Here is a 57,201-nt window from a genome sequence, read left to right as displayed (position 1 = left end):
CTCGGCAACCGTGGCGCTGGCGGCCGAGGCGCACGGCGTCGAGCCCGCCCAGATTGCCAAGACCATCTGCATGCGCGTCGGCGAGCGGGTGGTCCTTGTCGTCGCGCGCGGCGATGCACGCATCGACAACCGCAAATGCCGCGACGCCTTTGGCGCCAAGCCGCGCATGCTGGACGTCGAGCAGGTGGCGGAATTGACCGGACATCCCGTCGGAGGCGTCTGCCCGTTCGGCCTGGCAACACCGCTCAAGATCTATTGCGACGTATCGCTGCGTGCCTATGACGAAGTCGTGCCGGCGGCCGGCGCCACCAACGCCGCAGTGCGAATCGGCGTCGAGCGCATGGCAACGCTCGTCAGCGCCGAATGGTGCGACATCTGCCAGGACGCCGTCGCCAAGACGGATGCGGAAGCTGCTGAGTAAGAAGAACTGGTGCCCCCGGCAGGAATCGAACCCGCGACCTTCGGTTTACAAAACCGCTGCTCTACCAGCTGAGCTACAAGGGCAATTCGCCCCGGTTAGCATATTTTGCGGTCCAGTAAAGACAATTTCGGGCGAGCCGCGCGGCATCCCCAGATGCGCACAGGCCCCGCGCCCTAAAACTGAAGCCTCGCGCCCACTATATCCAGATCGCAGGCAGCATGAACGCCGGCGCTGGAGGTGATGGATGATCAGGTTCGTGATTATTGCCGTGGTGGTGATTGTCGCGTGGCTGCTTTTGCTCAAGCTTTTCCGCCAGATGAAAGAGGCGCGGGTCGACTGGACCGGAATCGCCACGATCATCGGCTTTATCGTGCTCGCCATCTACCTGCACTATGTCACCGGCATCGGCTGACCCTGGCCCCCCGCAAGACGGCCTCAGACAACCGGCACCACCGGACTGGCAAACACCACACGATTGCGCCCCTGTTCCTTGGCCTCATAGAGGCAGCGGTCGGCAAGGCGCATGAGCTGCGATGTTGGTTGCTGCCCAGCGGATACGACCGCACCGATGCTGACCGTCAGGCGATGCGGGCGGCCTTCCACCGGATAGAATGCAAGCCGCTCGACCTCGACGCGGATCCGCTCGGCGACAGCGGCCGCCTCATCCGGACCTGTGGTTGGCAGGAAGGCGCAGAACTCCTCACCGCCGACACGCCCGACCAGGTCGTTTTCGCGGATCGCCGAACGTAGCGCCTTCGAGATCAGCTTGAGCGCCTCGTCGCCGACGAGGTGGCCAAAGGTGTCGTTGATGCTCTTGAAATTGTCGGCGTCGATCAGAAGCAGCGCGCCGGAATCGCATTTGCGCCTGGCTTGTTTCGATTTCTCGAAAAATGCCTCGCGGTTCAGCAGCCCGGTCATGTGGTCGTGCGTTGCTTTTGCCTTCAACTGCATGTGGGCTTGCGACAGTTCGGCAAGCGCACGGCTGAGTTTCTCGTTCTGCCAGAAGATCAGGAATGCCGCAGGAAACGCCGTCAGCACCGGCAGGATCGAATTCATAGCAAAGACGAACGCCGTGAAGGACTGGCCGGCTGAATGACGGATCGAAAACGAAACGACCTGGGTCACGAGGATGACGGCGATGGTGACCAGGCTGGCCTTGAACGTGATCTTCCACACGACGATCCCCTTCCATGTCCGGGTCCGAATGCAGAGCTAGATAGCGAGCGAAGCTTAACGCTTTGCGATCCGGCCATGGATGTATCTCGCTGACGGAATGCGTAAGTGGTGTGAGCCCCGTGGAAATGTACGCCTGCCTCCGGCACAGTCTTTGTCGAGGCGGATACTTGACCTTCCCGAGGCCGAAGGCGGAATGTAGGCCCGAACGACATCGAATCCCCGTCCATGGAGTAGCAAATGCTAAAGCAAGTCTTGGTCGCCTCTGCCCTGGCGGCGATCACCGTTTCCGTAGCTCAGGCACAGACATGCGAAAAGAACTTCAAGGTCAGCGGCATTCCGCTGGTTACGGCGGTTTCCTTCAAAAGCTCGCAGTCGTTTCCCAAGGTCAAACAGGCGCAGGCCCTGAAGCGCCTCGCCCAGGCAATCGCCGCCGAGGGCTTCTCCGGCATCACGGTCAACAAGGAACTCGGGGCGATCGACGCCTATCAAGACACTTCGGGCAGCGGCCGGCTGCAGACATTGCGTGTTGTGGCTCGAAGCCAGGGCGGCGGCACCCTGGTCAACGCCGTGTTCGACATCCAGCCGGGCCAGGTGACCACCAACGACGTTGTCCGCACCGGCATGTGCTCGATCATCCGCTCGGCCGGCGGTTGAGCAGCCAGCGCCAGGCTGGCGCAGGCCGGCTAGCTCCCTTTGCTTTGGCAAATCAGCGTGCTACCCCGTTGCCGGCGGCCGGCATCGGCGTTCGGACCGCCGCCAGGGAGCACATGGACGCCAAGTCGCTGACATTTTCGTTTGCATCGTCAGGCACCGCGGAGGCGGATGCCGCGGCCAAGCGGCTCGCCCAGCGCTATGGCCAGATACCTCATGACCGGGCAGATATTGTCGTCGCATTGGGCGGCGACGGGTTTCTGCTCCAGACGCTGCGCGAGACGATGAGTACCGGCAAGCGTGTCTACGGCATGAACCGCGGCACGGTCGGCTTCCTGATGAACGAGTACCGCGAAGGCGCCCTGCCCGAGCGCCTTGCGGCTGCGGTGCCCGAAACCATCCGGCCGCTGGAAATGATGACCGTCGACGACACCGGCACGTCAAGGGAAGCGCTGGCGATCAACGAGGTTTCGCTGCTGCGCCAATCCTACCAGGCAGCCCGGCTGCGCATTTCGGTCGACGGCAAGGTCAGGCTGAACGAGTTGATTTGCGACGGCGTCATGGTGGCGACGCCGGCAGGGTCCACTGCCTACAATCTGTCGGCCCACGGCCCTATCCTGCCGCTCGATGCGCCGCTGCTGGCCCTGACCCCGGTCAGCCCGTTCCGACCCAGGCGCTGGCGCGGTGCGTTGCTGCCCAAGACGGCGGTTGTTCGCTTCGACATTCTGGAAGAGCAAAAGCGGCCGGTGAACGCAGTTGCCGACCATACCGAGGTCAAGTCTGTGGTTTCAGTGGAAGTTCGGGAATCCGCTGTGCACACCGCGACGCTGCTGTTCGACCCGGGCCATTCCTGGAGCGAACGCATCCTGGCCGAGCAATTCAAATACTGACCATTGGGCCACAGCTGGAAGTATTCAGCTGCAATCGCCACGTGTGTGCCAGTTTGAGTTGACAAATCGCGCACTTACGCCTATCGCGTTGCGGCATATTGCAGGCGGCTTGCGCCTGTCGTGGCCAGCGTGCCGCGCCCTTGAACGAGCAAAGACAGCCAACACACTTGTCCGAAGACACTCAGACCGCTCCAGAAGCGTTGACCTTCGCAGACCTCGGCCTTTCGCCGAAGGTCCTTTCCGCAGTCACCGACGCGGGCTACACTCAGCCCACGCCGATCCAGGCAGGCGCGATTCCGCACGCGCTGCAGGGCAAGGACGTTCTCGGCATCGCCCAGACAGGCACCGGCAAGACGGCTTCGTTCGTGCTGCCGATGCTGACGCGCCTCGAAAAGGGCCGCGCCCGTGCGCGCATGCCACGCACTCTGATCCTTGAGCCGACGCGTGAACTCGCGGCGCAGGTCGAGGAGAACTTCGTCAAGTACGGCAAGAACCACCGGCTGAACATCGCGCTGCTGATCGGCGGCGTGTCGTTCGACGAGCAGGAAAAGAAGCTCGAGCGCGGCGCCGACGTCCTGATCGCCACGCCCGGCCGCATGCTCGACCATTTCGAGCGCGGCAAGCTGCTGCTGACCGGCGTCGAGATTCTCGTCATCGACGAGGCCGACCGCATGCTCGACATGGGCTTCATCCCCGACATCGAGCGCATCTGCAAGCTGATCCCGTTCACGCGCCAGACGCTGTTCTTCTCGGCGACGATGCCACCTGAAATCACCAAGCTCACCGAGCAGTTCCTGCATGCGCCGGTGCGTGTCGAGGTTGCCAAGGCGGCCTCTACCGCCGTCAACATCACCCAGCGCCTTGCCAAATCCGGCCCCAAGCCCTGGGACAAGCGCGAGACCCTGCGCCGCCTGATCAAGGCGGAAGGCGACGAGATCAAGAACGCGATCATCTTCTGCAACCGCAAGGTCGATGTCTCGGAATTGTTCCGCTCGCTGGTCAAGCACGACTTCGATGCCGGCGCGCTGCATGGCGACATGGACCAGCGAGCGCGCATGACCATGCTGTCCAATTTCCGCGACGGCAAACTGCGCCTTCTCGTAGCGTCGGACGTTGCCGCGCGCGGCCTCGACATCCCTGATGTCAGCCACGTCTTCAATTACGACGTGCCGATCCATGCAGAGGACTACGTCCACCGCATCGGCCGTACCGGTCGCGCCGGACGCTCGGGCAAGTCGTTCACCATCGCGACGCGTTCCGACACCAAATATGTCGACGCCATCGAAAAGCTGATCGGCAACAAGATCGAATGGCACGACGGTGACCTGTCGACTGTCGTTGCCAGCGAAGGCGACGACGAGGCTCCGCGCCGCGGCCGTGGCGCGCCACGTCGCGCCGGCGGCAAGGACAAGCCAGGCCGCGAGCGCGACCGCAGGCCGCGTGACGAGGCACCGGTTGTCGAGGCTGCCGCCATCGTGGCAGCCGAAGCGCCTGCAGACAACGTCGTTGCCGACATCAACGAGCGCCGTGAACGCAAGGAAGCGATCAGGAACGGCAATGCCGATCGCAAACACCGCGAGCACGAGGACCGGCCGCGACGCGACGATCATCGTGGCAATCGCCGCCATCAGCGCGAGGAAGAAGACGACCGCACTGTCGGCTTCGGCGACGACATGCCAGCCTTCATGCTCATCGCGACAAACATCTGAGCGACAAGACGCTCCAGCAAAATGGCCCCAAACGGGGCCATTTTCTTTTGCTGCTACACCCATCCTGATGTCGTTCAGTCGAGACGGCTTCGTCAGCGCGCCATGTTTTTCGCACCGGCGCTCAATGAAAAACGGCCCCACAAGGGGCCGTCTCCTTCATGAGTTTTCCGGTCTGCAGCTCAGGTGAGCGGCGACAACTGAATCTCGACGCGGCGGTTTTGCGCGCGGCCTTCCGAAGTCGCGTTGGACGCAATTGGGCGAGTCGCACCAAAACCGGTAACGGCAAAGCGCCTGGAATCGACGCCCTGGGCACCAAGGTAGTTGGCGACCGACAACGCGCGACGCTGTGACAGGTCGAAATTGTGCTGGTCGCCGCCGGTCGAATCGGTGTGACCGAACACGTCGACGGTGGTCTGGTTGAACTTCTTGAGCACCAGCGCCACCGAGTTCAGCGTGTTGTAGAAGCCGGCCTTCACCGCGTCCTGGTCGGTGGCAAAGGTGATGTTCGACGGCATGTTCAGGATGATCTGGTCGCCGGCGCGGGTGACGCTGACGCCGCTGCCCTGCAGCTGGGCACGCAGCTCGGATTCCTGCCGGTCCATATAGCCGCCGGCGAGACCACCGGCGAGAGCGCCGACACCAGCGCCGATCAGCGCGTTGCGGCGGTCATTGCCGCCGGCGAGCAGACCAAGGCCGGCGCCGGCGAGTGCGCCGATACCAGCGCCTGCCGCGGCGTTCGAAACCTTCTGCTGACCGGTATAAGGATCGGTCGTGCACGCACCGACGAGCATGCTGCCAGCCAGCGCGAAAATCACTGTCTTCTTCATCAGGATATGTCCCTCTCCGTACCGCGAAACGCATCGGGCGTTCCGCGCAAAGCCCTTCACCGGCCTTGTAGCATGAAATACGGCGAAAAACGGAACGGAAGCAGTGACAAATGGGCAAACTCCGGCCTGCCCGCACGACAATCTAGTCGGCTACCAGAGGTTCTTGCCGTCGACCATCACGACTTCGATCTTGTCGAGGTCGAAGTCATCGAAGAGGCGTGCATTGACGCTGACCTTGGGGTTGTCGAAATCAGCTTCGCCGGTCGACCAGTCGGGTGTCTCGGTGAAGGTGCCGCAACCGCAGACGGCGCAGAAGCCATGCTTCACCACATTCTCTCCGCGCGCGTAGAAAGCAACGTTTTCCGGCGGACTGACGAGCTTGAACTGGGCGGGCGTGTAATAGGCCCAGAGTGCGCCGCGCTTGGAGCAGAACGTGCAGGTGCAGAAGGTCACCGTCTCTGGCACCTCCGTTACCTCAAACATGGTCGCCTTGCAGTGACAGCTGCCCTTGATCACCATCCTGGTCTTCCTCGCATGTCGTTTTGGGTCGCTTTCCTGCGACGGCGCACCATAGCGAGGGGCTGCTGACACGCTGGTGTCAGCAGAACGGCTGTCAGGATTGTCAGTAGGACTTCGGCGGCACGAACAGGCAGATGGTCTTGCTGTCATCGGCACCCGCGACGGAGCACCAATGATATCGGCCATCAGGCGATTCGTGGATCCGTGCATCCTGGTAGGTCACCACCTCGCCAGTGCCCTCGATGACATAGCCTTGTGGCCGCTCGCTTATCGCCTGCTTCGGCACCTCACGGCAGTCGTAGCCGGAACAGCAAGCGAAGGGATAAGTCCAGCCTTTCGGCGCGTCGTGGGATAGAGCGAGCGGCGTGCTGAGCGAAATCAGCGCGAGCGTGGACAGTGCAAGGATGTATCGGCGCAGACGGAGGTTTTCTGGACGCATAGCGTCATCCCCTGAGATTACCTCCCAAGCGAATCCTGCTCCCGCACGCTTAACGAAATCCTACCTGAAATGTTCCGTCCAGGGGCAACCCGGTCATCACGCTTTAGCGATGACAGGGTGATGCCGGAAAGGGCTAGTCCAGATCGGCAACCGCCTGCCCTGCCCCGCCTTCGATGCGCTGCGACAGCGACGCTTCCATGAAGTCGTCGAGGTCGCCGTCGAGGACGTCGGACGGGCTGGTGCTTTCGACGCCGGTGCGCAGATCCTTCACCAGCTGATAAGGCTGGAGCACGTAGGAGCGGATCTGGTGACCCCAGCCGATGTCGGTCTTGGCCGATTCCGTTGCGTTGGCGATGGCTTCGCGCTTCTTCAGCTCTTCCTCATAGAGGCGCGAGCGCAACATTTCCCAGGCCTTGGCCTTGTTCTTGTGCTGCGAACGTTCGGCCTGGCAGGCAACAGCGATGCCGGTGGCGATGTGTGTGATGCGCACCGCCGAGTCGGTGGTGTTGACGTGCTGGCCGCCGGCGCCCGACGAACGGTAGGTGTCGATGCGCACATCCGATTCCGAGACGTCGATCTCGATCGAATCGTCGACCACCGGGTAGACCCAGATGCTCGAGAACGAAGTGTGGCGGCGCGCATTGCTGTCATAGGGCGAAATGCGGACCAGGCGGTGGACGCCCGATTCCGTCTTCAGCCAGCCATAGGCGTTGTGGCCCTTGATCAGCAGCGTGGCAGACTTGATGCCGGCCTCTTCGCCGTCATGGACTTCCAGTACCTCGACCTTGAACCGGCGACGTTCTGCCCAGCGCGTGTACATGCGCAAGAGCATGTTGGCCCAGTCCTGGCTCTCGGTGCCGCCGGCACCAGCGTGCACTTCGAGATAGGTGTCGTTCTGGTCAGCTTCGCCCGACAGCAGCGACTCGATCTGGCGCGCCCGGATCTCGCCGGCCAGCGAACGGATGGCGGTTTCCGCTTCGCTGATGATGTCAGCGTCGCCTTCTTCCTCGCCCATCTCGATCAGGCCGATATTGTCGTCCAGCGCCTGGCTCAGGCCCTTGATGGCCTTGATGTTGTCGTCGAGCGACTGGCGCTCGCGCATCAGCTTCTGGGCTTCCTGCGGGTCGTTCCAGAGGTTGCCGTCCTCTGCCCGCATGTTCAGGTAATCAAGTCGTTTTACCGCTTGATCCCAGTCAAAGATGCCTCCTCAGCAGGGTTATCGCCTGCCTGATTTCGTCGACAATGTTCTGCGTTTCCGCGCGCATGGAGATTGCTTCTTTTTGCTTGTTTCGCGCCCGAAGGCGGCTGTTGAATCCGCGCGGAACATAGGGATGAGGTCGTCCCCTGTAAAGCAAAATGGGCAGGCGCCTTCAGCTCTGCCCATCCGCCATGTCACTGCGTCGATCACCTAGCCGGCATAGGCCGCTTCAAGCCTGGCGACGTCGATCTTGGTCATTTGCAGCATCGCCTGCATGACCCTGGCAGCCCTGGCGCCATCGGGGTCGCCCAGCAGGCGCGGCAATGCCTCGGGGATGACCTGCCACGAAAGCCCGAATTTGTCCTTCAACCAGCCACACTGACCCGGCTGGCCGCCCTCGGACAGCTTGTGCCAGAAATGGTCGACCTCGGCCTGGTCCTTGCAGTCGATGCTCATCGAGATCGCTTCGGTGAACTTGAACATCGGACCGCCGTTCAGCGCGGTGAACTGCAGTCCTTCGAGCTCGAACTCGGCCACCATGACACTGCCGGCAGGCCCGGGCCCAGCCTCGCCATAGCGGGTCATCTTGCCGACCTTGGAGTTGCGGAAAACCGACGTGTAGAACGTCACCGCCTCTTCAGCCTGGTTGTCGAACCACAGGAACGGGCTGATCTTCTGCATCATCTTCTCCTCACTGAATATGCAATTGTCTCGCCGTTTCCGGCCGGCTGTCGCGTCAGACACCTCGACAGAGCAGGTTCGGCATGGCTTCGGACCGCTTGCGTTCCCGCATGACGTCAGGCTCGAACAGCATTCTATAACTAAAAGGATATATAACTTTTTGGATATTATCAAGCGAGGCTACAAACAAAATGCGCGCGGCCAAGCCACGCGCATTTGTCGGTTCCCTTCGATGTGCCAGCTGATGCCGGCCGATCGGTGCCCTAATAGAGGCCGCCGCCGCCTTCGCTGATGGCCTTGCTGGCCTGCGGCGACAGCGCTTCGCCGTAGCCATTGGTGCCATCTTCGCCCATGCCGATGACCCAGTAGCTGTCGGCAGGTCCGGTGCCCGGCTTGAAGGCCTCCATGATGGTGCCCGGCGCGCCCTCGGCTGCCTGCATGCCGGTCTTGCGATCGATCGAGATCAGCTTCATGCCGGCTGGAACGACGAAGTCGCTCTTGGGCGTGCCGTCGAGTGCCGTCGTCATGAAATCCTTGAACACCGGCGCGGCAAGGCCGCCACCCGTGGTGCCCTTGCCGAGCCCCTGCGGCTTGTCATAGCCCATATACAGTCCGACAACGAGGTTCGGCGTATAGCCGACGAACCAGGCGTCCTTCTCGTCGTTGGTCGTTCCGGTCTTGCCGGCGATCGGACGATTGAGCGACAGCAGCGTCGTTGCGGTACCACGCAGGACAACGCCCTCCAGCATCGAGGTGATCTGGTAGGCGGTCATCGGGTCGAGCACCTGCTCGGAATTGTCGACAAGTTCCGGCTCGGGCTGATTGGCCCATTCCGTGGCGACGCATCCTTCGCAGCCGCGCTCATCATGCTTGAACACGGTCTTGCCGTAGCGGTCCTGAATGCGGTCGATCAGCGACGGCTTGATCTGGCGGCCGCCATTGGCCATCACGGCATAGGCCGAAACCATGCGCATGACGGTGGTTTCGCCCGCACCCAGCGCCATCGGCAGATAGGGCGCCAGCTTGTCGTAGACACCGAAGCGCTCGGCGTATTCGGCAACCGTCTTCATACCCATGTCATTGGCGAGGCGCACCGTCATCAGGTTGCGCGAGCGCTCGATGCCGGCGCGCAGGGTCGACGGGCCAGCCGCCTTGCCGTCATAGTTCTTCGGCGACCAGCTGGTATTGCCCGACTGGATGGTGATCGGGCCGTCCATGATCACCGAGGCCGGCGTGTAACCGTTGTCGAGTGCTGCCGCGTAGACGAACGGCTTGAAGGCCGAACCTGGCTGGCGCATCGCCTGGGTCGCGCGGTTGAACTCGGACTGCGAGTAGGAGAAGCCGCCGACCATGGCGAGCACGCGGCCGGTGTGCGGGTCCATGGCGACGAGGCCGCCCGACACCTCCGGCACCTGGCGCAACGCATAGCTGTCGCCTTCGTTCTTCTCGACATAGATGACGTCGCCGGCCTTCAGCACTTCGGAGGGCGAGTTGGCCTTCACGCGCTTTCCGTCGGCGACGTAGCGCATGGCAAAGCTCATGTCGTCTTTCGAAACGGTGCTCGTCTCGCGCTCCTTGGACAGCGCGCCTGATATCTCGCGCTTGGGCTGCAAGCCGATATCGAGGCCCGTCTTCGTGGCGTCGAGCACCACGGCGAGACGCCATTCCGGAATGTCGTCCAGCGCCTTGACCTCGCCGAGCGCCGTGCCCCAGTCAGCAGATATGTCGATGCTCTTGACCGGGCCGCGATAGCCGCGCAGGCGATCATATTTCTCCAGGCCCGACTGCATGGCCTTGCGTGCCATGGCCTGCAGTTTCGGATCAAGCGTGGTGCGGACAGACAGGCCGCCTTCATAGAGCGCGTCCTGGCCGTAGCGCGCGATCAGCTCGCGGCGCACTTCCTCGGTGAAGTATTCGCCGGCGAAGACATAGGTGCCGGTCCGGCGCGGCGTCACGCCAAGCGGCGAGGCCTTGGCCTTGTCGCCTTCTTCGCGCGACACGTAGCCGTTGGCGACCATCTGGTCGACCACCCAGTTGCGGCGCTCGATGGCACGGTCGGCATATTTGAACGGGTGATAGTTCGACGGGCCCTTCGGCAGCGCGGCGAGATAGGCGGCTTCAGCGACGGTCAGCTCGTTGACCGACTTGTCGAAATAGGTCAGCGCGGCACCCGCGATGCCGTAGGCACCGAGCCCGAAGAATATCTCGTTGACGTAAAGTTCGAGGATGCGGTCCTTCGAGTAGGCCTGCTCGATGCGGAAGGCCAGCACCATTTCCTTGATCTTGCGCTCGTAGGTCTGGTCCGAGCTCAGGAGGAAGTTCTTGGCGACCTGCTGGGTGATGGTCGACGCACCGACCTGGCGGCGGCCGGAACCGAAATTCTGGAAGTTGGTCAGCACGGCGCGCCCAAGGCCGGTCACGTCAATGCCGGGGTGATTGTAGAAGTTCTTGTCCTCGGCCGACAGGAACGCCGCCTTGACGCGATCAGGCACGGCTTGGATCGGCAGGTAGAGCCGGCGCTCACGCGCGAATTCACCCATCAGCGCGCCGTCCGAAGCGTGCACACGCGTCGTCACCGGCGGCTCGTATTTGGCGAGCACCTCGTAGTCGGGAAGCTCCTTGGTCAGCTGGCCGAGATAGATCGCCACGCCAGCTGCGACGACGAGCGCAAGCGTCGTGCCGATGCCGAAGAAATAGCCGATAAGACGAATCATGCCCGCTCCAGTACAAGGTCCGGGGATTCCCTAAACCAACCCGCCATCATCGCAAGCCGCAGGTACTGTCCCGATCCGCTAACGGCCACCCATGTCGCGCGGTTGTGGACAAAATACGGCAACAGCCCGCAAGCGCCAAATATTCTGGCCGAAAACACTAGAAATGCCCGTTCCGCCGCTTGCCGGCAATGCCAGCAAGCATGCCAGGCAAGTCGACTCAGCCGCCGGTTGCGCCGCGCTCGGCAACAAAGGCTGCCACCGCCTTGGAAATGCTCGTCGCGGCCTTCTCGCGCCAGTCGGCGCTGCGCAGTTGCTCTTCGTCCTGCGGATTGGAGAGATAGCCGAGCTCGACGAGGACCGACGGCACATCAGGCGCCTTCAGCACCCGGAAGCCGGCCGAACGATGCGGGTTGTTGATCATGCCGACCGTCGGCGACAACTCACCGACCAGCGAGCGCGCGAAACGCGTCGAAAAGCCATGCGTCTCGCGCCGGATCAGATCGACAAGAATGTCGGATACCGCGTGGTCTTCTTCGGCGACATCGACGCCAGCCAGTTGGTCTGAGAGGTTTTCGCGATCAGCCAGTGCCTGCGCGTCGGCGTCGGAGGCCTTGTCCGAGACGGTGTAGACGGTGGCACCTCGGATACCCTTGAGCCGGATCGTGTCGGCATGGATCGAAATGAACAGGTCGGCTTCCTGCTGACGCGCGATGCGAACACGGTCGTCGAGGCGGAGAAACTCGTCACCTTCGCGGGTCAGGACGACCTTGTAGGCCTTGTTGGCGGCGAGCTTGGCCTGCAGCTCCTTGGCGAAGGCGAGCGTGACCGTCTTCTCGACAGTGCCATTCAGGCCTTCGGCGCCACCGTCGATGCCGCCGTGGCCAGGATCGAGCACGATGGTGAACGGGCGGTCGCCGCGATGCGCGATCTTGCCGAGCCTGTCGGTCTTGGGTGTCGTCGAACCTGTCGTTTCAGCCTGGATGGCCAGCGCGGCATCGAACTCGCGCTCCGAGGCGGCGGCGATGTCGGCAACCAGGCGATAACCCGATCCGTCTTCATTCTTGAGAATGTCGACCTTCTCGACGTTGAACGGCCCCTTCGAGGTCACGATCAACCGCGAGGCGCCCTCGCCCGCGGCGCCATAACGCACGCTTTTGATGAGACCGCGCGGCTTCAAGTCCCTGGCGTCGATCGCGAGCGTCGCACCAGGAAGATCAACGACAAGTCGATGCGGGCTACGCAGCAAGAACCACTTCGGTTCGGGTTCCTTGTCGAAATTCATGACGATGCGCATATGAGTCGCGTCACCCGCCATCTTGTAGTCGAGCGTCCTGATCGTGTCGGCGGCGATTACCGGCTGGCAAAAGATGCCGGCAAAGATGGTGAGGAACGCCAAAGCCGCGAACACGATGCGGCGAACCGCGCCGCCGGGCTGAGTGCCCCCGAACGGGAAGCTCTTGCCAGTCAATGCCGCAGGCCCCATCTCAGTCTTGCCGCTCCAAAAGCAGGCGTACAGTCATTGCACGCCGTTACCATTCGCAGGCCGAACAGGCGGCCCCTCGATTAACGAGTGGTAACCAGAGAAGGTTAACCGAGTCTTTGTCGGAATGCTCCCCCCGACGTCGCCGCATCCGCCTTTGCCGGCATCGGAAATCAGGGTTGCGCTCAGTCTCGCCAAATCATAAAAGCGACATTGGATCACTGCAATCCAGGGCCCGCGCCCCCAGCGCCTTCCGCTAGGGAACCACGCGACGAGCGATGGCCCGGCTCGCAACAGAGACAGTTTCAGTGATCGCGACGAGATTCGCAGGCGCGGCCCGTGGCGGGGTAGCGACTGCGTTGGAAAAACGGCCCGGGCACCGTTCCGCGCCGGCTCTGTAAGAGCAAAGTAGCTGGTCCGGATTCCCGGGCTTCGATTTGAAACAAGGTTCCGCAAGGTCACGCATTGGCCACAGACGCAATCATGGACTGGTCCGCAGGTAACCGCGCCATCACGGCAGCGGGCGGCACCGCCATGGCGTTTTGGCTGCGACCGGCGGGCGCAAAATCATCCGGCACCCCCATTTCAGCGACCCCACGGCGGCGGACGAGTTCCCGCAGGCCGCAGCTGACGGCTGCCGGGAGGACAAATAATGCCCAACAAGATGCTGATAGACGCCTCCCACCCGGAGGAAACACGGGTTGTCGTTGTTCGCGGTAACCGTATTGAAGAATTTGATTTCGAATCACAGGACAAGAAGCAGCTCAAAGGAAACATCTACCTCGCCCGCGTAACGCGGGTTGAGCCGTCTCTCCAGGCTGCCTTTGTCGAGTATGGCGGAAACCGTCACGGCTTCCTCGCCTTCAGCGAAATCCATCCCGACTATTACCAGATCCCGGTTGCCGATCGGCAGGCGCTGCTGCGCGCCGAGGCGGAAGAAGCCGAGGACGAGGACGACGAAAACAACGACGGCGACGAGAGCAAGAGCCAGGATCGTAACCGTGGCCGCCGCAGGCGCCGCGGCGGCAAGAACCGTGACCGCAACGACGAGAACAAGCCGGAGGGTTCGGGCGACGACGACAGCGCGTCTTCCGAGGACGATGGCGATTCGATCGCCGCAAGCGATGCTTCGGACGCCACTGGTGACGAGCACGCCACAGAGACGTCCAGCGATGAAGGCAATGGCGGTTCCGACGAGCGCGAACCGACGTCGATCGCCGCATCGGTCGATGCCGACGTCGTGTCCGAGCGGGCACCTGAGCCGACGGTCACCGAAAACGAAAACGGCGGCGTGATCGAGGAAGTGCATTCGACCCATCACGACGATCACGAGATCGAATCGGTCGGCGCCGAAGACGCACTCGAAGAGGTGCGCAACCGCCGCAAGCCGGTTCGCCGCCACTACAAGATCCAGGAAGTCATCAAGCGCCGCCAGATCCTGCTGGTCCAGGTGGTCAAGGAAGAGCGCGGCAACAAGGGCGCTGCTCTCACGACCTACCTGTCGCTCGCCGGTCGCTACTCGGTGCTGATGCCCAACACGGCACGCGGCGGCGGCATTTCGCGCAAGATCACCAACGCCCAGGACCGCAAGCGTTTGAAGGAGGTCGTTGCCGATCTCGAAGTGCCGAAGGGCATGGGCGTCATCCTGCGCACCGCAGGTGAAAGCCGCACCAAGGCCGAGATCAAGCGCGACTACGAGTACCTGATGCGCCTGTGGGAGAACGTCCGCAGCCTGACGCTGCAGTCGACGGCCCCGGCACTGGTCTATGAGGAGGGCAGCCTGATCAAGCGATCGGTGCGCGACCTCTACAACAAGGACATCGACGAGGTTCTGGTCGCCGGCGAAGACGGCTATCGAGAGGCCAAGGACTTCATGCGCATGCTGATGCCCAGCCATGCCAAGGTCGTCCAGCCTTACCGCGACATCACGCCGATCTTCGTACGCAGCGGCATCGAATCGCAGCTCGAACGTATGGTCCAGCCGCAGGTGACGCTGAAGTCGGGCGGCTACATCATCATCAACCAGACCGAAGCGCTGGTTGCCATCGACGTCAACTCCGGGCGCTCCACCAAGGAGCACTCGATCGAGGAAACCGCCCTTCACACCAACCTTGAAGCCGCCGAGGAAGTCGCGCGCCAGCTCAGGCTGCGCGATCTCGCCGGCCTGATCGTCATCGACTTCATCGACATGGAGGAGAACCGCAACAACCGTGCGGTCGAAAAGAAGCTCAAGGACTGCCTGAAGAACGACCGCGCCCGCATCCAGGTCGGCCGCATCTCGCATTTCGGCCTGATGGAGATGTCGCGCCAGCGCATCCGCGCCAGCGTGCTGGAATCGACGATGAAGCCCTGCCCGCATTGCGGCGGAACCGGTCATGTCCGTTCGGACTCGTCGGTGGCACTCCAGGTCGTGCGCGCGATCGAAGAGTTCCTGCTCAAGGACTCGCGCAGCCACATCACGGTCAAGACGCCGGTTGCGACCGCGCTCTACGTGCTCAACCACAAGCGCTCGACGCTGGTCGATCTCGAAAACCGCTTCGGTGTGACCGTCACACTCGAGGCCGATGACAGCGTCGGTTCGCAGAACCACGCCATCTTCCGCGGTGCCATTGCCGAGAAGCCGGCAAACTTCGCCCTGCCCGTCGCAGCTCCGGCCTATGAAGAGCCAGAGGAAATCGAAGACGAGATCGTCGAAGAGGAAGCAGAGACCGTCGTCGTCGAGGCGCAGCCCGCCCGCGCGCCGCAGCCGGCTGCGGCCGAAGGCGGCGAGCAGCACGACCGCAAGCGGCGCAAGCGCCGGCGTCGCCGTGGCGGCCGCGACCGTGACCGCGAGCATGGCGCTCCTCAGGAAGGTGCCGTCGTCGCTGGCGAGGCCAACGAAGCCGAAGATGGCGAAGAGGACGTCGCCGCTGAAGCCGTTGTGTCCGAGGAAGCCGGTGAAATCGCCGCTGTCGACGCAAGCGCTGCCGAAGATGCCGCCGCCAAGAAGCGCCGTCGCGGCAAGCGTGGCGGTAAGCGTAACCGCAAGGAAGACGACGAGCAGTCGGCGGAAGGCAGCGAACAGGTCGCAGGCGACGAAGGCGCCGCTGCCGAAACCGTTGCCAGCGAAGTCGTGACGGCGGAAGTGGCGGTGGTCGAGGTTGCCGCTGAAGAGCCGGAGGCCGTCATCGAAGCCAAGCCGAAGAAGGCGCCGCGCCGCTCGGCAAAGGCCAAGAAGGCTGAGGCCGAAGCAGCAGCCGCTGAAGCGCCCGCCGCCGAAGTCGTTGCCGAGGCTGCAGCGCCGGAAGCTGAAACGAAGCCCGGAAAGAAGGCGGCAAAGCCGCGTGCGCCACGTCGCAAGGCTGCCGCAGCCCCAGCCGAGGATGAGGTCGTCTCCGAAGCCCCCAGCACTGAACCCCCTGCCGCGGCTGCAATCGCGCCTGCGACGCCTGTCGTCACCTCGGTCGTCGAGACCGAAGAAGCTGCCGCTGGCGAAGCCAAGCCGAAAAAAGGCGGCTGGTGGCAGCGCAAGGGCTTTTTCTAATCTTCGATTTTTCCGACATTAAAGACCCCGGCCAGCATTCGCTGGCCGGGGTCTTCAATTTGTGAGATTATTTTGCTTGCCGTCCGACACCATTTGCACCGATATACGGCTCAGCAAATGGTTAGACTCATATTTTGCTTTTAATACTGCCCGGAGAGACGGCCGATGACGAGTGATAGCAAGATCGACATCCTAGGACTGACTGCCCATATCGTCAGCGCCTATGTAGAGAACAACAAGGTTCCTGCAACTGGCCTGCCAGAGTTGATCGCCAGCATCAACGCCTCGATCCTGTCGCTCGATCAGCCCGCCGAAGAACCTGTCGAAGCCCAGCAGCCGGCGGTGAACCCGAAGCGCTCGGTTCACCCCGACTACATCGTCTGCCTGGAGGACGGAAAGAAGTTCAAGTCGCTCAAGCGCCATCTCTCGGTTCATTTCGGGCTGACACCCGAAGAATATCGCGCCAAGTGGGGCCTGCCGGCCGATTATCCGATGGTCGCGCCGAACTATGCCGCCGCGCGCTCTCAGCTCGCAAGGTCGCTGGGCCTCGGACGAAAGGCAGCTGCCGCGTCCTCGAAGGCAGCGGCAGCACCTGCCAAGACACGCGGCCGCGCCAAAAAGGCATAATTTCCTGAGATTCAGTTACGCGCTTCGGGCTTCCCGGAGCGCGTTTTTTGTTGCGCGGCTTTTATGCGGCAACCACGTCCGCCGAAAAACGCAGTTCGCGCATCGGACGCACGCGCTGCGTCGTCCGGTCATAGATCGGATCTGCCTTGTACGCGTCCAGCGCTGCCTGGTCGGCAAACTCGGCATAGACGACGATGTCGATCTCGTCGGAATACCAGTCGACCTTGGTGTTGACCGTCACTTCGAAGACCGTCGAGTGCGGAATGCTGCCAAGCGCCGACAATTCCTCGCGGATCATCTCGACGTCCTGTTTCTGCCGCGCACTGAAAAACACGATGTGCCGGATCAAGCCGCGACTCCTTCTGCTGCTTTCGCTGGCGCCTTTTGGGTCGGCTTTCGGCCCGCGTCAATCGGGCAAAAGGCAGCAGCAGAGATCGGGCAGCAGATCCGTCAGTCCGTGACCATCCTGACGATGCGATGCACTTCGCGCACGGCTTTGGCGGTCGCGTCGCCATGGTTGTAGAGCATGTCCCAGATCAGGAACAAGGCGACGCACATGATCGCGATGACGTAGCGAATTTGATGTCCTCCCCTGAGCGGCGCAGCAGCCTGGGAAACGATATGCGCCGTCGGCTCACCTTAGAGCATTAGCGCACTCTAATAACAAAGGAAATCGACGCTGCACGGGATTGCATCAGGGCAATCCCGGAGGGCTCCCCTCTGGCATATCAGCGCTTGCCAGATGTCACTTGAAGTTGGAGATTTTGACGGTGAAGATCACGACAGATTCACCGCAGCGCGCAGAAGTCTTGGCGGGTCCACGCCAAGTCGATCGCGAGCTGACCGGAGATGCGTCCGGCGGCGCGTCCCCGATCAGATGAGTGAGCGGTGCACTGGCTTGGAGCAACGCGCCCGACACGCCGAACCGGGCAGCAACATTGGGACGTCGAGATGGCCCAGCGGAACTCGGACGGTTTCACGAATCAGGGCGTGACAAAGCTTCACGAGGGCAATGTCGCGGACTTTGCCAGAGGTTTGCCGGCGCGCGTGCGCATGACGCTGTCTGCAGCACTGCACCTGCCGCGCGGTTCGCTCAAGGTGAAGATGCCTGACGGACGCAGCATCCTGGTCGGCGGCAAGGCACCCGGACCCGAGGCGGAGATTGTCCTGCACAATTGGAAGCTGCCATCGCGCGCCTTCAGCGGCGGCACGATCGGGGTCGCGGAATCCTACATCGACGGCGACTGGGACAGCCCCGACGTGACCAGCTTCCTAGAGCTGTTCGTGATCAACAGCGAAGCCGGCGAAGGTGTCGCCGGCGGCGCCAACTGGCTGCTGACCACCATCCAGCGCATTCGTCACTGGTTGAACGACAACACCCGCACCGGCTCGAAGAAGAACATTTCCGCGCACTACGACCTCGGCAACGCCTTTTACAGCCAGTGGCTCGACCCGAGCATGACATACTCGTCGGGGCTTTTTGCCACCGGCGCCAATGATCTTGCCGGCGCGCAGACCGAAAAGTACCGGGCGCTGGCGCGCGACACCGGTATCGGCCCGAATGACCATGTGCTGGAGATCGGCTGCGGCTGGGGCGGCTTCGCCGAGTTTGCGGCGCGCGAGATCGGCTGCAAGGTGACCGGGCTCACGATCAGCCGCGAGCAGTTCGACTTTGCCCAGAAGCGCATCCACAATGCCGGGCTTGCCGACAAGGTCGAGCTCAAGCTGCAGGATTATCGCGACGAGACCGGCCGCTACGACCGCATCGCATCGATCGAGATGTTCGAGGCCGTCGGCGAAAAATACTGGCCGGCCTTCTTTGCCAAGATGAAGCAGTGCCTGCCCTCGGGCGGCACGGCGGGCCTGCAGATCATCACCATCAATGAGGCGGCCTATCCCGTGTACCGGAAGCGGCCGGATTTCATCCAGCGCTACGTCTTTCCCGGCGGCATGCTGCCGACGCCGACGCTGCTCAAGTCGCTCGGCACCGAGCACGGCCTCGACTATCTGCGCGAGCGCGTCTTTCCGCAGGATTATGCCCGTACCCTCGCCGAATGGCGCACCCGCTTCTGGTCGTCCTGGGAGCGCATCGTGCCGCTCGGCTTCGACGATCGCTTCAAGAAGCTCTGGGAGTTTTATCTCCATTATTGCGAGGCAGGCTTCCGCGCCGAGTATATCGACGTCAGGCAAGTGGTCTACAAGGCCTAGGCGCGTTAAGCTGAACAGGACAAGGGGCGGAGACCGGTGCTCTTCGCCCCCGCCCCCGTCTCGATTTGACTAGGCCTGACCTGCGCAAGAATCAGCGACATTCTTCCTGCTTGTAATCTTCGATCTCGGCACATCCAAGGCCGCAACTCCCGATGAATTCTTGAAATAGTCTTCAATTTGCGCATTTCCACCGTGAAAATGCCTGCTCGCTCCTCTGTATCATTGTCTCGGTCGGGGCAACGGAGGGACAACCTGGCATGCGCAAGCGCAATATTATCTTGCTTCTGGTCGTTACGGCCGCTGGAGCCGTCTATCTCAACAACACGTCGCTGCTCTCGGACCGAGCCGCCGGAAAGCCCGTGGTGCTGGCCCATCGCGGGCTGGCGCAGGAATATGATCGTACCGGACTGACCAAGGACACCTGCACTGCCGAGCGCATGCTTCCGCCTCGGCACGACTATCTCGAAAACACCGTACGTTCGATGGACGCAGCCTTCAGGCGTGGCGCCGACGTGCTGGAACTCGACGTGCACCCCACCACCGACGGCAAGTTCGCGGTCTTCCACGACTGGACCGTAGATTGCCGCACCGAAGGCAACGGCGAGACGCGCAGCCATTCGATGGCGGATCTCAAGAAGCTCGATGTCGGCTATGGCTACACCGCCGACGGTGGCAAGACGTATCCCTTTCGTGGCCAGGGTGTCGGCCTGATGCCATCGCTCGACGAAGTGATGGAGCGGTTCCCCGATCGGCGCTTCCACATCAACGTCAAAAGCAACGACGCCAAGGAGGGTGAGGCATTGGCGGCCTTCCTGTCGGCCCTGCCCAGGGAACGCCAGGCCGCCCTGACCATCGTTGGTGGCGACAGGCCGTTGCAGGCGGTCAAGGCCGCCCTGCCCGACATGCGGACCCTCAGCAAAAAGTCGCTGACCCGCTGCCTGCTACGCTACGCGGGGCTCGGCTGGAGCGGCTACGTGCCGGAAGACTGCCGCGGCACGACACTTGGCGTACCGATCAACTTCGCACCGTGGCTGTGGGGCTGGCCGGACCGCTTCCTCGACCGGATGGAAAGTGCCGGCACCAACGTCTACCTGTTCGGCCCTTATCACGGCGGCGGCTTCTCCGATGGCATCGATGATCCCGCCATCATCGAAACGCTACCAGCCGGCTATTCGGGCGGCATTTCGACCGACGCACTCGAGCTGGTCATGCCGGCACTCGAACGCCGGAGCAACTGACCAACCTTTGCGCAGATGAAAGGGCGGCCGGATTGCTCCAGCCGCCCTCCCCAATCAGGTTCCTAATCTCAGAGCGTGATGCGGTATTTGGCAAAACCCTCTGCGCCGTCGCCCGCCGGCTCGATCTTGACCGCCTTGACCTCTGATATGTGGTCCTTGGCCTTGGGGCCGGTCTCGAAGATTACCGAGGCCCCCGCAACCGGCGCGAACGACCAGTTGGAGTCGGCAGACGGATTGATCGTGCCCTGGTCGACGATGTAGCGCACGATCACGTCGCGGTTGGTGTCGGGTGCCTCGAAGACAAGCTTCGACGCGTTGATCTCGGGGAAGTTGCCGCCGCCGCCGGCGCGATAGTTGTTCGACGCCACAACGAATTTCGCTGCGGGATCGATCGGCTTGCCCTCGAACATCAGATCGACGATGCGATTGGAGTTCGCATCCAGGACCACACCCTTCGGATCGTATTTCGGCGGCTGCGCCAGGTCGATTCTGTAGGTCACGCCGTCAATGACGTCGAAATTGTAGGACGGGAAGTCTGGATTGATCAGCACCTGGTCGGCCTTGCCAGGCTCGATCCTGTTGAAGATGCCGGCCGACATTTCCAGCCACTCCTTGACCTGGGCGCCGGTCACCGCAACCGCCTGCACCGTGTTGGGATAGAGGTAGAGGTCGGCGACGTTCTTGATCGCGACGGCGCCGGCCGGGACATCGGTGTAATACTCCGGCCCGCCACGTCCGCCCGACTTGAAGGGTGCCGCGGCCGAGAGCACCGGCAGGTCCTTGTGCTCGGTGTCCTTGAGCATGTCCTTGATGTACCAGATCTGCGCCTGGCTCACGATCTGGACCGAAGGATCGTCGGCAACCAGGGCGAAATAGGAATAGAGCGGCGCCGACGTCTTGCCCACGGGCGTGCGCACATAGGCGAGTGTCGCCTCATGCTCCTCCTTCGCGGCAGCCTCGACCGCGGCCTTGCTCTCGACCGTCGGCACCACCTTCTTGTCGACACGCTTGGAGATCGGACGCGCCTCGCTGGTCGAGCTGACCACCTTCCAGCTGTTGCTGTCGCGTTCCAGCAAAAGGTCGATCAGGCCAAGATGCGAGCCCCAGAAGCCGCCCATCACGCCCGGCTTGCCGTTGATCGTGCCCTTGGCGTTATCGAGCCCCTCGACCTTGTCGAATTTTGGTCCGGGGAAATCGAGATGGCTGTGGCCGGTGACGATCGCATCTATGCCATCGACGCCGGCCAGCAGGATGGAGGCGTTTTCGAGATTTTCGGCTGCCTGCGGCGTGCCCATGCCGGAGTGCGAGAGCGCGATGACGATGTCGGCGCCCTGCTCGCGGATCTCGGGCACCCAGGCCTGGGCTGCCTTGACGATATCGCGGGTCATCGCCTTGCCGTGCAAATGGCGCGAATCCCAGGTCATCACCTGGGGCGGCACGAAGCCGATCAGGCCGATGCGGATCGGATGCTCCGCACCCGAGCCATCCTTCACCTTTTTGTCGAGGATCACATAGGGCTTGAGGAACAACTCGTCCTTGGTCGCGTCTGCGGCGAGCGCGCCCTTTGTCAGGTTGGAGCAGACGACGGGGAAGTTCGCGCCGGCGAGCACCTTGAACATGTAGTCGAGGCCGTAGTTGAACTCGTGGTTGCCCAGCGTCGAGCAATCATAGCCCAGCGTGTTCATCGCCTTGATGATCGGATGGACGTCGCCATCCTTCATGCCGCGCTGATAAGCCATGTAGTCGCCCATCGGGTTGCCCTGCAGGAAATCGCCATTGTCGACCAGGATCGAGTTGGCGGCTTCAGCGCGGATGGCGTCGATGATCGAAGCGGTGCGGGCAACGCCCATCGTGTCGTTCGGCTTGTCGGCATAGTAGTCATAGGGAAACACGTGGACATGCAGATCGGTGGTTTCCATGATGCGGAGATGCGCCTGATTTGCCTGGGCGCGTGCCGAAAAGGGATGGAGCATCACAAGTGCACCCGCTGCAGCCGATCCCGCCAGGAAAGAACGACGAGATACAGGTTGATTCACGTTGGACATTTTCATTCTCCAGGAAATGAACTGACAGTATTTAGCCGGCGTCCCAAAGATCAAATGTCGCGCCAAAATTCACGCGAGTCCAGCCGACTCGTATGACACCCTCGCGACATTACTCGGGGAATGGATTGGTCCAGCGCGATGCCGCCCATTTCGGCCTGGTTTGTTTCTGCTCAGAGCAGATCCGGCCTTATTCCCATAACGGTGCGATCGACGATCTCGCGCAGGGCGAAGGATGAATTGATCTTGGTGACGTGCGGCATCGCCGACAGCCATTCCTTGTGGATGCGCTCGTAGTCGGGCAGATCACGGGCGGCAATGCGCAGGATGTAGTCGTATTCGCCCGACATGAGATGGCAGGACAGGACGTTGGGGCAGCGCTTCACCGCGACCTCGAAGTCCGAAAGCGTCTTCTCGAACTGGCCCGACAGCGAGATATGCACGATGACGGTCATCTGGTGACCCAGCGCGACATTCGAAAGCCGGGCGTGGTAGCCGCTGATGATGCCCGATTTCTCCAGGTTGTCGAGCCGGCGCGAGCAGGCCGATTGCGACAGCCCGATCTTTTCGGCCAATGCCGCATTGGGCATCCGCCCATCCTTCTGCAGCGCGTCCAGAATGGCGATATCGATCCTGTCCAACGGCATTCTTCGAATTTCCTTCGATAATACAGAGGATATGCGCAAAAATTACCGAACGCCCCATGGTAGCGCAACCGTTTTCGCAAACATATTCGAAACGATTCGTGATTGACTTCGTCATCGGGAGAGAAGGCCAAAATGGCTGCGGAGGAGCAGGAAGATGCGCGTAGGTTGTCCCAAGGAAATCAAGAATCATGAGTACCGTGTCGGGCTGACGCCCGGTTCGGTTCGCGAATATGTCGCCCACGGCCACGAGGTTCTGGTCGAGACCGGCGCCGGCTCAGGCATCGGCGCCGACGACAATGCGTACCGCGCGGCCGGCGCCCAGATCGCCAAGACCGCCGAGGAGGTGTTCACCCGCTCCGACATGATCGTGAAAGTCAAGGAGCCGCAGCCCAAGGAATGGGCGCAACTGCGAGACGGCCAGATTCTCTATACCTACCTGCATCTTGCGCCCGATCCCGAACAGACAAAGGGGCTCGTCGCCTCGGGCGTGACTGCCGTCGCCTATGAGACGGTGACCGACGATCGCGGCGGCCTGCCGCTGCTGGCGCCGATGTCCGAAGTTGCCGGTCGCCTGGCGATCCAGGCGGGGGCCACCGCGCTACAGAAGGCCCATGGCGGCCGTGGCGTTTTGCTCGGCGGTGTGCCGGGTGTGCTGCCTGGCAAGGTCGCAGTCATCGGCGGCGGCGTCGTCGGCCTGCATGCGGCGCGCATGGCCGCCGGGCTCGGCGCCGACGTCAGCATCATCGACCGCTCGATCCCGCGCCTTCGGCAGCTCGACGACCTGTTCGCCGGCCGTGTACACACGCGCTACTCGACAGTCGAGGCGCTCGAGGAAGAGTGTTTCTCGGCAGATCTCATCATCGGCGCTGTGCTTATCCCCGGCGCTGCCGCGCCCAAGCTGGTCAGCCGTGAAATGCTGTCGGGCATGAAGAAGGGTGCGGTGCTCGTTGATGTCGCCATCGACCAGGGCGGCTGCTTCGAGACTTCGCACGCCACCACCCATGCCGACCCGACCTACGAAGTCGATGGCATCATCCACTATTGCGTCGCCAACATGCCGGGTGCTGTGCCGGTCACCTCGGCGCATGCGCTCAACAACGCAACGCTGCATTACGGCCTAGCGCTCGCCGACCGCGGCCTGAAAGCGCTCGCCGACGAGCCGCATTTGCGCAACGGCCTCAATGTCCACCGCGGTCGGATCACCAATCGCGCGGTCGCCGAAGCGCTCGGCTATGAGATGACGGAAGCAAAGTCGGCACTGGCCGCCTGATTCTCTTTGGAGTTGCGATCAAGCGCCCGCCGCAGCGATGCGGCGGGCATTTTCTTGTCTGTCGATCCCTCGCGGGCTCGGCTTCGGCAAGATACTACCAAAAATAGTTTGCGCTTCGGCACGGATTTGCCCACCCGTGACATCTTAGCTGCATCAAACGCAACGCAGGCGTGCCATGACTGCATGGGGTTGCGACATTGGGCGTGGGCAAGACCTTCGAAATGCTTCCCCCCCGGGCAATCGGGGCAGTTGCGATGGCACGTCGGCAGATTCCGCTGAAGAGCAGCAGGATTTGCCGCCAAGCCATTGGTGCTTGAGGATATTTCGTGGTCCAGACGTTCATGCCGGGAAGCTAAATTGCCTGCGAGTGTGACATTTTAGTTGCACCGTAAGCAACCTAGGCGTGCTAGCAAGGCGACATTGGGTAAGGTTGGGGTAGTAAATTATGAAATTTGGCAAGACTTTGCAGGCGCTGTTGCTTGGCGCTGTGTCGGCTGTTGCGATCAACTCGGCAGCCCTTGCGGCTGATTCAGTCGCGGAAGCGCCAGCGGCAGGCTTCAACTGGAGCGGTCTCTATGTCGGCTTCGGTGGTGGCGTCGGTGCGGTCAAGCACGGCCTGGAAATTGCAAATCCGAACGGTCCGGAAACCATGGGCCTGCCTGACCTCGGTGGCGGCGGCGTCTTTGGCGAAGTGACCGTCGGCTATGACTACATGGTGTCGGACCGGTTCCTGCTCGGCGCATTTGCCGATGGCCATTTCGGCAATATCGGCCTTTCGCTCGAGGCTGCCGGCGGCTTTGCCGACGCAACACTCAACAACACCTACGGCTTCGATGTCGCAGCTCGCGCAGGCTATCTTCTGACGCCGACGACGCTCGGCTATGTCCTCGGCGGATACAGCTGGCAGCAGTTCAAGCTCGACGGCACGATCGTCGGCACGCCTTTCGAGTTCGACGAAAGCCGAAGCGGCTATGTGCTCGGCGTCGGCCTCGAAACAGTGGTCAGCGGCAACTGGACCCTCAAGTCAGAATATCGCTACGCCAACTATGGCAATGACACCGTCGTCGACCTGGGCGGCACCGGCTTGCTCAACGTCGCACCGACCACCCACACGTTCCATGTCGGCGCCAACTACCGCTTCGGCGGTCAGAATGGCGGCGGCACGTCCTTTGCAGCGCCCGCCTATAGCTGGACCGGCTTTTACGTCGGCGGCGCGCTCGGCGCAGGCGCCATTACCGATGAGATCAACCTTGGCGGCGGTGCGGCCTCGTTCAATGGCATCGGCGGCGAAGGCGCCTTCGGCGAGCTGAGCGTCGGTTACGACCACGAACTGAACGGCAACTGGGTTGTCGGCATCATGGTCGACGGTCGTTATTCAGGGATGAGCACGCAACTGTTTGATGCTTCGGCATTGGGCGGCCCGAAGCTCGAAGGCAAAGCCGACTACGGTTTCGACATATTGGCCCGAGTTGGCGCCAAGGTGAACGAATCGACCCTGGCATATGTGATCGGTGGCTATAGTTGGCAGCACGTCACAGAAGACAGGCTTGATGGCGCCGATGTCACCGAGTTTGATTGGAGCGTTGGCGGCTTCTCGGTCGGTGGCGGCCTCGAAACGGCTGTGACCAACAACATGTCCGTCAACCTCGAGTATCGCTACTCGAAGTTTGAAGGCCAGGACTACGACAGCGGCGGCATGTGGGAAACGGTTCCCGCCTTCCACACCGTCCGCGTCGGTGCGAAGTACAAGTTCAACTGAGACCGTTTCAGGCAAACGGCCCCAACCCGCCGCAGCGATGCGGCGGGTTTTTTGTTTGCGGTTCAGTTAGATAGCAACGCCGTTTGATTTGCCTTCTTGGTCCAGTTCGATCCGGCACTGGTAGCAATTGTTCTTTGCCGAGCGCATGTGCACGTAGGCCACTTCGGGTCGCTGGAGCAGCATTTCGGCGCGCTCACGGATTTCGGGCGTCGGCGTCACCGCCCCCGTGCCATAGACGATACGATCGTCGGCGCTGTAACCGCGCAGAATGTAGTCCTTGGTTCGGGTAAACAGTTCAGGCAATTCTGCCGCTTCTGGCGCGCGCGGGCATTCATCGGCATGCAGAAAGATCGGCCCGGTTTCGGCATAAGGCTGAACTGCCGGAAACGGCCTGTAGGCAAGAATGAGATAACCCTCGCCGGCACCGACATTGGTCAGGCAATGGCGGCACGGCACGCCGTCGCCATCGGAGACCCTGCGCTCCGGTGTCATGCCATAGGCGTCAGGCCCGCCCTGCTGGAGTGCCCGCACCGCCTCTGTGGGCAGGCCATGGAAAATGATGCTCATAACGACAATCCTCGTTGATCGATTGTCGCAAGCTATGGCGAGCGCAGGCATGCGCCCACCCGATTTCCTGCACCACCTGTTTCCTAAACAGACAGCGTTTCGTCCATCAGCGCGTCGAGCACCCTGACCAGGCCGGTGAATTCGCGCACCCGACGAACGGCAAGCAGGGTGCCGGCGACGTATGGCACTGCCGAGGTGCCGGCATCGTGGCGAATGGTCAGTCGCTCCTCAGGCAGACCGAAAACGGCTTCGCAGGACAGCTGATAGGATGGCAGGCGCAGTGAATGGACCTGTACCGCCGTACCCTCGCCCAGCTTGGCGCCACGGGCTTCCGGATGCCCGTAAACTTCCGAGGTCGGCAAGGCCGTCGGCGCACCGCGAATCTCGGACAGCGTCTCGGCCAGCTCGAGCGCGGTGCCAGAGGGGGCGTCGGCCTTTCTTGCGCTGGCATAGTCGATGATTTCGACGTCGGGCACATATTGCGCCGCCATCAGCGCAAACTTCTTCATCAGGGTCGCGGTGATCGAATAGTTGCCGGCGGCAACGACACCGACGTTGTTGGCGCGGGCCGCCGCGTTGATCTCGCGGTAATCAGCAGCCCTCAGTCCTGATGTGCCGATGACGACATGGCAGCCGCGCGAAATGGCGAGCATGGCATGGTCGCGCACGGCAACCGGCTTGGTGTAGTCGACGACGACATCGCAGGGCGCGGCCAGGGCCTCGGCAAGCGTGGCACTGATCCTCTGGCCGCTCGGCTGACCACCTGTCGCCACGCCAACGTCGTGGCCGGCAGCCCTGCGTGCAACTGCGCCGACAAGCCGCATGTCGCCTTGCCCCTCTATTGCCGGGACAAGCGCCTTGCCAACCCAGCCGGTGGCACCGGCCATCACCACTCTGATCGTCATCTTTTACCTCCAATTTGGTATACTGTATACTACGATGGAGGACGCAAATAAAGCCCGGCTCTCGCAAGCCGGGCTTGTTAGCGCTGGAAATCGCTCGATTCTAGCGGATGAACGCGTCGTAGCGGCGCAGCGTGACGCGGCGGTTGCGCCAGTTCTCGTTCTGGGTCGGCACCAGCAGGAACTCCTCGCCATAACCCACGGTTTCCAGCGCATAGCGAGGGATGCCGAACTCGCGCACAAGGGTCTGCTTCAGCGAGGCGGCACGGCGCTCCGACAAGGCCTGGTTCGACGAAAACGAGCCGACGGCATCGGTATGGCCTTCGATCAGCACACGCGCATCCGGGTCGCGGCGCAGGATGCGGTCCAGAGCGTTGGCGATGTTCTCGACCTTGCCATATTGCGAATAGGGCACCTCGGCCGAGCCGAAGGCGAAATTGATCGACTGGATGTCGATCGACGGCGCCATGCGGCGCAGGTCGGGCCGGCGCTTGAATTCACGAACGGTGACGCGCTGGTTGGGCCTGAGCTTCATTGTAGGTGCGGCCTGAAGCTGGCGCTCGATCTGCGACGCCGAAGGCGTCGTCGCCTGCGCGGCAGCGAGCGAAGGCGCGGCAAGCACGGCGATCAGCGCTGCGGCAAGCGTACGGCGGTTCAACATCCTCATTCTCCTTGCATATTTGTTGCGTGGAAAATGCCAGAACCGACATGAAGCAGCGATGAACGGGCGGTTCAGGCTGGGTTGTGCGCCATTACGGCCGCATCACGCTTGCCGAACGTTCGGCAAAGCTCATGGTGCGAACCGTTTCGGTTTTCTGAGCAACTGGCGAAAAACCCATCTTCTGGTAGAGCGGCAAGGCCGCGGGATGGTCGAGGGTGCAGGTCTGAACCGTCACCTTGTGCGGCCTGTAGGTCCACGCCGCTGCGATCGCAGCCCCCAGGAACCAGCGGCCGATACCCTGCCCGGTGGCGTGTTCCATCATGCCGAAATAGGCGAGTTCAACCTCTTCGGGCAGATGCGGCTTGATGTCCATGAAGCCCGCCGGCGCGCCATCGAGATAAAGCACCCTGATGTCGCGGTCCTCGCGATGCAGACCGGCGGCAAGTTCTTCGTCATTGAGCCTCAGGCTGTTGACCCAATGCCATTTGCGGCCGACGCGGTCGGCGAGATAGCGGTAGTAGTGCAGCGGAATGTCACGCGTCCTCAGAAGCGCGATCTGGCGATTGACCGGCAGCGGCGGCGTGTAAACAGGTGGCGTGTGCATTTCCAGAAAGGTGACCGTCACCTCGATGTTCTCGCTGCGGTCGACGGCCATGCTCATGCTTTCCCCGTCACGACAGGCGTGTCGGACATGCCGCCCCATTCGGTCCAGGAACCATCGTAAAGCCTGACGTCGCCGTGCCCGAGCGACTGAAGCGCAAGCGTGATGACGGCAGCGGTAACGCCCGAACCACAGGAGGTGACGACAGGCTTCGTGAGATCGAGCCCCGCCGCCTCGAGCGTTGCCTTCAGCCGGTCGAGCGGCAGAAGCTCGCCATTCTCCGACAACGTCACCGACGGCACGCTGTGCGCACCCGGCATGTGGCCGGAGCGCAGGCCAGGACGCGGTTCTGGATCGGTGCCCTCGAAGCGTCCGGCAGAACGCGCGTCGGCGATCTGGGCACTGCCCGTGTCGACGATCTTGCGCATCTCGGCCAGCGAAACGACCTTCGAAGCGTCATAGTCGACGTGGAACACGCCGGGCGCGGTCTTGGTCGGCTCGGCGGTCACCGGTCTACCAGCCGCCTTCCAGCGGTCGAAGCCACCGTCGAGAATGTAGACCTGGAACACGCCCATGATCCGGAACATCCACCAGACCCGCGGTGCCGTCTGGAACCCCGGGCCGTCATAGATGACGATGGTGTCGTCCGCTGAAATCCCCATCGAGCCTGCGAAACGTGCAAACAGAGAGGGTGACGGCAGCGTGTGCGGCAGTGCAGAATCCGGATCGACGATCAGGTCCTGGTCAAAGAACACCGCACCCGGGATGTGGGCGGCGTCATATTCGGCGCGCGGGTCGCGTTTCTGCGCCGGCATGTACCAGGAAGCGTCGACGATCGACAGGCCGGGCGTACCTAGCCGCATTTCCAGCCAGTCCGCATCGATGACGAAGGCGCTCTTGTCACTCATGGCAACGTCTCCAGGTTCAATTGGCAGGCATCGCGCCGAAGCGGATGCGGAAGCGGCGGTTTTCCCGCCCCTTCTTTTCGATCTTGCCGATATGGATCTCGCCGATTTCGGCAGTGCTGGCGACATGGGTTCCGCCGCAGGGCTGGCTGTCGACCGAGGCATTGTCGCCGATGCAGACGAGCCTGATCTTGCCGGTGCCGGATGGCGGGCGCACATTCTTGGACTTTACCAACGTCGGATTGGCGGCAAGCTCGGCGTCGGAAATCCAGCTGGTGTAGATCGGATGGTTGGCGCGGACGAGCTCCATCAACCTGGCGGTCACATCTTCCCTCGTGAAGCCGGCGTCGGGGATGTCGAAATCGACGCGCGAATCCTCCTCGCTGACCGACGCTCCGGTGATCGGGTACGGACAGACCACCGTCAACAGATGGCAGGCCGCGTGCATGCGCATCAACAGAAGCCGCCGCGGCCAGTCGATCGCCAGCCTCAACCGCTCGCCAACCTCGGGTACTCCCTGTTCCAGAGCGGGCACATGGATGATCTCGTCCTTGCTTTCACCCGTGATCGTGGCCTCCACAGCGATCCGGCTGCCGTCCTCGCGCACCAGGATGCCGGTGTCGCCGGGCTGGCCGCCCGAGGTCGCATAGAAGATCGTCCGGTCGAGGATAATGCCGCCGCGCTCATTGACGCCGACGACACTGGCCTCGGTCTCGCGGAGATAAGAATCCTCGCGAAACACCGCCTCGGTCGAAAATGCCATCACGCCACCTGCTCGAACGGCACCGAAATGCTGGGCTCGGTCTCCATCCAATCGGGCACAGGCAGGCTCTTGCTACGCAGGAAATCAGGGTTGAACAGCTTGGACTGGTAGCGCGTGCCGAAATCGGCAAGGACCGTCACGATGGTGTGCCCAGGGCCGAGCTGTCTTGCCAGCCGGATCGCGCCGGCAATGTTGATGCCGGTCGAGCCGCCAACGCAGATACCCTCTTCCTGGATCAGCCCGAAGACGATCGGCAATGCTTCCTCATCGGGGATTTGGTACGAAAAATCCGGTGTAAAATCTTCCAGATTGGCGGTGATCCGGCCCTGGCCGATGCCTTCGGTGATCGAACTGCCTTCGGCTTTCAATTCGCCCGAAGTGTAGTAGCTGTAGAGCGCAGCACCCAAGGGATCGGCGATGGCGATCTTCACGGCAGCACTCTTTGCCTTCAGCCCGATCGCTACGCCCGCAAGCGTGCCGCCGGTGCCGACGGCCGAAACGAAACCGTCAACCTTGCCGCCGGTCTGCTGCCAGATTTCCTCGGCCGTGGTGCGGATATGGCCTTCGCGGTTGGCGACGTTATCGAACTGATTGGCCCAGATGGCGCCGTTCGGCTCGGTTTTCGCCAGTTGCTCGGCCAGGCGACCGGAAACCTTCACGTAGTTGTTCGGGTTCTTGTAGGGAACGGCCGGAACCTCGATCAGCTCGGCACCGAGCAGGCGAAGCGCATCCTTCTTTTCCTGGCTCTGCGTGTCGGGAATGACGATCACAGTGCGGTAGCCGAGCGCCTTGGCAACGACGGTCAGGCCGATGCCGGTATTGCCGGCCGTGCCTTCGACGATGACACCGCCGGGCCGCAGCTGCCCGCGTTTTTCGGCGTCGCGGATGATGAACAGGCCGGCGCGATCCTTGACCGATTGCCCCGGGTTCATGAACTCGGCCTTGCCGAGTATCTCGCAGCCGGTTTCCTCCGAGGCCCGCTTGAGCCGGATGAGAGGCGTATTGCCGATGGCATCGATCACCGAGCGCATGAAGATTCCTTCCTAATTCGCCTGAGAACCCTAGAAATGTGAGCTCGCGCTTTCAAGGGATGAAATTCTCTGGACCAGTCGCATCCCGACGTCAACGCGCGCAAGCCCCCTCCCTGACCAGTCAAGGCACCATCATCACGGTGCTTCCTAAAACAGCCTTTCCATATGCATGCCGCCCGGCTAGAGCTACGCAATAGCTACTGCCCAGAGGTTAGAAGTGAGCACATACCGGGCCGACCCGGAACACGGGGTCGCGTGGATTACCGGCGGCAGCACCGGTATTGGCCGCAGCGTGGCCCGCTTGTTGGCAAAACAAGGCTACACGGTTGCCGTCACCGTCCGGGCCAACGACCCGCTCGATACTCTGATCGAGGAAACACGCGGCATGGCCGGAAAGGTGCTGGCCTTTCCCTCCGACGTCACCGACGAGGCTGGAATGGCTGCCGCCGTCGCCGCCATCGAAGCGCAGGCCGGGCCGATCGTGCTCGCGATCTTCAATGCCGGGTCCTACATGCCGGTAACCGGCGAAAACCTGCGCATGGAAGCCTTCCGCCAGAGTTTCGCCGTCAACGTCTTCGGCGTCATCAACGGCCTGGTTCCTGTGATCGAGCGGATGCGCAATCGTGGCCGCGGACATATCGTCTTCATGGGCTCGATCAGTTGTTATTTCGGCTGGCCGACGACGGCCGCCTACGGCGCCACAAAGGCAGCCGTCAACATCATCGCCGAAGCGCTGAAGTTCGACTTCGACAAGATGAACATCCGCACCCAGGTGATGAACCCCGGTTTCATCGACACGCCGCTGACCGAAAAGAGCGCCTATTACATGCCTGCGATGATGCCGGTCGAGGCGGCCGCCGAACGGGTCTGCAAGGCGATACGCAAGAGCGGTTTCGAGGTCACCTTCCCACGCCGCCTGACATGGGCAATGAAGCTGTTGTTCCTGCTGCCGCGACCATTGCGCGAAATGGCGCTGCGCGTTGCCACCCGCTGGAAGATGGAGCCCTTGATCTATCTCAGGCGCTCGAGCTTCGACTGATCCTCGACCACGACCTCGGGCTTTGCGTCACGTGCCCAGAGGTAGATGACGATCGCCGCCCCCAACATCAGCACATAGAACCAGAACAGCGCCGAATAGGCTGCCGTCGGCTGACCCGGCAGCAGATTGGCGGTGACCACTGCGCCTGTCGCGAATTGCATCAGTCCCACGCCGCCGATGGAGAAGAAGTTCATCAGCGTTACGCCCCGCCCGATCAGGTGCGGCGGCAGGAATGCGCGCGCATGCGCCATCAGCAGGCCGTAGGCACCACCAGACACGCCGATGATCACGAAGATGAGCGTGACGGTGGTGACGTCGGTGACGACGTTCAGCGCGAGATAGAGGATCGCCATGAGGCCGATGGTGTTGCCGATGACAGCCACCCACTTGCGGGTGCGGAACATCGTGTCGAGCGGGCCATAGACAAAGGCGCCGGCGACCATGGCGAGCGCCATGAAGAACGTCACCTGCCCGATCAGCAGCGCGTCGGCGCCGTAGACATCGACGAGATAGGGACCGGACCAGAGCCCCCTGATGCCGGTCGTCGGCGCATAATTGATCGCGGTTAGTGGGATGATCGGCCAAAGGACACGCATTCGCAGCAGTTCGAGATAACCGCCGAAACCGATATTGCCCTCTTTCATGTCCTCCGGCGATTTCGGATCACGCACGGCGACCAGCACGGCAAGTGCCGCGGCAATGGTAATGACACCCAGCCCGGCCATAACCGGTCGCCAGCCGAACGCCTCCGCAGCCTGCGCCAGCGGGGCGGCGCCAATGACGTTTCCGGCGGTGCCAAAAGCGACCATCCACGAGGCGAGCACGGCAAAGCGGGCAGTGGAGAAAGTGCGCGCAAATATGAACAGCGATGACATGAGCACCGGCGCGCAACCGATGCCGATCAGCGCCATGGCCGCCGTGACCAACCAGGGAGCAGTTGCCAAGGCAAAGACAAAGGCGCCACCCCCGCCGCCGAGCAAGAGCAGTGTCGAAGCGGTGCGGCGCGGGCCAAACCGGTCGAGTGACACCCCGATGAAAAATTGCGCCAGGGCAAAGGTGATGAAGAAGGCGCCGGAGGCGACGGAGAGTTGCGCCTTGGTGGCACCGAGCTCGGCGGTGAGTGCCGGGGTCAGCACCGCCAGGAAGGAGCGATAGAACTGGGACAGCACATAAGCGATTGCGAGCGTCGCTATTCCGGCCATTCCGTCCCCTCAAACGAAAGGGCGGCCGAAGCACCGCCCCGACCGCCCTAACCTATTCATACAATGCAGCAAATGGACCAGTCAGGCCCGATCTGCTGCACAGATCACGCTGCGCGCGTGTTCGGCTTGCGCGCACCGAAGCGGCGCTTGCCGCCCTTGGGCGCAGCACCCTTCGGAGCGCCGCCAGGCTTGCGGTCGCCGCCGCCATGGCCGCCCTTGGGCTTGCCGCCATTGTTGCCACGCGGGCGCTGACCGCTGGGTCGACGCTCGTCGCGCTCGCCGCGGTCGTTGGCCGGCGTGAAGCCGCGCGGTTCGCCAGCCGGACGCACCGGATCAGGTTCGCCGAGGTGATCGGCGTCGATGGTCAGCTTCATGCGGATGATGCGCTCGACCTGACGCAGCTTGGAGTTTTCCGAAGGATCAACCAGCGTGACCGCGATGCCATTGGCACCGTTGCGGCCAGTACGACCGATACGGTGGACGTAGCTTTCGGCTTCATCAGGCAGATCGAAGTTCACGACGTGGCTGATACCCGGCACGTCGATACCGCGTGCCGCGATATCGGTGGCGACCAGAATGCGAACCTTGCCGGCGCGGAAACCGTTCAGTGCAGCCTGACGTGCGTTCTGCGACTTGTTGCCGTGGATGACGGCGGCGGGGAAACCGTCGCGGTCCAGATCCTTCACGACGCGGTCGGCGCCATGCTTGGTGCGGGCAAAGACCAGAACCGAAGTCATGGCCTCGTCGGCGAGCATCTTTGCCAGGATCTGGCGCTTCTGCTTGGTGCGGGCGAGGATGATGCTCTGGCGGATCTCGGCGGCGGTGGTGCTCTGCGGGGCAACCTCGACGCGGATCGGATCCTTGAGCAGGCCCTGGGCGAGTTCGGCGATCTCCTGAGGCATGGTTGCCGAAAACAGGGCTGTCTGACGGTTGCGCGACGTTGCCTTGGCGATGCGCTTGACGTCATTGATGAAGCCCATGTCGAGCATGCGGTCGGCCTCGTCGAGGACAAGCCATTCGGTGTCGGCCAGAACGAGGTCGCCTTCGCGGACGAGGTCGGTCAGGCGGCCCGGCGTGGCAATCAGCACGTCGACGCCCGGCGCGATCTTCTTGACCTGCGAGAAACGCGACACGCCGCCGAGGACCAGCGCGGTCGAGACGTGCGCGCCCTTGGCGAGCACCTTGATGGTGTCTTCGATCTGCACGGCGAGTTCACGCGTCGGCGCAAGGATCAGCGCACGCGCCGTCTTGGGTCGACGCTTGGTGCCGAGCGCCATGATCTTGGACAGGATCGGCAGCGAGAAGGCCGCAGTCTTGCCTGAACCAGTCTGGGCGATGCCGAGGATGTCGCGGCCAGCCAGCTGCGCCGGGATCGACTCGATCTGGATCGGCTTCGGCTCGTTGAACCCGGCCAACTGGGTCGCCTTGAGCAGCGCGCCGGTAATGCCGAGTTTGGCGAAGCCGTTCAGCTCCGCATTGTTTTCATTCGTCAATATCTTCTTCTTTCGTGCGACGGCTATTCCGCCACAAACAACAATGGCGGCAGGGCGCAACCTGCCGGCCTGAATCTCTCGTGAAACGACAAGGCGGCGGACGACTGTCCGCTCGGCTGCGCTGTCGTGCCCGCTGGCCTCATGCCGCGGGTCTATTCCGCCGCCTGCCGTTACCGGCAAGGGTGAAAACAGACGCAACCAGTCTCTCTAGTGAGAAAGCCGTAAGCCCGGCCCAAGCGCCTATGACGCCGCATATGGATGATTTGGGAGGAAAATGCAAGCCGCCAATGCTGCATCGCAACATTCCAGCTTGGCAGCGTAATGCCGGCTCCGGCCTCACGCGTTGGCGACAACTTCGTTGAGCGCGTCCAGATCGACGTAGAAAATCCGGGTAATGGCGATGATCAGCTCGTCCCCCAGATATCCATATGACTTCAGGATGCTGACCGCGGTGAGTATGTCGACCGGCTCGGTCAGACGCCTCTTCATGCTTTCCTCGACAAACTGTTCCAACTGGCTGTTCCCTTGTCGATTGCCCAGACGCAACGAACACAGACCAGAACGCTCGATAAGAGGTATGGATCGCAGCTTGCGCGGAACTTGCCGGCACCGCCGGACAACCACTCATCGATCGGGAACGCGGGAAACGGTCGACTCACAAGGCCATCATCAGGTTAGCACAGCCGCATATCCATGCTACCTCAGGGACGATCAGGCTCCGCCTCGACCCTTGATGTGCCGATCGCAACGTCGAGGGCAAGCCGGACCATGTCGGAGAACAGCTCCTGGCGCTCGGACGCATCCGTATCCTCGCCATTGACGAGGCTGTCGACAACCGTGCAGATCGACAGCGCCTTGGCTCTGAAGCGCGCGGCGATCGTGTACAGCGCGTTTGTCTCCATATCGACCGCCAGCGCGCCATGGGCACGCACTCCGGCAAAACGCCCGAGCACATCGGGATGATAAAACACGTCGCTCGAGGCCGTCTGGCCGACATAATGGATGATGCCCATTTCGACTGCCCGCCGGGCAGCCCGGCACAACAGCTCGAAGTCGGCGCTCGGCGCGTAGTCGTAGACACCGAAAAGCTGGCGATTGATGGCGCTGTCGCTGCTCGACGATTGTGAAATGACCAGACTGCGCAGCTTGACGTGGTCGGCTAGGCTGCCGCAGGTGCCGACGCGGATCAGTGTCCGTGCGCCATAGGTTTCAAGCAGTTCATGAGCATAGATGGCGAGCGAAGGCGCACCCATACCTGTCGTGTGCAGGCTGATTGGACTGCCGCGATAGCGGCCGGTATAGGCGAGTGCGCCACGCACCCGGTTTATGCAGCGGACATCCTCAAGGAAGGTGGCAGCGATCCATTCGGTACGCTGGGGATCGCCCGGCAGTAGAACGGTTTCGGCGTAGTCGCCTCGTTTCGCCTCATTATGCGGCGTAGTCTGCATCTGTCACCCCCGACGACGCTTCCCCGCATGATGGCATGATCAGCACATACAGGAAAGCTAATAGAAAGTCGGGCAGGACTGACACTGGCTGTACACGATGCCTAGCCTTCTAGCACCTCTTTGACGACGGTCGCCAGTTGCTTGAGAGAGAACGGCTTGGGCAGGAAGCCGAACTGCGCATCCGCCGGCAGGTTCTTGGCAAAGGCGTCTTCGGCATAACCTGATACAAATACGAAGCGGATGTCGGGCTGACGCTTGCGCAGTTCGCCAAGCAGTGTCGGCCCGTCCATCTCGGGCATCACCACGTCCGAGACGACGATGTCGATCTGGCCCTTGAGCTCGTCGAAAATCTCGAGCGCCTCGACGCCCGACGACGCCTCATGCACGGTGTAGCCGCGCGACGTCAGCGCCCTCACCCCGCCCATGCGCACGGCATCCTCGTCCTCGACCAGAAGAACGGTTGCCGAACCGGAAAGGTCCTTGGCGCCATTGGCCTGTGCTGCTTCCGGCTGTTTCGGGGCCGCAGTCACGGCAATCTCGCCGTCCGCCTTTGGCTCCTCGACCGGCATTGGCTTGGCGACATGGCGCGGCAGGAAGATGCGGAACACGGTTCCCTTGCCGACCTCGGAATCGCAGTAGATGAAACCGCCGGTCTGCTTGATGATGCCGTAGACCATCGACAGGCCCAGGCCGGTGCCCTTGCCGACTTCCTTGGTGGTGAAGAACGGCTCGAAAATCTTCTTCAGAACCTCGGGCGCGATGCCGCTGCCGGTGTCCTCGACCTCGACCACGACATAGTCGGCAGGCACCATCTCACGATAGCCATAGGCCTTGCACTCGTCGGCAGGCACGTTCTTGGTGCGGATCATCAGGTCGCCGCCGTCGGGCATCGCGTCGCGCGCATTGACGGCGAGGTTGACCACCACCTGCTCGAACTGGCCGATATCGGCGCGGACCGGCCACAGATCGCGGCCATGATCGATCTTGAGTTTGATGCTGTTGCCGACCAGGCGCGCCACCAGCGTGCGCAGGTCGGCGAGCACGTCGGTAAGGCTCAGCACTTCGGGGCGCAGCGTCTGCTTGCGCGAGAACGCCAGCAGTTGCCTGACCAGAGAAGCGGCGCGGTTGGCATTCTGCTTGATGTTCATGATGTCGGGGAAAGACGGATCCGACGGACGATGGTTGGTCAGCAACAGGTCCGACGCCATGATGATGGCGGTAAGCACGTTGTTGAAGTCATGCGCAATGCCGCCGGCGAGTTGTCCCACCGCCTGCATCTTCTGGCTCTGCGCCATCTGGTTTTCGAGCGCTTTCTGCTCGGTGGTCTCGACCGCATAGACGATCGCCGCCTCTTCGGCGCCCTCGGCATCCGATCCGTCGGCAACCGCATTGACGTAGAAGCGCATATGGCGCTCCTCATTGTCGGGCATCACGGTGTCGATGGGCGCAATATCGGCCTGCCGCTGATGAGCCTTCTCGAGAGCGGCCGCGAAAGCCGCTCGGTCGCGATCGTGGATGACGGTGTCGAGACGGACCTTGCGGTCGACGGCATCCCGATCGACGACAGACGAAAACAGCGACAGGAACGGTGCATTGGTGCGCAGAATGCGGCCATTGTGATCAACGCCGGCGATCGCCATCGGCGTCGAATTGAAGAAGCGCGTGAAGCGCACCTCCGAAGCACGCAATTGTGCGGAAGAGTCCTCGCCCTGGGTGCGATTAAGCACAATCGTGCGCGTCGGCCCGTTGACGCCTTCGCGGCTTGCCGAGACGCGGTGCATGAATCGCACCGGCAAGGCCTCGCCCGCGATGGTCGCAAGATCGAGATCGATGACGGCGTTGCGCGTGGTTCCCGGATCGGCCTTGACCGAGCGGACTAGCGCCATGCCGTCGCCGGCGACGACCTCGTCGAGCGTGACGGCGCCGGGCGTGAAGCTTGCCAGGTCGATGCCCAGCCATTCGGCCAGCGTCGCGTTGACATAGGTGATGCGGCCGTCCTGGTCGGCCGAGAAGAACCCTGCCGGGGCATGGTCGAGGTGATCGATGGCCTGCTGCAGATCGAGAAAGAAGCGCTCCTGCTCGGCTCTTTCTGGAGAAATATCGGCCAGTTGCCAGGCGTTTAGCGGCTGGCGCTGGCTGGGCACCGTGAAAGCGCGTGCCCGCACGCGGTACCAGCGCGCGCCGGGAGCTGCACCTGGGCGAATGGATTGTGCGAGGCGGAACTCGCCATCGTTGGCCTCGCCGTCACGCAGGCCGGACGCGAGCTGCGAGATCGTCGATGACGCTTCGGGCACGTCCGACAGCAGGCCCTCGACAGTCTTCAGGTCCGTGGCGGTCGTAGCCCCGGTCATATCGGCATAAGCGCGGTTGGCGTAGACGACGCGGCCCTTGGCGTCGGTAAGCACCAGGCCTTGCGACATCGAGTCGACAAATGCCTTGGAAAGCCCGTCGGCCGGCGAACGCGGTGCGATCTGGACGAAGCCGATGGCGGTCGCGAAGAGGTAGCCGACGCCGACCATCGCAAGCACGCCGAGCATGCCCATCAGGAACGGGTCGCCGAGCCTCTCGCGAAAGATGCCGAAGACGATTGCCGCCACCGTCAACACGACGATAAAGATGATCAGCCGGGTGATGGCATCGGGGCGCGCTGCCTGATCCACAATCGGAACCGGATAGAAGTCGTTGCGCGTTTCCTTGGCCATGCCCCTGCGAGTCTCTCCGGCTCCTTCGTATTGGAGCGGTTGAATCACATTCTCCTTACCGGGAAAAGGCCTAGCCACAAAAAGGCGGTGCAAGCCCGGGGCAAGATCATGCGCTTAGCGTCAATCATGCCTGTAATGCGTGATGGCAACTTGCCGGGCGCGACAGCTAAGGTTTAGTGTCGCGCGGGGCGGCGACGGGGGTAAGACATGTTTGAATGGCTCGATAGCGTAGCAGGACCTGGATACACGGCGGCGGTGCTGTGGACCTTCGCCGCCCTCGTGCTGCTGGTCATCGTGCTCGTCATCGTCAAGCTGGTCCGCAGCCTGACTTTCGGCACCTTCGTTGCCGGCGGCAGGAACAGGAAGACGCGCCTCGCCGTCATGGACGCGACCGCCATCGACAGCCAGCGGCGGCTCGTTCTGGTGCGCCGCGACGACATCGAACACCTGCTGCTGATCGGCGGGCCGACCGACGTGGTGGTCGAAACCGATATCCGCATGACCGCGCCGCGGCGCCCGGCACTGACCGGCACCGAAGGTGCGCAACAAGCGCCCCAGGCGCCTCGTCCCCAGCAGAGCCCGCAGCAGCCAGCCCCTCGTCCTGCAACGCCGGCGACTGCCAGGCCGCAACAGCAGCAGCAGGCACCAGCGCCGGTCCAGTCACGCCCGGCACCGCCAAAGATGCCCTTGGCTTCGGCACCGCTGGTCACGAACAGCCCGGATCCCAAAACCTATGTTGCGCCAACCTACTCGGCTTCGGCGCGACCTGCACCTGCGCCCGTGGCGGCACCATCGCCGCGCGACCTCATCGACGACACGCTGATGAAGGAGCTCGACGTGTCGCTCGACGACAAGCCGCAAGCCAAACCGGCAAAGCTTGTGGATCCATCGCTCGATGACGAAATGGCCAAGCTGCTTGGCGAACTTACCAGTCACAAGCGGTAAGCTTGACCGACGATCTTGTAATGCGGACAAGAAAAAAGGCGGCCGAAGCCGCCTTTTTCGTTTCTGCCATTCCGCGATCAGTCGTCGCGATAGACTTTTTCGCGGCGCTCGTGACGCTCCTGAGCCTCAATCGACAGCGTAGCGATCGGACGTGCGTCCAGTCGCTTCAGCGAAATCGGTTCACCTGTCTCCTCGCAATAGCCGTAGGTACCCTCGTCAATCCTCTGCAGGGCAGAGTCGATCTTGGAGATCAACTTGCGTTGCCGGTCGCGTGCCCTGAGTTCAATGGCACGGTCGGTCTCGGACGATGCGCGGTCGGCAAGATCCGGATGGTTGGCATTTTCCTGCTGAAGTATTTCGAGGGTTTCGCGAGCTTCGCGGAGGATGTCGTTCTTCCAGGCAACCAACTTAGCTCTGAAGTAAGACTTTTGCCGTTCGTTCATGAACGGCTCCTCATCGGAGGGCACGTAGCCAAGAGTAACGGTATCGTTCATTCGACTCACCCGACAACCCCGTTTTGGCGCCTATATATTCGCGGGCCAAGCCCCACACAAGCGTATTCATCGAAAAGTTTGCGCCGCCCACAATGTCGTGATTCGGACGTGGCAAGAGCGCAACTCTCTCCTCAAGAAACGCGCAATGGCATCGTCCGGTTGCAAGCGGCCTGACGCTTGGCTACATCCAGAGATGACAAGTTGGCGCAGGCTCGTCGCGAGATCGGGCTTCCAGGAGCAACATTTGGGAAAGCTCTACCTTCTCCGACACGCCAAGGCCGGCTGGGCCCTGCCCGGCGTCAGGGATTTCGACCGGCCGCTCGACGCCACCGGCATCGCGGACGCCGAAGCCACCGGCACGGCAATGCGCGCCAACGGCTATGTGCCGGAACTCACACTCTGCTCCAACGCCCGGCGCGCCCGCGAAACCCTGGAGGGCCTCGCCGGCCACGCGGACACCGGCCGGGTCGTCTTCACCGACGACCTCTACAGCGCCGACGCCGCGGGCTATTTCGACAAGATCCGCGAAAATGGCAGGCACGGCTCGATCCTGGTCATCGGCCACAACCCGATGATGGAAGACCTCGCCATGGCTGTTTCAGGCGATGGCGACCAAGCGGCGCTGCATACGCTGCAGACCGGTTTCCCGACCTCGGGCCTGGCCGTGATCCGCTTCGAAGGCGAGCTTTCCGGAGCCGAACTCGGCAATGGCTATCTCGAGGCGTTTCTGACGCCTGCCGATCTTTGAACCCGGCCGCCATTTCAAATCCCTGCAGCGGCACCTATATCCGGCGCGACCGCATGGGGATCGACGATTGGCGTCTCTGACCACCTTCACCGATGAGGCGCGCATTGCGCTCGACACGTTTTCCGGCCGTGCCGCGGGACTTTTCTCGCCGTCTCTGCGGCTCGGAGTGACCGGGTTGTCGCGGGCCGGCAAGACCGTTTTCATCACGTCCTTCGTCCACAATCTGATCCATGGCGGCCGGCTGCCGCTGTTCGAGGCACAGAAATCGGGGCGCATTTCACGCGCTTTCCTCGAAGAACAGCCTGACGACGCCGTGCCTCGCTTCCAGTTTGAGGATCATGTTTCGGCCCTCGTCGACCAGCGCATCTGGCCGGATTCGACCCGCGCGATTTCGGAACTCAGGCTGACCACAGAATTCGAGTCGGCCTCCGGCTGGAACCGCATGTTTTCAGCTGGAAAACTGTCGGTGGACCTCGTCGACTATCCGGGCGAATGGCTGCTCGACCTGCCGCTGCTCGGCAAGAGCTACGACGATTTCTCCCGGGAGGCGTTCGAGCTCGCACGCCTGCCGGTTCGTGCCGACCTGTCGGAAGCCTGGCGTGAGCTTGCCGCCACGGTCAAGCCCGAGGCGGATGCCGACGAGATGACGGCCCGGCGGCTGTTCGAGAGTTTTGCCGCCTATCTCAAGGCCTGCAAGGACGACGAGCGCGCGCTGTCGACGCTGCCGCCCGGCCGGTTCCTGATGCCCGGCGACCTCGAGGGATCACCAGCGCTAACCTTCGCCCCGCTTCCCGGCCTCAGCCAGCGGGCGCGGCCCGGCTCGCTGCACGCGATGATGGAAAGGCGCTACGAGGCCTACAAGACGCATGTGGTGAAGCCGTTCTTCCGCGAACATATCGCGCGGCTCGACCGCCAGATCGTGCTGATCGACGCGATGCAGGCACTGAACGCCGGCCCCGGCGCCATCGCCGACCTCGAGCGCGCGGTGACCGAAATTCTCGCCTGCTTCCGGCCGGGCCGGGGCAATATCCTGACCGACCTGTTCTCGCGACGCATCGACCGCATCCTGGTTGCAGCGACCAAGGCGGATCACCTGCATCACGAGAGCCACGACCGGCTGCAGTCGATCGTGCGCCGGCTCACCGACCGCGCCGTGGCACGCGCCAACCTCTCCGGTGCCGAGGTCGACGTGCTGGCGCTTGCCGCCGTCCGCGCCACCCGCGAAGGCACCGTCAAGCAAGGTCGCGAGACACTGCCCGTCATCATCGGGACCCCGATCGAAGGCGAGACGATCGGCAAGGAACGCTTCGACGGCAACAGTGAAACTGCCATATTTCCCGGGGACTTACCTGACAAGGCTGATGTCGTGTTCCAGGATTTCGGCACCAATCACCGCCAGGATGCGAATGATCCGACGATCCGTTTCGTGCGCTTCCGCCCGCCCCGGCTGGAGCGCACGGCCGAAGGCGTGACGCTGTCGCTGCCGCACATCCGGCTCGACCGCGCGCTGCAATTCCTCATCGGAGACCATCTCGCATGAGCGCTCCCCGAAAACCCGCGGCCTTTCGCATCGAGCCGGAACCGGTAACGGAAGAGACAGCCGTCCGTGCGCCGTCGGCGGCGGCACCGCGCAAGCCGCGCGCGCTGGCAGCCGAAGCCGCTGTGGTGACGCCAGCCGAGTTCGATGTCTTCGACGAGGCGGACATTGCTGCGGCCGAACCACCGCCCGCAACCGCCCAAAGGCGCAGGTCCCGCATCGGCGCGATCTTCCTTACCGCCTTCGGCATCCTGATCTCGCTCGGCGTCGGGCTCTGGACCGACAGGCTGATCCGCGACCTGTTCTCGCGCGCCGACTGGCTCGGCTGGCTGGCGGTGGCCGCCGCAGGCATCGCGGCATCGGCACTTGTGGTGATCCTCGCCCGCGAGCTTCTGGCAGTGTTCCGGCTGGCCTCTGTCGAGCGCCTGCGCAACCGGGCGACTGACGCCATTGCGCGCAACGATCCGGCCGCAGCTCGCAACGTCGTCGACGAATTGTCGAACCTTTTGTCGTCGAAGCCTGAAACGGCGGCGGGCCGGCGCGCGCTCGCCGACCTGCGCGGCGAAGTGATCGACGGCGCCGATCTCGTGCGGCTCGCCGAAGCCGAGATACTGACACCGCTCGACGCGCAAGCGAAGATTCTCATCCTCGACGCCGCCAAGCGTGTGTCGCTGGTAACCGCGGTCAGCCCGCGTGCGCTGGTCGATATCGCCTATGTCGTGTTCGAGGCCGGACGTCTGATCCGGCGCCTGTCTGAACTCTATGGCGGCAGGCCCGGCACGCTCGGCTTCTTCCGGCTTGCCCGTTCGGCCATTGCCCATCTCGCCGTCACCGGCTCGATTGCCGTCGGCGACAGTTTCGTCCAGCAGCTTGTCGGCCACGGCCTTGCCGCCAAGGTGTCGGCCAAGCTCGGCGAAGGCGTGGTCAACGGCATGATGACGGCCCGCATCGGCATCGCCGCGATGGAAACGGCACGGCCCCTGCCCTTTGCCGCGGTCAAGCGCCCCGGCATAGGCGATTTCCTGGCTGCGCTGACCACCTTCGCGACCAAGGACAAGGGCGCCGAAAAGGTCAAATAGACGAAGCATTAACCATTCTTGGTCATGGTCCTCAAAGCTAATCGTTCCAGTTTCCTGCTGTCGGGTGTGCCCATGAAGCGCTTGTTGTTGTCCGCTGTCCTGCCTGCCGTGGCTATGGCGCTGCCGTCCGTCGCGCATGCCGACACGGTCAAGGGCGCCGAGCGCGACAAGAAGTTCTTCAAGACAGTGGAAGGCGAATGGGTCGGGCCGGGCGAGATCGTCGCCGGCAAATACAAGGGTACCAAATTCACCTGCAACTTCACCGGTTCGACCCCTGACGGCACAGTCGGCATGTCTCTCGACGGCGGATGCCGCGTCGGCGTGTTCACGCAGAAGATGTCGGCAACCATCGAACAGAAGGGCCGCAGCGGCTATCGCGGCAAGTTCCTGGACGGCTCCGAAGGCAAGGGCCTCGACATCATCTCCGGCAGTGTTGTCGACGGCCGGAAGGTGATCCTGTCGCTCAACCGCAACCAGCTCAACGGCGTCATGCAGGCACGCATGCCCGACGACAACCTGATGCATGTCACCGTCTCGGTACGCGTCGACAAGCAACTGGTGCCGGTGATCGGCATGAAGCTGTCGCGCGTCGACGGAACCGCCGTCGGAGCCATCGCCAAGAACTGATTCTTCAAATCGCAAAGAAAAAGGGCGGCACCCGTGGTACCGCCCTTTTCGTTTCAGGCCGAAGAATCAGCCCTTGATGGCGGTCAGCAGGTCGTCATAGGCCTTGCAGGCCTCTTCCGACGTCGTCGCACCGGTGTACTTCGTGGCAACTTCCTGCACCTTGGCGGACAGCTCGGCAGCCTTGGCCGGGTCCTTGGTGATGGCTTCCTGAAGCGCGGTCGCCACTTCCTGGCCCTTCTTGGTCAGAACCTCGGCGGTGCATTCGGGCGCCTTCGAGCAGGCCGAAAGGCCAAGCGCGGCAACGCCGAGCACGGCAAACAGCATATTTCTCATGTCAGTCCTCTCCTCGTAGCCGGCAACAAACGCCGGCGGCAGTTCAACCCCACACTGGTCGAAACCGAGCCCGCCTTAGCGTCAAGCCATGTCACACGCAATGGCAGGTTGTGGGGCCAGAGCCATGCCACAGCGATTCGGCGACAATGTTGTGGCGGGACAATTCGATAGGCTGGCCGGGCTGTTCTGAAGCGCCCGAAGCACCTATCTTGGCGCTTTCCCACCAAGCGGTATCAGCCGCACAGCCAAGGATCGAAAAGGCGCATGGCAGCAGAGACAGCGGGTGTCGATCTGGTTCCGGTGGTGGCGCTGCTGGCTGCAGGCGTCGTGGCCGTCCCCATCTTCAAGCGACTCGGCCTCGGCTCCATCCTCGGCTACCTCAGCGCCGGTGTGGTCATTGGCCCATTCGGCATCGGCATCTTCACCGAATCCTCCACCATCCTGCATGTCGCCGAACTCGGCGTGGTGATGTTCCTGTTCATCATCGGCCTCGAAATGCAGCCGTCGCGGCTGTGGGGTCTGCGGCGCGAAATCTTCGGGCTGGGCGCACTGCAGGTCGGCATCTGCGCGGCTCTGTTGACCATGGTTGGCCTCGCCGGAGGTTTCCTGGTCTCCCAATCCTTTGTCGCCGGTGCCGGCTTTGTGCTGACGTCCACCGCAATCGTCATGCAGTTGCTCGACGAGCGTGGCGAGATGTCGACGCCAAAGGGGCAGCGCATGGTTTCGATCCTGCTGCTCGAGGACCTCGCCATCGTGCCTTTGCTGGCTCTGGTGGCCTTCCTGGCGCCGGCAGCCTCCGACACTGGTACGGGCTGGGCCGGGCGGCTGACCGACATCGGCATCGGCGTCGCGTCGATCACCGGACTGGTCATCGCCGGCCGCTATCTGCTCAATCCGTTGTTCCGGGTCCTTGCCGACTCGCGCGCTCGCGAAGTGATGACCGCAGCTGCCTTGCTCGTTGTGCTGGGTGCAGCACTCGCCATGCAACTTGGCGGTCTTTCCATGGCGATGGGTGCGTTTCTCGCCGGCGTGCTGCTGTCCGAATCGACCTTCCGCCATCAGCTCGAAGCCGACGTTGAACCCTTCCGCGGTATCCTGCTCGGCATGTTCTTCATCGCGGTCGGCATGTCACTCGACCTGACGGTCGTGCTGGCCAACTGGCAGATGATCGCCTTCTACGTCGTCGTCTACATGCTGATGAAAGGCATCGGCATCTATGGGGTTGCGCGCTTCCGGAAGTCGGGTCATCGCGAGGCGCTGGAACGTGCCGTCATCATGGCGCAAGGCGGCGAATTCGCCTTCGTGCTCTACTCCTCGGCGCTGGCCGTCGGCATCATCGACGGCGAGGCCAATGCGATCCTGACTGCCATCATCATCATCTCGATGGTGCTGACCCCGTTGGCGATCATGGTGCTGCGCCGCTTCACGCCGCAGGTCGAACAATCGCTCGAAGACGTTGATGTCGCAGCGGAACTCAGTGGCACGGTGCTCGTGATCGGCTTCGGTCGCTTCGGACAGATCGCCAGCCAGCCTTTGCTGCTGCGCGGCGTCGACGTGTCGATCATCGACAACGACGTCGAGATGATCCAGGCGGCCGCCGATTTCGGCTTCAAGATCTATTATGGCGACGGCACCCGGCTCGATATCCTGCATGCGGCAGGCGCCGGACGGGCACGCGCCGTGCTGATCTGCGTCGACAAGGAAGACGTTGCTGTCCGCATCGCACAAAACCTCGCCGCCGAGTTCCCGTTGGTGCCGGTTCTGGCGCGTGCCTATGACCGCGGCACGGCGATGAAGCTCATTCGCGCCGGCGTCGACTATCAACTGCGCGAGACATTCGAATCGGCGATCGTCTTTGGCGGCGCCACGCTCGAAAAGCTCGGCGAGGATCGGGACGACGTCGCCGAGGTGATCGAGGAAGTGCGCCGCCGTGACGCCGCACGGCTGGAGATGCAGTTCGCCGGCGACATCCACGCCGGCGGCGACTTCCTGCAAGGCAATATCGCCGGGCCGGTGCCGACACCGCTGACACCGCCGCGCCGTACCGCCAAGGCCCTTAACGAGGAAGCAGCGGACGCGATCGCCAAGAGGGTCGTGCCTGGCGAATGATGGATTTGCCGTCGCGCGTCGATGGGCTACGCGCGATGCCACAGTGAAAGCAACGAGGAGCCGAAGATGATCGACAGGCAGCGTGCAACCGAAGTGGTCGCCTTTTGGCGCGAATCCGGGCCGGAAAGCTGGTTCCGCAAGGACGAGATGTTCGACGACAGCTTCCGCAGCCGCTTCGGCGACCTGCACATGGCCGCCGCCAAGCGCCAGTGCGACCACTGGGCAGACGATGCCGAGGGGGCGCTGGCGCTGATGATCCTGCTCGACCAGTTTCCGCGCAATTGCTTCCGTGGCAGCGGCCACATGTATGCCACCGATCCGCTCGCCCGCCATTTCGCGCGCCGGGCGGTGGCCGACGGCCACGACATGGCGACGGATGGGCCAATCCGGGTGTTTTTCTATCTGCCGTTCTCGCATTCCGAGACGCTGGCCGATCACGACACCCCGCTCGAACGCTCGACGGCGCTTGGCGGCGACTACCTCAAGCACGCCATCGGTCATCGCGACATCGTCGCCCGTTTTGGCCGCTTCCCGCACCGCAACTTCATCCTCGGCCGCGAATCGACCGAGCAGGAGCTGGCGTTTCTCGAAGCCGGCGGCTTTTCAGGTTAAGTTGCTTCCGCCGTAGCCACGCCTCACAGTTCAAGACGCATCAGCGGCCGGCCCGGCTTCCGCTCGATTGCGCGCGTAAACCCCGCCTTTTCGAACACCCGCGTCGAGCCGACAAACAGGCTGACCGGGTGTTTGCCGTTCGATTGGTCGATTGGGCAGGCTTCAAGCACGCGGGCACCCGCCTGGCGCGCGAATGCGACACCGGCGTCGACAAGCCGGTGCGTCACACCCTGGCCGCGTGCCTTGCCGCGGATGAAGAAGCAGGAAATGGCCCAGACGGCTGGATCGCCGGCATCCTCTGGTGACAACGGCGCGGAGCCCCTGCCCTTGTTGTTGAATTCGGGCACGTCGGCGCGCGGGCCGATCTGCATCCAGCCGACCGCTTCGCCATCCGAGAATGCCAGCAGGCCCGGCGGCGGGCCGGCCGCGATTCGCGTCTTGATGTGATCCTTGTTGCTCTCGCGTTTGCTGTTCCGCCTGACCGCCGGCGGCAGCCTGAAATAGGTGCACCAGCAGCCATAGCAGGCGCCCTGCTTGCCGAACAAATCCTCAAAATGTGGCCACAGATCCGGTGTCAGCGGCGAAATGGCATCAGTCATGGCATGGCTCCAGAGCGCAGCCTTGTCCCGACGGGGCAGCTGACATAAAATCGCGCTTGTTCTCTTTATGTTCGCAGCGAAGGCGATGCCTGTCAACGATCCCAGCCACGGTTTTTGCCGCGACTGCCTTGCCCTTCAGCGTGGGTCGGGACCGCGCTGCCACGGCTGCGGCAGCCCGCGCCTGTTGCGCCATCCCGAGCTTTACAAGCTGCACCTCGCCCATATCGACTGCGATGCCTTCTATGCGGCAGTCGAAAAGCGCGACAATCCCGAGCTCAAGGACAAGCCGGTCATCATCGGCGGCGGCAAGCGCGGCGTGGTCTCCACGGCCTGCTACATCGCCCGTATCCATGGCGTGCGCTCGGCAATGCCGATGTTCAAGGCGCTGGAGGCCTGTCCAGAGGCGGTCGTGATCAGCCCCGACATGGAAAAATACGTCCGCGTCGGGCGCGAGGTGCGCTCGATGATGCAGGCGCTGACGCCGCTGGTGGAGCCGCTGTCGATCGACGAGGCCTTTCTCGACCTTGACGGCACCGAGCGCCTGCATGGCCTGCCGCCGGCCCTTGTGCTCGCCCGCTTTGCGGTTGCCGTCGAGAAAGAGATCGGCATCACCGTCTCCGCCGGCCTGTCCTACTGCAAGTTCCTCGCCAAGGTCGCTTCCGACCTGCGCAAGCCGCGCGGCTTTACCGTCATCGGCGAGGCCGAGGCGCTCGCCTTCCTCGCGCCACAGCCGGTGACGATGATCTGGGGCGTCGGAAAAGCCTTTGCCGCGACGCTCGAAAGCGACGGCATCCGCAGCATCGGCCAGTTGCAGCGCATGGACCGCGGCGACCTGATGCGGCGCTACGGCACGATGGGGAGCCGGCTCTATCACCTGTCGCGCGGCCAGGACGATCGCCAGGTGTCGCCCGACCAGGAAGCCAAGAGCGTTTCGGCGGAAACCACCTTCGATACCGATCTCGCGTCGTCGGCGGAGCTGGTGCCTGTGCTGCGTGCGCTGTCGGAAAAGGTCTCGGCGCGGCTGAAGAAGGCAAACATTGCCGGCCGCACCGTCGTGCTCAAGCTCAAGAGCCAGGACTTCAAGCTCCGGACGCGCAACCGCCAGCTGACCGACCCGACACGGCTTGCCGACCGCATCTTCCAGACCGGCATGCAGCTTTTGTCGAAGGAAACCGACGGCACAAAGTACCGTCTGCTCGGCATCGGTGTCAGCGACCTCTCCGATGACGAACGCGCCGACCCGCCCGATCTCGTCGACGTCCAGTCGCGCAAGCGGGCGCTGGCCGAAGGCGCCATCGACGTGCTGCGCGGCAAGTTCGGCAAGAACGCCGTCGAGACCGGCTACACCTTCGGCAAAGGCCGCAATGCGCATCCGCCCGAGGCGCTGGACGACTGAAACGCAACGCGGCAAGCACGTCTGCTGGACAAGTGTCTCGCTACCAGGCGAATGTCAGGCCGGCGCGGCTGCCCACCGTGCCGTGGCGCGCGCCGACAACGATGCCGCCATGCAGGCGCAGATTGTCGTTGATGCGCATGGCTGCGGTTCCGGCAAAGCCGTTCTCGCCCTCGAAGTTGCCCCAGTTGATCGACATCGCGAAGTCCTTGTCGGAAGGCAACGTGCCGCCCGCCATCGCCAAGGCAATGGAGCTGCCTTCATAGGCCTTGCCGATGCTGCCGGAGAAGCTGCCCTCGAGCGCGGCGACGCGGCCGTCGAGCGAAGCGATCGTGTCCGGCCCGAAGTTCGACATCGCCAGATTGCCGCCGACCCCCATTTTGCTGCTGCCATGCTGATCTTCCCCAAGAGCGCGCACAGGTGGGGCAAATCAAACACAAGTCTGGGAGTCGCGTATCCGGCAGATGCCGGATGAAATCTGCTTCGCAGCAGATTCAGCGGGTGCTCGAGCCGAGTATTTTTGGAGTTTTCACCGGCGCCATCGCCGATGCCAGTCAGGGGCGCTCCCGCAGTTGCTTCAGCGGATACAGGTCACGCCGGCTCGCCTTCGACAATGCTGATACGCGGCCCGGCGTCGATCACCTTGGTCAGCCGGAAGCCGGATGCTGCGAACAGCGCCGCGAACTCGTCCTTGGTTCTTTCCTGTCCGCCGGGTACCGCCAGCATGTTGAGGTCGGCGAATTTGGCGCGCGCGCCTTCGTTCGGTGGCGCGAGAACAGCTTCGAGTACGACCAGCGTCCCATCCGGCCGGATTGCCCGCCGGCAGCTTTTCAGCACGGCGATCGAGCGCTCGTCGTCCCAGTCGTGCAATATCCATTTCATGACATGTGCATCGGCACCCTCCGGCACGGCAGCGAAGAAGTCGCCGCCGACCACCTCGCAGCGATCGGCGACCGACGCCGCATTGAGAACGGCACCGGCGCCCTCGACCACCATCGGCTGGTCAAACAGGATGCCGCGCTGCGGCGGATTGCGGGCAAGGATCGCCGCCAGCAAGGCGCCCTGGCCGCCGCCGACATCCATGATGACGTCGAAGCGGCCGAAGTCGTAGGCCGCAAGCACCGCCGCAGCGACTGCCGGCACGAAGGACGACATCGCCCGGTCGAAGATCAGCGACTCCTCTGGATGATCGATGCGGTACTGCCAGACACCGGTGCCATGCGCATGCACGAACGCGTTCTCGCCGGTGCGCACGCTGTGCAACAGCTCACCCCAGGCGTCGCGGTAGTAGGCTCGGCCAACCATGCGCGCCCAGGGTGCGACGGATTGCTCGGCATCCGAACGCAGCCCCGACCCAAGCGTCGTCAGGGAAAACTGCCTGGTCGCCCCTTCATGGAGCACACCGACCGAAGCAAGCGCACGCAACAGGCGGTAGAGCGCCTGCGGGTGAGACCCGGTCGCAGCGGCGAGATCGTCGCTGGAACGCGGTCCGTTCGTCAGTTCATCGGCAATGCCAAGGGTTGCGGCGACGCAGATCGCCTGGGACACCTGATACCCATTCACCATCTGCATGAGGTCTGCTGCGGCGGCTTTCTCGTCCATGACGGCGCCCTCTCACTGGCCGAGGCAAAGTACCAGCAGTGATGAGGCGCCGCAACGAAGCAAAGTATTGCACGCGGCAAGAAATCGCCAACGGCTTTGTCGATCCTGCTGCCTTCTGCTCGTCGTGTTGGCAGACTAGGCTCAGACAATGGTGTCGGGCCTCATTATGCGGGAGCAAACCAATGCGTTTCATGTTCGTGATCAAGGCCAGCAAGGACTCCGAAGCGGGCGTCATGCCGCCGGCGGAAATGATCTCAGCCATGGCCGACTATCACGGAGAACTGGCCAAGGCCGGTGTGCTGCTCGACGGCAGCGGCCTGCAGCCGAGCTCCAAGGGTTGGCGCATCACATGGTCTGGCGGCAAGAAGACCATCACTGATGGCCCCTTTGCCGAGACCAAGGAACTGATCGCCGGCTACACGATCATCCAGGTGAAGACGCGCGAGGAAGCGATGGAATGGGCCAACCGCTTTCCCAACCCGCAGATCGAGAACGGTCAGATCGAGATACGCCAGATGTTCGATCTCGAGGATTTCGAGCCCAGCGAAGGCATCGATCGCTTTCGCGAAATGGGCATCGCGCAAGACAGGCCATAGATGGCCGCAAACCATGGCCCTCCGCAGCCAACGATGCCGACCGACTTTGTTTCTGATGACAGCGTCGCCAGAAGCCGCGCGACGCACAGGGCCATCGAGACAGTGTTCCGCATGGAGCGGGCGCGGATCGTGGCGGCACTCACCCGGTTCACCCGCAGCGTCGACCTGGCGGAAGAGTTGGCCCAGGATGCCCTTATCGCGGCACTGCGCAACTGGCCCGTTTCAGGCATCCCGGACAAGCCCGGCGCCTGGCTGATCACTTCGGCCAGGCGCCGGGCCATCGACCATTTTCGGCGTGCCAAGATGGCAAACGGCAAACTCGCACTGCTGGGTATCGATGCCGACGTCGAGGCAATGGCCGAGCCAGAGGACGGGATGGGTGACGACATGCTCGGACTGATGTTCGTGTCCTGCCATCCGGTGCTTTCGCCCGACGCACGGGCGGCACTCACCTTGCGGTTGGTCGGTGGCCTGACCACGGAAGAGATCGCCCGCGCCTACCTGGTTTCCGAAGCAGCGATGGCGCAGCGCATCATCAGGGCCAAGCGCACTCTGTCGGACGCTTGCGTGCCGTTCGAGGTGCCTGCCGGCCAGGATCGCGCCGACCGGCTGAGCTCGGTGCTCGAAGTGCTCTATCTCGTCTTCAACGAAGGCTATTCCGCCACCCGCGGCGACGATTGGATGCGGCCACAACTCTGTCAGGAGGCGATGCGGCTGGGGCGGATGCTGGCGCTGCTTGCACCCAATGACGCCGAAGTTCACGGCCTGATCGCATTGATGGAAATCCAGGCATCCCGCTTGCCGGCCCGCACCGATGCCGAAGGCAAGCCGATCCTGCTGCTCGACCAGATCAGATCCCGCTGGGACCATCTGCTGATCAAACGCGGCTTGGCAGCACTCGCCAAGGCCGAAGCCACGTAGCAACGGGGCCCCTATACGCTGCAGGCGGCGATTGCCGCCTGCCATGCCCGGGCGCACACGGCCGAAGAGACCGATTGGCCGCAAATCGCGGCTCTCTACGCGGCGCTGGCCGCGCTTGTGCCGTCACCCGTGATCGAGCTGAACAGGGCCATGGCGCTGGCGATGGCATTCGGCCCGGCAGCCGGACTGGAGCTCGCCGACCAGCTGATGCAGGAGCCGGCGCTGCGCAACTATCACCTGCTGCCAAGCGTGCGCGCCGACCTGCTGATGAAGCTCGGTCGCCTTGGCGAGGCGCTTGGCGAGTTCGAACGGGCGGCTGCACTAACCCAGAACGCGCCCGAGCGGGCCATGCTTGTGGAACGGGCTCAGCTCTGCCGGGTCGAATTGGCTGACAAGCAGAAGTGACGCCGCGGACAATCGCGCCGGCTAGACCAGCTCGACCTCGACAACTCCCGGCACGGCGCGCATCGCCGAAGCGATCGACGGCGTGATGCGGTAGCGTTCACGTAGCTCGATTTCGATCTCGCCCTCGGCCTCGCCCTTGAGCACGATGAAGCTTACCTCGCCTTCGCCGCGCACCGTCAGCTGGTTGGACAGCATGTTGAGCGGAGCCGCGTCGCGCACGAAGATGCGCAGCGTCTTCTGCACCCGGCTCGCTTCGTCCTCGAGCGACTGCACAGTCTGGATGCGCAGGTTGACGCCTTCGGGGCGATCCTCGGCGGCAACGGTGACGACCACCGATTTGCCGGGTTCACACAGGTCGCGATACTGCGCCAGCGTCTCCGAGAACATCACCGCTTCATACTGGCCCGAAACGTCAGAGAACTGGACGATGCCCATCTTGTTACCAGTCTTGGTCTTGCGTTCCTGCTTGGTGGTGACGGTACCGGCCAGACGCCCTGCAGTCGCACCACGCTTCACGGCAGCGGCAAAGTCGGCCCAATTCTGGACGCGCATCTTCTCAAGTGCGGCCTTGTATTCGTCGAGCGGATGCGCCGAGAGGTAGAAGCCGACGACCTGGAATTCGCGATGCAGGCGATCGGCGGCAAGCCAAGCATCGGCGACCGGCAGGTGCAGCGACGGCGCCTGCCCTGAGGCAGCACTGCCGAAGATGTCGGACTGGCCAAGGGTGGCATTTTCGTGGGCGCGGGAGGCAAGGCCCATCATGCGCTCGATGCCCGCCATCATCGCCGCGCGCTCGTGGCCGAAACAGTCGAGCGCGCCGGCCATGATCAGGCTTTCAAAGACACGCTTGCCGACCAGTTTCGGGTCGATGCGCTCGCAGAAGTCGGCGAGGCTGGCGAAGGGCTTTTCCTGGCGCTTGGCAACGATGTGGTGCACCGCCGCCTCACCCACGCCTTTGATCGCGGCGAGCGAGTAGAAGATCTTCTTCTCGCCGACCTCGAAGTCGCGGAAGCTGGTCATAACCGACGGCGGCACGACATCGATGCCGAGCCGCATCGCATCCTGGCGGAAGTCGTTCAGCTTGTCCGTGTTGGACATATCGTAGGTCATCGAGGCCGCGAGGAACTCGACCGGATAGTGTGCTTTCAGATACGCCGTCTGGTAGGAGACGATGGCGTAGGCTGCGGCGTGCGACTTGTTGAAGCCGTAGTCGGCAAACTTGGCGAGCAGGTCGAAGATGGCGTTGGCCTGCGGTTTGCTGACCTTCTTGTCCATGGCACCGGTGACGAAGCGCTCGCGCTGCTTGTCCATCTCGGCGCGGATCTTCTTGCCCATGGCGCGGCGCAGCAGATCGGCTTCGCCGAGCGAATAGCCCGACAGCACCTGCGCGATCTGCATGACCTGCTCCTGGTAAACGATGACGCCTTGCGTCTCCTTCACCAGATAGTCGATCATCGGATGGATCGAGGCGATCTCCTCGTCACCATGCTTGCGGGCGTTGTAGGTCGGGATGTTCTCCATCGGGCCGGGGCGGTAGAGTGCCACCAGCGCGATGATGTCCTCGACCTGGTCGGGCTTCATGCCGATCAGCGCCTTGCGCATGCCGGCACTTTCAACCTGAAAGATGCCGACGGTCTCGCCGCGCGACAGCATGGCGTAGGTCAGCGGATCGTCGAGCGGGATCAGCGCGAGGTCGATGTCGACGCCCTTGCGGCTGATGAAATGCACCGCCTTTTGCAGCACCGTCAGCGTCTTCAGGCCGAGGAAGTCGAACTTCACCAGTCCGGCCTGCTCGACATATTTCATGTTGAACTGGGTGACCGGCATGTCCGAGCGCGGGTCTCGATACATCGGCACCAGTTCGGACAACGGGCGGTCACCGATGACAATGCCGGCGGCGTGCGTCGAGGCGTGGCGGTAGAGGCCCTCGAGCTTCTGTGCCATGTCGAGCAGCGTCTGCACGATCGGCTCGCGTTCTGCCTCCTCGGCAAAGCGCGGCTCGCCCTCGATCGCCTGGGCCAGCGTCACCGGATTGGCCGGGTTCTGCGGCACCATCTTGGTGAGCTTGTCGACCTGCCCATAAGGCATCTGCAGAACGCGGCCAACGTCGCGCAGCACGGCGCGCGCCTGCAGCGTACCGAAGGTGATGATCTGACCGACCTGCTCGCGACCATACTTGCCGACCACATAACGGATCACCTCTTCGCGGCGGTCCTGGCAGAAGTCGATGTCGAAGTCGGGCATCGAGACGCGGTCGGGGTTGAGGAAGCGCTCGAACAGCAGCGAGAAACGCAGCGGATCGACATCGGTGATGGTCAGCGCATAGGCAACCAGCGAGCCTGCACCTGAACCACGGCCGGGGCCGACCGGGATGCCCTGTTGCTTGCCCCATTTGATGAAGTCGGCAACGATCAGGAAGTAGCCCGGGAATTTCATTCGCTCGATGATGCCAAGCTCATATTCGAGCCGTTCCTGGTACTGTTCGGGCGTGTAGCCGGTCGACAGGCCACGCGTTTCCAGGCGCATCGCAAGACCTTCGCGAGCCTGGCGGGACAGTTCCGCCGCTTCGGCGGCAACCGCCGCGTCGGCATCGGCGATGTCGCCACCGGTGAATCGCGGCAGGATCGGATTGCGGTTCTTGGGATAGTAGGAACAGCGCCTGGCGATCTCGACGGTGTTGTCGATCGCCTCAGGCAGATCAGCAAAAAGCTCTGCCATCTCCTTCTGCGACTTGAGGAAATTGTCCGGCGTCAGCCTGCGGCGATTGTCCTCGGCGACGACCGAACCCTCGGCGATGGCAATGAGCGCGTCATGGGCCTCGAAGTCGGCACGCTTGGCGAAGAACGCCTCATTGGTGGCGACCAGCGGCAGATAGTGGCGATAGGCGAGTTCGATCGTTGCCGCCTCGATCATGCGGTCATAGCCGGCCAGACGCTCGAGTTCGACGTAAAGCCGATCGCCGAACATCTGCTTCAGGGTCAGCAGGCGGCTTTCGGCAATTGCCGTGTGGTCGCTCTTGATCGCGGCACCGACCGGCCCGCGTGGGCCACCGGTCAGGCAGATAATACCGTCCGCTGCGGTGGCGAGCCAATCGAGCTTGGCGTGCACCGGTTCGCCGTTCGGGGTTTCGAGATAGAGCCGGCTGACCAGCCTGACAAGGTTGGCGTAGCCGGTCTCGGTCGCGGCAATCAGAACCACCGGAAACAGATCGAGTGCCTGCTTCCAGCCCTGGCCGCGTTGGGTGCTGTCGCCACCGTCTGCAAAGTCAACGTCGACCTGGCAAGCGATCAATGGCTGCACACCATCCTTGGTGGCCTTCTGGGCAAACTCCAGCGCGCCGAACAGGTTGTTGGTGTCGGCAACCGCGATGGCGGGCGCCTCGTCCTTGGCAGCGTGTCCGACGACCTTGTCGAGCTTCAGGGCACCTTCGAGCAGCGAATAGGCAGAGTGAACGCGCAGATGAATGAACATCCGGTCGGAAGTCTCTGGTTTTTCTGCCCTTATGAGCGCTTCACGCTTCAGGGGATCGCGTGGGAGCCTGTCACTCGACATCGAATCGTCTGCCATTTACCTGGAAATTCCGTAGCCATGTTCGGCCACGCCAGCCACCATGTCCATCCCGCAAGGGGTCGCGTCGGAAACCGCTTGTGGAGTATCATGCCAACCGTCGTCCTGCGACGTTCAGGTGTCGCCTTGCCGGTTGCCTGCGGCGGCAAAACCTGAAACCTTGCCGACAACAATTTTTCCTCTGAGTAGAAATAGGGACGATCGCTATGAAAACCCGCGCCGCCGTTGCCGTTGGAGCCGGAAAGCCGCTCGAGATCATGGAGGTGGACCTCGAGGGGCCGCGCGAGGGCGAGGTGCTGGT

The 57,201-nt window shown here is 62.8% G+C and carries 52 protein-coding genes and 1 tRNA gene (1 of these 53 only partly in view); 23 read left to right on the top strand and 30 right to left on the bottom strand.

The window, feature by feature from the left end:
- Window positions 1-421 carry the 3' portion of a YbaK/EbsC family protein gene (locus tag HNQ95_RS27595; RefSeq protein WP_067961836.1) on the top strand. The gene continues 74 nt to the left of window position 1, outside the view, so 421 of the gene's 495 nt are visible here — the last part of the coding sequence; its start codon lies off the left edge, out of view; it ends in the stop codon at window positions 419-421.
- Between the two features lie 7 nt (window positions 422-428).
- On the opposite strand, the gene HNQ95_RS27590 is transcribed toward HNQ95_RS27595, so the two are convergent.
- Window positions 429-504 (bottom strand) — tRNA-Thr (locus HNQ95_RS27590).
- Window positions 505-665: 161 nt separating this feature from the next.
- Here HNQ95_RS27590 and HNQ95_RS27585 point away from each other — a divergent pair.
- Entirely contained in the window at window positions 666-833 is a 168-nt protein-coding gene (locus tag HNQ95_RS27585) for a hypothetical protein (RefSeq protein ID WP_165915959.1), read from the top strand.
- Window positions 834-856: 23 nt separating this feature from the next.
- On the opposite strand, the gene HNQ95_RS27580 is transcribed toward HNQ95_RS27585, so the two are convergent.
- Window positions 857-1,597, bottom strand: coding sequence for a GGDEF domain-containing protein (locus HNQ95_RS27580; RefSeq protein WP_067961835.1), 741 nt, complete (start codon window positions 1,595-1,597; stop codon window positions 857-859).
- Between the two features lie 237 nt (window positions 1,598-1,834).
- Between HNQ95_RS27580 and HNQ95_RS27575 the strand changes: the two genes are divergently transcribed.
- The 3 genes from HNQ95_RS27575 to HNQ95_RS27565 all read left to right on the top strand — a co-directional run bounded on the left by HNQ95_RS27575 (window position 1,835) and on the right by HNQ95_RS27565 (window position 4,847).
- Window positions 1,835-2,251 carry a hypothetical protein gene (locus tag HNQ95_RS27575; protein WP_067961833.1) on the top strand — a complete coding sequence of 139 codons (417 nt, stop codon included), beginning with the start codon at window positions 1,835-1,837 and terminating at the stop codon, window positions 2,249-2,251.
- A 113-nt stretch (window positions 2,252-2,364) separates the two neighbouring features.
- A complete protein-coding gene (locus HNQ95_RS27570) occupies window positions 2,365-3,138 on the top strand; it encodes an NAD kinase (protein WP_182575681.1) in 774 nt (257 codons plus the stop codon).
- Window positions 3,139-3,305: 167 nt separating this feature from the next.
- Complete coding sequence (locus HNQ95_RS27565) at window positions 3,306-4,847, top strand: DEAD/DEAH box helicase (RefSeq protein ID WP_067961831.1); 1,542 nt, start codon at window positions 3,306-3,308, stop codon at window positions 4,845-4,847.
- 179 nt (window positions 4,848-5,026) lie between these two features.
- Here HNQ95_RS27565 and HNQ95_RS27560 read toward each other — a convergent pair whose 3' ends face one another.
- The 7 genes from HNQ95_RS27560 to HNQ95_RS27530 form a co-directional block, all read right to left on the bottom strand.
- On the bottom strand, window positions 5,027-5,674 hold the full coding sequence (locus tag HNQ95_RS27560) for a YiaD family glycine zipper/OmpA-like lipoprotein (RefSeq protein WP_067961829.1): 648 nt from the start codon (window positions 5,672-5,674) through the stop codon (window positions 5,027-5,029).
- A gap of 150 nt (window positions 5,675-5,824) precedes the next feature.
- Window positions 5,825-6,193: a GFA family protein gene (locus HNQ95_RS27555; protein WP_067961826.1), complete on the bottom strand. Its 369-nt coding sequence runs from the start codon at window positions 6,191-6,193 to the stop codon at window positions 5,825-5,827.
- Window positions 6,194-6,296: 103 nt separating this feature from the next.
- The gene (locus HNQ95_RS27550) at window positions 6,297-6,632 is read right to left on the bottom strand and encodes a cupin domain-containing protein (protein ID WP_246341005.1); all 336 of its coding nucleotides are present in this window, start codon (window positions 6,630-6,632) and stop codon (window positions 6,297-6,299) included.
- 133 nt (window positions 6,633-6,765) lie between these two features.
- Window positions 6,766-7,897 (bottom strand): peptide chain release factor 2 gene (gene prfB / locus HNQ95_RS27545; protein ID WP_154384183.1). Its coding sequence is split into 2 segments (ribosomal slippage): window positions 6,766-7,830 and window positions 7,832-7,897, totalling 1,131 coding nucleotides; the frame shifts between segments, so codons are not numbered across the junction.
- Between the two features lie 143 nt (window positions 7,898-8,040).
- Complete coding sequence (locus HNQ95_RS27540; protein ID WP_067966506.1) at window positions 8,041-8,511, bottom strand: VOC family protein; 471 nt, start codon at window positions 8,509-8,511, stop codon at window positions 8,041-8,043.
- A gap of 263 nt (window positions 8,512-8,774) precedes the next feature.
- On the bottom strand, window positions 8,775-11,225 hold the full coding sequence (locus HNQ95_RS27535) for a penicillin-binding protein 1A (protein ID WP_067961823.1): 2,451 nt from the start codon (window positions 11,223-11,225) through the stop codon (window positions 8,775-8,777).
- A 217-nt stretch (window positions 11,226-11,442) separates the two neighbouring features.
- Entirely contained in the window at window positions 11,443-12,708 is a 1,266-nt protein-coding gene (locus HNQ95_RS27530) for an N-acetylmuramoyl-L-alanine amidase (protein ID WP_182575680.1), read from the bottom strand.
- Window positions 12,709-13,357: 649 nt separating this feature from the next.
- On the opposite strand from HNQ95_RS27530, the gene HNQ95_RS27525 reads away from it, so the two are divergent.
- Window positions 13,358-16,228, top strand: a complete 2,871-nt coding sequence (locus HNQ95_RS27525) for an Rne/Rng family ribonuclease (protein ID WP_182575679.1) — start codon at window positions 13,358-13,360, stop codon at window positions 16,226-16,228.
- Between the two features lie 165 nt (window positions 16,229-16,393).
- Window positions 16,394-16,855 (top strand): Ros/MucR family transcriptional regulator, encoded by a 462-nt coding sequence (locus tag HNQ95_RS27520; RefSeq protein WP_067961820.1) that lies wholly within the window; start codon window positions 16,394-16,396, stop codon window positions 16,853-16,855.
- 61 nt (window positions 16,856-16,916) lie between these two features.
- Here the strand turns inward: HNQ95_RS27520 and HNQ95_RS27515 are convergent, their stop codons facing one another.
- Window positions 16,917-17,204, bottom strand: a complete 288-nt coding sequence (locus HNQ95_RS27515) for a Dabb family protein (protein ID WP_154384181.1) — start codon at window positions 17,202-17,204, stop codon at window positions 16,917-16,919.
- A 602-nt stretch (window positions 17,205-17,806) separates the two neighbouring features.
- On the opposite strand from HNQ95_RS27515, the gene HNQ95_RS27510 reads away from it, so the two are divergent.
- Together HNQ95_RS27510 and HNQ95_RS27505 are read left to right on the top strand one after the other, a co-directional pair.
- Entirely contained in the window at window positions 17,807-19,063 is a 1,257-nt protein-coding gene (locus HNQ95_RS27510; RefSeq protein ID WP_067961817.1) for an SAM-dependent methyltransferase, read from the top strand.
- A 257-nt stretch (window positions 19,064-19,320) separates the two neighbouring features.
- Window positions 19,321-20,301, top strand: coding sequence for a glycerophosphodiester phosphodiesterase family protein (locus HNQ95_RS27505; RefSeq protein ID WP_067961815.1), 981 nt, complete (start codon window positions 19,321-19,323; stop codon window positions 20,299-20,301).
- A 68-nt stretch (window positions 20,302-20,369) separates the two neighbouring features.
- On the opposite strand, the gene HNQ95_RS27500 is transcribed toward HNQ95_RS27505, so the two are convergent.
- Window positions 20,370-22,346, bottom strand: coding sequence for a bifunctional 2',3'-cyclic-nucleotide 2'-phosphodiesterase/3'-nucleotidase (locus tag HNQ95_RS27500; RefSeq protein WP_154384179.1), 1,977 nt, complete (start codon window positions 22,344-22,346; stop codon window positions 20,370-20,372).
- A gap of 170 nt (window positions 22,347-22,516) precedes the next feature.
- Complete coding sequence (locus HNQ95_RS27495; RefSeq protein ID WP_067961812.1) at window positions 22,517-22,990, bottom strand: Lrp/AsnC family transcriptional regulator; 474 nt, start codon at window positions 22,988-22,990, stop codon at window positions 22,517-22,519.
- 154 nt (window positions 22,991-23,144) lie between these two features.
- Here HNQ95_RS27495 and ald point away from each other — a divergent pair, with 154 nt between their 5' ends.
- Both ald and HNQ95_RS27485 read left to right on the top strand, forming a co-directional pair.
- Entirely contained in the window at window positions 23,145-24,260 is a 1,116-nt protein-coding gene (gene ald, locus HNQ95_RS27490) for an alanine dehydrogenase (RefSeq protein WP_067961809.1), read from the top strand.
- 445 nt (window positions 24,261-24,705) lie between these two features.
- Complete coding sequence (locus HNQ95_RS27485; RefSeq protein ID WP_154384178.1) at window positions 24,706-26,019, top strand: outer membrane protein; 1,314 nt, start codon at window positions 24,706-24,708, stop codon at window positions 26,017-26,019.
- 66 nt (window positions 26,020-26,085) lie between these two features.
- On the opposite strand, the gene HNQ95_RS27480 is transcribed toward HNQ95_RS27485, so the two are convergent.
- The 7 genes from HNQ95_RS27480 to HNQ95_RS27450 all read right to left on the bottom strand — a co-directional run bounded on the left by HNQ95_RS27480 (window position 26,086) and on the right by HNQ95_RS27450 (window position 31,449).
- On the bottom strand, window positions 26,086-26,586 hold the full coding sequence (locus HNQ95_RS27480) for a DUF1203 domain-containing protein (protein WP_154384177.1): 501 nt from the start codon (window positions 26,584-26,586) through the stop codon (window positions 26,086-26,088).
- Between the two features lie 83 nt (window positions 26,587-26,669).
- On the bottom strand, window positions 26,670-27,491 hold the full coding sequence (dapB, locus tag HNQ95_RS27475; protein WP_067961805.1) for a 4-hydroxy-tetrahydrodipicolinate reductase: 822 nt from the start codon (window positions 27,489-27,491) through the stop codon (window positions 26,670-26,672).
- 100 nt (window positions 27,492-27,591) lie between these two features.
- Entirely contained in the window at window positions 27,592-28,149 is a 558-nt protein-coding gene (locus HNQ95_RS27470; protein ID WP_067961803.1) for an OmpA family protein, read from the bottom strand.
- A 91-nt stretch (window positions 28,150-28,240) separates the two neighbouring features.
- Window positions 28,241-28,804 (bottom strand): GNAT family N-acetyltransferase, encoded by a 564-nt coding sequence (locus tag HNQ95_RS27465; RefSeq protein WP_067961801.1) that lies wholly within the window; start codon window positions 28,802-28,804, stop codon window positions 28,241-28,243.
- A 2-nt stretch (window positions 28,805-28,806) separates the two neighbouring features.
- Complete coding sequence (gene sseA / locus HNQ95_RS27460) at window positions 28,807-29,658, bottom strand: 3-mercaptopyruvate sulfurtransferase (protein ID WP_067961799.1); 852 nt, start codon at window positions 29,656-29,658, stop codon at window positions 28,807-28,809.
- Between the two features lie 16 nt (window positions 29,659-29,674).
- On the bottom strand, window positions 29,675-30,418 hold the full coding sequence (locus HNQ95_RS27455) for an alanyl-tRNA editing protein (RefSeq protein WP_067961797.1): 744 nt from the start codon (window positions 30,416-30,418) through the stop codon (window positions 29,675-29,677).
- Window positions 30,418-31,449 (bottom strand): cysteine synthase A, encoded by a 1,032-nt coding sequence (locus HNQ95_RS27450; protein WP_182575678.1) that lies wholly within the window; start codon window positions 31,447-31,449, stop codon window positions 30,418-30,420. Before HNQ95_RS27450 ends, HNQ95_RS27455 begins: the two co-directional genes overlap by 1 nt.
- Window positions 31,450-31,666: 217 nt before the next feature.
- Between HNQ95_RS27450 and HNQ95_RS27445 the strand changes: the two genes are divergently transcribed.
- Window positions 31,667-32,488: an SDR family NAD(P)-dependent oxidoreductase gene (locus HNQ95_RS27445; RefSeq protein ID WP_067961793.1), complete on the top strand. Its 822-nt coding sequence runs from the start codon at window positions 31,667-31,669 to the stop codon at window positions 32,486-32,488.
- On the opposite strand, the gene HNQ95_RS27440 is transcribed toward HNQ95_RS27445, so the two are convergent.
- From HNQ95_RS27440 to cckA, 5 genes are all read right to left on the bottom strand, one after another.
- Window positions 32,461-33,690, bottom strand: a complete 1,230-nt coding sequence (locus HNQ95_RS27440; RefSeq protein ID WP_067961791.1) for an MFS transporter — start codon at window positions 33,688-33,690, stop codon at window positions 32,461-32,463. The two genes, HNQ95_RS27445 and HNQ95_RS27440, sit on opposite strands and share 28 nt — an antisense overlap.
- 104 nt (window positions 33,691-33,794) lie before the next feature.
- On the bottom strand, window positions 33,795-35,183 hold the full coding sequence (locus HNQ95_RS27435; RefSeq protein ID WP_067961789.1) for a DEAD/DEAH box helicase: 1,389 nt from the start codon (window positions 35,181-35,183) through the stop codon (window positions 33,795-33,797).
- A 336-nt stretch (window positions 35,184-35,519) separates the two neighbouring features.
- Window positions 35,520-35,696, bottom strand: a complete 177-nt coding sequence (locus HNQ95_RS27430; RefSeq protein ID WP_182585841.1) for a hypothetical protein — start codon at window positions 35,694-35,696, stop codon at window positions 35,520-35,522.
- A gap of 188 nt (window positions 35,697-35,884) precedes the next feature.
- Window positions 35,885-36,631 carry a purine-nucleoside phosphorylase gene (gene deoD / locus HNQ95_RS27425; RefSeq protein WP_067961787.1) on the bottom strand — a complete coding sequence of 249 codons (747 nt, stop codon included), beginning with the start codon at window positions 36,629-36,631 and terminating at the stop codon, window positions 35,885-35,887.
- A gap of 101 nt (window positions 36,632-36,732) precedes the next feature.
- Window positions 36,733-39,333 carry a cell cycle histidine kinase CckA gene (gene cckA / locus HNQ95_RS27420; protein ID WP_067961785.1) on the bottom strand — a complete coding sequence of 867 codons (2,601 nt, stop codon included), beginning with the start codon at window positions 39,331-39,333 and terminating at the stop codon, window positions 36,733-36,735.
- 207 nt (window positions 39,334-39,540) lie between these two features.
- Here cckA and HNQ95_RS27415 point away from each other — a divergent pair, with 207 nt between their 5' ends.
- A complete protein-coding gene (locus HNQ95_RS27415; RefSeq protein ID WP_067961783.1) occupies window positions 39,541-40,278 on the top strand; it encodes a flagellar biosynthetic protein FliO in 738 nt (245 codons plus the stop codon).
- A 77-nt stretch (window positions 40,279-40,355) separates the two neighbouring features.
- Here HNQ95_RS27415 and dksA read toward each other — a convergent pair whose 3' ends face one another.
- Window positions 40,356-40,772 (bottom strand): RNA polymerase-binding protein DksA, encoded by a 417-nt coding sequence (dksA, locus tag HNQ95_RS27410; protein ID WP_067961780.1) that lies wholly within the window; start codon window positions 40,770-40,772, stop codon window positions 40,356-40,358.
- 244 nt (window positions 40,773-41,016) lie between these two features.
- Between dksA and HNQ95_RS27405 the strand changes: the two genes are divergently transcribed.
- From HNQ95_RS27405 to HNQ95_RS27390, 4 genes are all read left to right on the top strand, one after another.
- On the top strand, window positions 41,017-41,520 hold the full coding sequence (locus tag HNQ95_RS27405; protein ID WP_067961778.1) for a SixA phosphatase family protein: 504 nt from the start codon (window positions 41,017-41,019) through the stop codon (window positions 41,518-41,520).
- 67 nt (window positions 41,521-41,587) lie between these two features.
- Window positions 41,588-43,060: a YcjX family GTP-binding protein gene (locus HNQ95_RS27400; RefSeq protein WP_067961776.1), complete on the top strand. Its 1,473-nt coding sequence runs from the start codon at window positions 41,588-41,590 to the stop codon at window positions 43,058-43,060.
- Window positions 43,057-44,136: a YcjF family protein gene (locus HNQ95_RS27395; RefSeq protein ID WP_067961774.1), complete on the top strand. Its 1,080-nt coding sequence runs from the start codon at window positions 43,057-43,059 to the stop codon at window positions 44,134-44,136. Before HNQ95_RS27400 ends, HNQ95_RS27395 begins: the two co-directional genes overlap by 4 nt.
- A 114-nt stretch (window positions 44,137-44,250) precedes the next feature.
- The gene (locus HNQ95_RS27390) at window positions 44,251-44,763 is read left to right on the top strand and encodes a hypothetical protein (RefSeq protein WP_246341006.1); all 513 of its coding nucleotides are present in this window, start codon (window positions 44,251-44,253) and stop codon (window positions 44,761-44,763) included.
- A gap of 66 nt (window positions 44,764-44,829) precedes the next feature.
- On the opposite strand, the gene HNQ95_RS27385 is transcribed toward HNQ95_RS27390, so the two are convergent.
- Complete coding sequence (locus tag HNQ95_RS27385) at window positions 44,830-45,096, bottom strand: hypothetical protein (RefSeq protein WP_067961769.1); 267 nt, start codon at window positions 45,094-45,096, stop codon at window positions 44,830-44,832.
- Window positions 45,097-45,360: 264 nt separating this feature from the next.
- Here HNQ95_RS27385 and HNQ95_RS27380 point away from each other — a divergent pair, with 264 nt between their 5' ends.
- Together HNQ95_RS27380 and HNQ95_RS27375 are read left to right on the top strand one after the other, a co-directional pair.
- Entirely contained in the window at window positions 45,361-47,205 is a 1,845-nt protein-coding gene (locus tag HNQ95_RS27380; protein ID WP_067961768.1) for a monovalent cation:proton antiporter-2 (CPA2) family protein, read from the top strand.
- Window positions 47,206-47,271: 66 nt separating this feature from the next.
- Window positions 47,272-47,817, top strand: coding sequence for a DUF924 family protein (locus HNQ95_RS27375; RefSeq protein WP_067966504.1), 546 nt, complete (start codon window positions 47,272-47,274; stop codon window positions 47,815-47,817).
- 23 nt (window positions 47,818-47,840) lie between these two features.
- Here HNQ95_RS27375 and HNQ95_RS27370 read toward each other — a convergent pair whose 3' ends face one another.
- On the bottom strand, window positions 47,841-48,416 hold the full coding sequence (locus tag HNQ95_RS27370; RefSeq protein WP_067961766.1) for a GNAT family N-acetyltransferase: 576 nt from the start codon (window positions 48,414-48,416) through the stop codon (window positions 47,841-47,843).
- 67 nt (window positions 48,417-48,483) lie between these two features.
- On the opposite strand from HNQ95_RS27370, the gene HNQ95_RS27365 reads away from it, so the two are divergent.
- Window positions 48,484-49,812: a DNA polymerase IV gene (locus HNQ95_RS27365; protein WP_067961763.1), complete on the top strand. Its 1,329-nt coding sequence runs from the start codon at window positions 48,484-48,486 to the stop codon at window positions 49,810-49,812.
- A 40-nt stretch (window positions 49,813-49,852) separates the two neighbouring features.
- On the opposite strand, the gene HNQ95_RS27360 is transcribed toward HNQ95_RS27365, so the two are convergent.
- Both HNQ95_RS27360 and HNQ95_RS27355 read right to left on the bottom strand, forming a co-directional pair.
- Entirely contained in the window at window positions 49,853-50,164 is a 312-nt protein-coding gene (locus tag HNQ95_RS27360; RefSeq protein WP_210289173.1) for a YadA-like family protein, read from the bottom strand.
- Between the two features lie 236 nt (window positions 50,165-50,400).
- Window positions 50,401-51,411 carry a methyltransferase gene (locus HNQ95_RS27355; protein ID WP_067961760.1) on the bottom strand — a complete coding sequence of 337 codons (1,011 nt, stop codon included), beginning with the start codon at window positions 51,409-51,411 and terminating at the stop codon, window positions 50,401-50,403.
- A 182-nt stretch (window positions 51,412-51,593) separates the two neighbouring features.
- Here HNQ95_RS27355 and HNQ95_RS27350 point away from each other — a divergent pair, with 182 nt between their 5' ends.
- The 3 genes from HNQ95_RS27350 to HNQ95_RS34125 all read left to right on the top strand — a co-directional run bounded on the left by HNQ95_RS27350 (window position 51,594) and on the right by HNQ95_RS34125 (window position 53,333).
- Entirely contained in the window at window positions 51,594-52,007 is a 414-nt protein-coding gene (locus tag HNQ95_RS27350) for a YciI family protein (protein WP_067961759.1), read from the top strand.
- A gap of 33 nt (window positions 52,008-52,040) precedes the next feature.
- Window positions 52,041-52,928: an RNA polymerase sigma factor gene (locus tag HNQ95_RS27345; protein WP_312871020.1), complete on the top strand. Its 888-nt coding sequence runs from the start codon at window positions 52,041-52,043 to the stop codon at window positions 52,926-52,928.
- A gap of 129 nt (window positions 52,929-53,057) precedes the next feature.
- Complete coding sequence (locus tag HNQ95_RS34125; protein ID WP_312871019.1) at window positions 53,058-53,333, top strand: RNA polymerase sigma factor; 276 nt, start codon at window positions 53,058-53,060, stop codon at window positions 53,331-53,333.
- Between the two features lie 21 nt (window positions 53,334-53,354).
- On the opposite strand, the gene dnaE is transcribed toward HNQ95_RS34125, so the two are convergent.
- Window positions 53,355-56,804: a DNA polymerase III subunit alpha gene (gene dnaE / locus HNQ95_RS27340; RefSeq protein ID WP_182575677.1), complete on the bottom strand. Its 3,450-nt coding sequence runs from the start codon at window positions 56,802-56,804 to the stop codon at window positions 53,355-53,357.
- Window positions 56,805-57,201 lie beyond the last annotated feature (397 nt).

This window comes from Aminobacter ciceronei, from assembly GCF_014138625.1.
Classification (GTDB): Bacteria; Pseudomonadota; Alphaproteobacteria; order Rhizobiales; family Rhizobiaceae; genus Aminobacter; species Aminobacter ciceronei.
The sequence above is the reverse complement of the archived record's forward strand: the minus strand, read 5'-3'. Positions and strand labels throughout refer to the sequence as shown.

Coding starts and splice junctions, on each gene's coding strand:
- HNQ95_RS27585 (WP_165915959.1), top strand. CDS start 666: ATGATCAGGTTCGTGATTATTGCCGTGGTGGTGATTGTCGCGTGGCTG.
- HNQ95_RS27575 (WP_067961833.1), top strand. CDS start 1,835: ATGCTAAAGCAAGTCTTGGTCGCCTCTGCCCTGGCGGCGATCACCGTT.
- HNQ95_RS27570 (WP_182575681.1), top strand. CDS start 2,365: ATGGACGCCAAGTCGCTGACATTTTCGTTTGCATCGTCAGGCACCGCG.
- HNQ95_RS27560 (WP_067961829.1), bottom strand. CDS start 5,674: ATGAAGAAGACAGTGATTTTCGCGCTGGCTGGCAGCATGCTCGTCGGT.
- HNQ95_RS27555 (WP_067961826.1), bottom strand. CDS start 6,193: ATGGTGATCAAGGGCAGCTGTCACTGCAAGGCGACCATGTTTGAGGTA.
- HNQ95_RS27550 (WP_246341005.1), bottom strand. CDS start 6,632: ATGCGTCCAGAAAACCTCCGTCTGCGCCGATACATCCTTGCACTGTCC.
- HNQ95_RS27540 (WP_067966506.1), bottom strand. CDS start 8,511: ATGCAGAAGATCAGCCCGTTCCTGTGGTTCGACAACCAGGCTGAAGAG.
- HNQ95_RS27535 (WP_067961823.1), bottom strand. CDS start 11,225: ATGATTCGTCTTATCGGCTATTTCTTCGGCATCGGCACGACGCTTGCG.
- HNQ95_RS27530 (WP_182575680.1), bottom strand. CDS start 12,708: ATGGGGCCTGCGGCATTGACTGGCAAGAGCTTCCCGTTCGGGGGCACT.
- HNQ95_RS27525 (WP_182575679.1), top strand. CDS start 13,358: ATGCCCAACAAGATGCTGATAGACGCCTCCCACCCGGAGGAAACACGG.
- HNQ95_RS27520 (WP_067961820.1), top strand. CDS start 16,394: ATGACGAGTGATAGCAAGATCGACATCCTAGGACTGACTGCCCATATC.
- HNQ95_RS27510 (WP_067961817.1), top strand. CDS start 17,807: ATGGCCCAGCGGAACTCGGACGGTTTCACGAATCAGGGCGTGACAAAG.
- HNQ95_RS27505 (WP_067961815.1), top strand. CDS start 19,321: ATGCGCAAGCGCAATATTATCTTGCTTCTGGTCGTTACGGCCGCTGGA.
- HNQ95_RS27500 (WP_154384179.1), bottom strand. CDS start 22,346: ATGTCCAACGTGAATCAACCTGTATCTCGTCGTTCTTTCCTGGCGGGA.
- HNQ95_RS27495 (WP_067961812.1), bottom strand. CDS start 22,990: ATGCCGTTGGACAGGATCGATATCGCCATTCTGGACGCGCTGCAGAAG.
- ald (WP_067961809.1), top strand. CDS start 23,145: ATGCGCGTAGGTTGTCCCAAGGAAATCAAGAATCATGAGTACCGTGTC.
- HNQ95_RS27485 (WP_154384178.1), top strand. CDS start 24,706: ATGAAATTTGGCAAGACTTTGCAGGCGCTGTTGCTTGGCGCTGTGTCG.
- HNQ95_RS27480 (WP_154384177.1), bottom strand. CDS start 26,586: ATGAGCATCATTTTCCATGGCCTGCCCACAGAGGCGGTGCGGGCACTC.
- dapB (WP_067961805.1), bottom strand. CDS start 27,491: ATGACGATCAGAGTGGTGATGGCCGGTGCCACCGGCTGGGTTGGCAAG.
- HNQ95_RS27470 (WP_067961803.1), bottom strand. CDS start 28,149: ATGTTGAACCGCCGTACGCTTGCCGCAGCGCTGATCGCCGTGCTTGCC.
- HNQ95_RS27465 (WP_067961801.1), bottom strand. CDS start 28,804: ATGGCCGTCGACCGCAGCGAGAACATCGAGGTGACGGTCACCTTTCTG.
- sseA (WP_067961799.1), bottom strand. CDS start 29,658: ATGAGTGACAAGAGCGCCTTCGTCATCGATGCGGACTGGCTGGAAATG.
- HNQ95_RS27455 (WP_067961797.1), bottom strand. CDS start 30,418: ATGGCATTTTCGACCGAGGCGGTGTTTCGCGAGGATTCTTATCTCCGC.
- HNQ95_RS27450 (WP_182575678.1), bottom strand. CDS start 31,449: ATGCGCTCGGTGATCGATGCCATCGGCAATACGCCTCTCATCCGGCTC.
- HNQ95_RS27440 (WP_067961791.1), bottom strand. CDS start 33,690: ATGGCCGGAATAGCGACGCTCGCAATCGCTTATGTGCTGTCCCAGTTC.
- deoD (WP_067961787.1), bottom strand. CDS start 36,631: ATGCAGACTACGCCGCATAATGAGGCGAAACGAGGCGACTACGCCGAA.
- cckA (WP_067961785.1), bottom strand. CDS start 39,333: ATGGCCAAGGAAACGCGCAACGACTTCTATCCGGTTCCGATTGTGGAT.
- HNQ95_RS27415 (WP_067961783.1), top strand. CDS start 39,541: ATGTTTGAATGGCTCGATAGCGTAGCAGGACCTGGATACACGGCGGCG.
- dksA (WP_067961780.1), bottom strand. CDS start 40,772: ATGAACGATACCGTTACTCTTGGCTACGTGCCCTCCGATGAGGAGCCG.
- HNQ95_RS27395 (WP_067961774.1), top strand. CDS start 43,057: ATGAGCGCTCCCCGAAAACCCGCGGCCTTTCGCATCGAGCCGGAACCG.
- HNQ95_RS27390 (WP_246341006.1), top strand. CDS start 44,251: ATGGCGCTGCCGTCCGTCGCGCATGCCGACACGGTCAAGGGCGCCGAG.
- HNQ95_RS27385 (WP_067961769.1), bottom strand. CDS start 45,096: ATGAGAAATATGCTGTTTGCCGTGCTCGGCGTTGCCGCGCTTGGCCTT.
- HNQ95_RS27380 (WP_067961768.1), top strand. CDS start 45,361: ATGGCAGCAGAGACAGCGGGTGTCGATCTGGTTCCGGTGGTGGCGCTG.
- HNQ95_RS27375 (WP_067966504.1), top strand. CDS start 47,272: ATGATCGACAGGCAGCGTGCAACCGAAGTGGTCGCCTTTTGGCGCGAA.
- HNQ95_RS27370 (WP_067961766.1), bottom strand. CDS start 48,416: ATGACTGATGCCATTTCGCCGCTGACACCGGATCTGTGGCCACATTTT.
- HNQ95_RS27365 (WP_067961763.1), top strand. CDS start 48,484: ATGTTCGCAGCGAAGGCGATGCCTGTCAACGATCCCAGCCACGGTTTT.
- HNQ95_RS27360 (WP_210289173.1), bottom strand. CDS start 50,164: ATGTCGAACTTCGGGCCGGACACGATCGCTTCGCTCGACGGCCGCGTC.
- HNQ95_RS27355 (WP_067961760.1), bottom strand. CDS start 51,411: ATGGACGAGAAAGCCGCCGCAGCAGACCTCATGCAGATGGTGAATGGG.
- HNQ95_RS27350 (WP_067961759.1), top strand. CDS start 51,594: ATGCGTTTCATGTTCGTGATCAAGGCCAGCAAGGACTCCGAAGCGGGC.
- HNQ95_RS27345 (WP_312871020.1), top strand. CDS start 52,041: ATGCCGACCGACTTTGTTTCTGATGACAGCGTCGCCAGAAGCCGCGCG.
- dnaE (WP_182575677.1), bottom strand. CDS start 56,804: ATGTTCATTCATCTGCGCGTTCACTCTGCCTATTCGCTGCTCGAAGGT.